This window comes from Streptomyces sp. ATCC 21386 (genome assembly GCF_018728545.1).
In the GTDB taxonomy this organism is placed as follows: Bacteria; Actinomycetota; Actinomycetes; order Streptomycetales; family Streptomycetaceae; genus Streptomyces.
The window spans coordinates 9,384,540-9,432,146 of the sequence record NZ_JAAVVL010000001.1; the positions used below are offsets into that span (position 1 = coordinate 9,384,540).

The 47,607-nt window shown below is 70.3% G+C and carries 53 protein-coding genes (1 of these 53 cut by a window edge); 23 read left to right on the forward strand and 30 right to left on the reverse strand.

What is annotated here, in order from left to right; translation table 11 throughout:
- From GWK25_RS40225 to GWK25_RS40245, 5 genes are all read right to left on the reverse strand, one after another.
- Nucleotides 1–1,160: the 5' portion of an ATP-binding domain-containing protein gene (locus GWK25_RS40225; protein ID WP_215456419.1), read on the reverse strand. Its footprint begins 1,051 nt before the window's first position; the window shows 1,160 of its 2,211 coding nt (coding positions 1–1,160); it begins with the start codon at nucleotides 1,158–1,160; its stop codon lies beyond the left edge, outside the window.
- 50 nt (nucleotides 1,161–1,210) lie between these two features.
- Complete coding sequence (locus tag GWK25_RS40230; protein ID WP_215456420.1) at nucleotides 1,211–1,864, reverse strand: TetR family transcriptional regulator; 654 nt, start codon at nucleotides 1,862–1,864, stop codon at nucleotides 1,211–1,213.
- 10 nt (nucleotides 1,865–1,874) lie between these two features.
- The gene (locus GWK25_RS40235; protein WP_251829250.1) at nucleotides 1,875–2,930 is read right to left on the reverse strand and encodes a phosphotransferase; all 1,056 of its coding nucleotides are present in this window, start codon (nucleotides 2,928–2,930) and stop codon (nucleotides 1,875–1,877) included.
- Nucleotides 2,931–3,400: 470 nt separating this feature from the next.
- A complete protein-coding gene (locus GWK25_RS40240) occupies nucleotides 3,401–4,219 on the reverse strand; it encodes an HAD-IA family hydrolase (RefSeq protein ID WP_215456422.1) in 819 nt (272 codons plus the stop codon).
- A complete protein-coding gene (locus GWK25_RS40245; protein ID WP_308010884.1) occupies nucleotides 4,168–5,031 on the reverse strand; it encodes a winged helix-turn-helix domain-containing protein in 864 nt (287 codons plus the stop codon). Before GWK25_RS40245 ends, GWK25_RS40240 begins: the two co-directional genes overlap by 52 nt.
- Before the next feature lie 204 nt (nucleotides 5,032–5,235).
- Between GWK25_RS40245 and GWK25_RS40250 the strand changes: the two genes are divergently transcribed.
- Entirely contained in the window at nucleotides 5,236–5,427 is a 192-nt protein-coding gene (locus GWK25_RS40250) for a hypothetical protein (protein WP_215456424.1), read from the forward strand.
- A gap of 95 nt (nucleotides 5,428–5,522) precedes the next feature.
- Here the strand turns inward: GWK25_RS40250 and GWK25_RS40255 are convergent, their stop codons facing one another.
- From GWK25_RS40255 to GWK25_RS40265, 3 genes are all read right to left on the reverse strand, one after another.
- Nucleotides 5,523–6,440: a GntR family transcriptional regulator gene (locus GWK25_RS40255; protein WP_215456425.1), complete on the reverse strand. Its 918-nt coding sequence runs from the start codon at nucleotides 6,438–6,440 to the stop codon at nucleotides 5,523–5,525.
- A gap of 300 nt (nucleotides 6,441–6,740) precedes the next feature.
- Nucleotides 6,741–8,006, reverse strand: a complete 1,266-nt coding sequence (locus GWK25_RS40260) for a GNAT family N-acetyltransferase (RefSeq protein WP_215456429.1) — start codon at nucleotides 8,004–8,006, stop codon at nucleotides 6,741–6,743.
- 227 nt (nucleotides 8,007–8,233) lie between these two features.
- Nucleotides 8,234–8,875, reverse strand: coding sequence for an AmfC protein (locus tag GWK25_RS40265; RefSeq protein WP_215456431.1), 642 nt, complete (start codon nucleotides 8,873–8,875; stop codon nucleotides 8,234–8,236).
- A 216-nt stretch (nucleotides 8,876–9,091) separates the two neighbouring features.
- Here GWK25_RS40265 and dtd point away from each other — a divergent pair, with 216 nt between their 5' ends.
- On the forward strand, nucleotides 9,092–9,517 hold the full coding sequence (gene dtd, locus GWK25_RS40270) for a D-aminoacyl-tRNA deacylase (RefSeq protein WP_215457916.1): 426 nt from the start codon (nucleotides 9,092–9,094) through the stop codon (nucleotides 9,515–9,517).
- Between the two features lie 38 nt (nucleotides 9,518–9,555).
- On the opposite strand, the gene GWK25_RS40275 is transcribed toward dtd, so the two are convergent.
- The 3 genes from GWK25_RS40275 to GWK25_RS40285 are packed head-to-tail and all read right to left on the reverse strand — an operon-like array spanning nucleotide 9,556 to nucleotide 11,560.
- Nucleotides 9,556–10,521: a folate-binding protein YgfZ gene (locus GWK25_RS40275; RefSeq protein ID WP_215456435.1), complete on the reverse strand. Its 966-nt coding sequence runs from the start codon at nucleotides 10,519–10,521 to the stop codon at nucleotides 9,556–9,558.
- Nucleotides 10,522–10,531: 10 nt separating this feature from the next.
- A complete protein-coding gene (locus GWK25_RS40280; protein WP_215456437.1) occupies nucleotides 10,532–10,969 on the reverse strand; it encodes a Fur family transcriptional regulator in 438 nt (145 codons plus the stop codon).
- 15 nt (nucleotides 10,970–10,984) lie between these two features.
- Nucleotides 10,985–11,560 carry an FABP family protein gene (locus GWK25_RS40285; RefSeq protein ID WP_045555944.1) on the reverse strand — a complete coding sequence of 192 codons (576 nt, stop codon included), beginning with the start codon at nucleotides 11,558–11,560 and terminating at the stop codon, nucleotides 10,985–10,987.
- 347 nt (nucleotides 11,561–11,907) lie between these two features.
- Between GWK25_RS40285 and GWK25_RS40290 the strand changes: the two genes are divergently transcribed.
- Entirely contained in the window at nucleotides 11,908–12,270 is a 363-nt protein-coding gene (locus GWK25_RS40290) for a DsrE family protein (RefSeq protein ID WP_215456438.1), read from the forward strand.
- A 48-nt stretch (nucleotides 12,271–12,318) separates the two neighbouring features.
- Here GWK25_RS40290 and GWK25_RS40295 read toward each other — a convergent pair whose 3' ends face one another.
- The 7 genes from GWK25_RS40295 to GWK25_RS40325 form a co-directional block, all read right to left on the reverse strand.
- Nucleotides 12,319–12,579, reverse strand: a complete 261-nt coding sequence (locus GWK25_RS40295; protein ID WP_215456439.1) for a DUF3099 domain-containing protein — start codon at nucleotides 12,577–12,579, stop codon at nucleotides 12,319–12,321.
- A 94-nt stretch (nucleotides 12,580–12,673) separates the two neighbouring features.
- Complete coding sequence (locus GWK25_RS40300; RefSeq protein WP_019755963.1) at nucleotides 12,674–12,961, reverse strand: DUF1416 domain-containing protein; 288 nt, start codon at nucleotides 12,959–12,961, stop codon at nucleotides 12,674–12,676.
- Nucleotides 12,962–13,048: 87 nt separating this feature from the next.
- A complete protein-coding gene (locus GWK25_RS40305) occupies nucleotides 13,049–13,888 on the reverse strand; it encodes a sulfurtransferase (protein WP_215456440.1) in 840 nt (279 codons plus the stop codon).
- A 445-nt stretch (nucleotides 13,889–14,333) separates the two neighbouring features.
- Nucleotides 14,334–15,068: a DUF2993 domain-containing protein gene (locus GWK25_RS40310; RefSeq protein WP_215456441.1), complete on the reverse strand. Its 735-nt coding sequence runs from the start codon at nucleotides 15,066–15,068 to the stop codon at nucleotides 14,334–14,336.
- A gap of 322 nt (nucleotides 15,069–15,390) precedes the next feature.
- Complete coding sequence (locus tag GWK25_RS40315; RefSeq protein ID WP_215456442.1) at nucleotides 15,391–16,599, reverse strand: hypothetical protein; 1,209 nt, start codon at nucleotides 16,597–16,599, stop codon at nucleotides 15,391–15,393.
- 10 nt (nucleotides 16,600–16,609) lie between these two features.
- On the reverse strand, nucleotides 16,610–16,864 hold the full coding sequence (locus GWK25_RS40320; protein ID WP_184892340.1) for a MoaD/ThiS family protein: 255 nt from the start codon (nucleotides 16,862–16,864) through the stop codon (nucleotides 16,610–16,612).
- 31 nt (nucleotides 16,865–16,895) lie between these two features.
- Nucleotides 16,896–17,840 (reverse strand): alpha/beta hydrolase, encoded by a 945-nt coding sequence (locus tag GWK25_RS40325; protein ID WP_215456447.1) that lies wholly within the window; start codon nucleotides 17,838–17,840, stop codon nucleotides 16,896–16,898.
- 159 nt (nucleotides 17,841–17,999) lie between these two features.
- On the opposite strand from GWK25_RS40325, the gene GWK25_RS40330 reads away from it, so the two are divergent.
- The 6 genes from GWK25_RS40330 (at nucleotide 18,000) to GWK25_RS40355 (ending at nucleotide 23,844) form a co-directional block, all read left to right on the forward strand.
- Nucleotides 18,000–18,779: a response regulator transcription factor gene (locus GWK25_RS40330; RefSeq protein WP_215456448.1), complete on the forward strand. Its 780-nt coding sequence runs from the start codon at nucleotides 18,000–18,002 to the stop codon at nucleotides 18,777–18,779.
- Between the two features lie 94 nt (nucleotides 18,780–18,873).
- The gene (locus GWK25_RS40335; RefSeq protein ID WP_215456449.1) at nucleotides 18,874–19,896 is read left to right on the forward strand and encodes a LacI family DNA-binding transcriptional regulator; all 1,023 of its coding nucleotides are present in this window, start codon (nucleotides 18,874–18,876) and stop codon (nucleotides 19,894–19,896) included.
- A 106-nt stretch (nucleotides 19,897–20,002) separates the two neighbouring features.
- Nucleotides 20,003–21,127: a S1C family serine protease gene (locus tag GWK25_RS40340; RefSeq protein WP_215456451.1), complete on the forward strand. Its 1,125-nt coding sequence runs from the start codon at nucleotides 20,003–20,005 to the stop codon at nucleotides 21,125–21,127.
- A 138-nt stretch (nucleotides 21,128–21,265) separates the two neighbouring features.
- Complete coding sequence (locus GWK25_RS40345) at nucleotides 21,266–21,448, forward strand: hypothetical protein (protein WP_215456460.1); 183 nt, start codon at nucleotides 21,266–21,268, stop codon at nucleotides 21,446–21,448.
- A 180-nt stretch (nucleotides 21,449–21,628) separates the two neighbouring features.
- Nucleotides 21,629–22,369 carry a response regulator transcription factor gene (locus GWK25_RS40350; RefSeq protein ID WP_215456461.1) on the forward strand — a complete coding sequence of 247 codons (741 nt, stop codon included), beginning with the start codon at nucleotides 21,629–21,631 and terminating at the stop codon, nucleotides 22,367–22,369.
- Complete coding sequence (locus GWK25_RS40355; RefSeq protein WP_215456462.1) at nucleotides 22,366–23,844, forward strand: cell wall metabolism sensor histidine kinase WalK; 1,479 nt, start codon at nucleotides 22,366–22,368, stop codon at nucleotides 23,842–23,844. The genes GWK25_RS40350 and GWK25_RS40355 overlap by 4 nt, the downstream gene beginning before the upstream one ends.
- An 8-nt stretch (nucleotides 23,845–23,852) precedes the next feature.
- Here GWK25_RS40355 and GWK25_RS40360 read toward each other — a convergent pair whose 3' ends face one another.
- The 4 genes from GWK25_RS40360 to GWK25_RS40375 form a co-directional block, all read right to left on the reverse strand.
- Complete coding sequence (locus GWK25_RS40360; RefSeq protein ID WP_215456464.1) at nucleotides 23,853–24,251, reverse strand: hypothetical protein; 399 nt, start codon at nucleotides 24,249–24,251, stop codon at nucleotides 23,853–23,855.
- The gene (locus GWK25_RS40365) at nucleotides 24,248–24,556 is read right to left on the reverse strand and encodes a hypothetical protein (RefSeq protein ID WP_215456466.1); all 309 of its coding nucleotides are present in this window, start codon (nucleotides 24,554–24,556) and stop codon (nucleotides 24,248–24,250) included. The genes GWK25_RS40360 and GWK25_RS40365 overlap by 4 nt, the downstream gene beginning before the upstream one ends.
- A 67-nt stretch (nucleotides 24,557–24,623) precedes the next feature.
- Complete coding sequence (locus GWK25_RS40370; protein WP_215456468.1) at nucleotides 24,624–24,824, reverse strand: DUF397 domain-containing protein; 201 nt, start codon at nucleotides 24,822–24,824, stop codon at nucleotides 24,624–24,626.
- On the reverse strand, nucleotides 24,821–25,654 hold the full coding sequence (locus GWK25_RS40375; protein WP_215456471.1) for a helix-turn-helix transcriptional regulator: 834 nt from the start codon (nucleotides 25,652–25,654) through the stop codon (nucleotides 24,821–24,823). The genes GWK25_RS40370 and GWK25_RS40375 overlap by 4 nt, the downstream gene beginning before the upstream one ends.
- Before the next feature lie 149 nt (nucleotides 25,655–25,803).
- Between GWK25_RS40375 and GWK25_RS40380 the strand changes: the two genes are divergently transcribed.
- Together GWK25_RS40380 and GWK25_RS40385 are read left to right on the forward strand one after the other, a co-directional pair.
- On the forward strand, nucleotides 25,804–26,031 hold the full coding sequence (locus GWK25_RS40380) for a hypothetical protein (protein ID WP_215456473.1): 228 nt from the start codon (nucleotides 25,804–25,806) through the stop codon (nucleotides 26,029–26,031).
- Nucleotides 26,028–26,336, forward strand: a complete 309-nt coding sequence (locus GWK25_RS40385) for a hypothetical protein (protein ID WP_215456475.1) — start codon at nucleotides 26,028–26,030, stop codon at nucleotides 26,334–26,336. The genes GWK25_RS40380 and GWK25_RS40385 overlap by 4 nt, the downstream gene beginning before the upstream one ends.
- Here the strand turns inward: GWK25_RS40385 and GWK25_RS40390 are convergent.
- Nucleotides 26,333–27,331 (reverse strand): erythromycin esterase family protein, encoded by a 999-nt coding sequence (locus GWK25_RS40390; protein WP_215456477.1) that lies wholly within the window; start codon nucleotides 27,329–27,331, stop codon nucleotides 26,333–26,335. The genes GWK25_RS40385 and GWK25_RS40390 overlap by 4 nt on opposite strands.
- 123 nt (nucleotides 27,332–27,454) lie before the next feature.
- Here GWK25_RS40390 and GWK25_RS40395 point away from each other — a divergent pair, with 123 nt between their 5' ends.
- Nucleotides 27,455–28,180, forward strand: coding sequence for a TioE family transcriptional regulator (locus tag GWK25_RS40395; RefSeq protein WP_215456479.1), 726 nt, complete (start codon nucleotides 27,455–27,457; stop codon nucleotides 28,178–28,180).
- A gap of 97 nt (nucleotides 28,181–28,277) precedes the next feature.
- Here the strand turns inward: GWK25_RS40395 and GWK25_RS40400 are convergent, their stop codons facing one another.
- Entirely contained in the window at nucleotides 28,278–30,080 is a 1,803-nt protein-coding gene (locus GWK25_RS40400; RefSeq protein ID WP_215456481.1) for a bifunctional UDP-sugar hydrolase/5'-nucleotidase, read from the reverse strand.
- A gap of 265 nt (nucleotides 30,081–30,345) precedes the next feature.
- Here GWK25_RS40400 and mshD point away from each other — a divergent pair, with 265 nt between their 5' ends.
- From mshD to GWK25_RS40445, 9 genes are all read left to right on the forward strand, one after another.
- Nucleotides 30,346–31,272 carry a mycothiol synthase gene (gene mshD, locus GWK25_RS40405; RefSeq protein ID WP_215456483.1) on the forward strand — a complete coding sequence of 309 codons (927 nt, stop codon included), beginning with the start codon at nucleotides 30,346–30,348 and terminating at the stop codon, nucleotides 31,270–31,272.
- A 122-nt stretch (nucleotides 31,273–31,394) separates the two neighbouring features.
- Nucleotides 31,395–31,799: a GntR family transcriptional regulator gene (locus GWK25_RS40410; protein ID WP_215456485.1), complete on the forward strand. Its 405-nt coding sequence runs from the start codon at nucleotides 31,395–31,397 to the stop codon at nucleotides 31,797–31,799.
- Nucleotides 31,796–32,746 (forward strand): ABC transporter ATP-binding protein, encoded by a 951-nt coding sequence (locus GWK25_RS40415; RefSeq protein ID WP_215456487.1) that lies wholly within the window; start codon nucleotides 31,796–31,798, stop codon nucleotides 32,744–32,746. Before GWK25_RS40410 ends, GWK25_RS40415 begins: the two co-directional genes overlap by 4 nt.
- On the forward strand, nucleotides 32,743–33,774 hold the full coding sequence (locus GWK25_RS40420) for an ABC transporter permease (RefSeq protein ID WP_251829251.1): 1,032 nt from the start codon (nucleotides 32,743–32,745) through the stop codon (nucleotides 33,772–33,774). The genes GWK25_RS40415 and GWK25_RS40420 overlap by 4 nt, the downstream gene beginning before the upstream one ends.
- Complete coding sequence (locus GWK25_RS40425; protein WP_215456489.1) at nucleotides 33,771–34,820, forward strand: ABC transporter permease; 1,050 nt, start codon at nucleotides 33,771–33,773, stop codon at nucleotides 34,818–34,820. Before GWK25_RS40420 ends, GWK25_RS40425 begins: the two co-directional genes overlap by 4 nt.
- Complete coding sequence (locus GWK25_RS40430) at nucleotides 34,817–35,797, forward strand: ABC transporter permease (protein ID WP_215456492.1); 981 nt, start codon at nucleotides 34,817–34,819, stop codon at nucleotides 35,795–35,797. Before GWK25_RS40425 ends, GWK25_RS40430 begins: the two co-directional genes overlap by 4 nt.
- A 488-nt stretch (nucleotides 35,798–36,285) precedes the next feature.
- Entirely contained in the window at nucleotides 36,286–38,520 is a 2,235-nt protein-coding gene (locus GWK25_RS40435; protein ID WP_215457918.1) for an RNA degradosome polyphosphate kinase, read from the forward strand.
- Complete coding sequence (locus tag GWK25_RS40440) at nucleotides 38,501–39,682, forward strand: CHAD domain-containing protein (RefSeq protein WP_215456494.1); 1,182 nt, start codon at nucleotides 38,501–38,503, stop codon at nucleotides 39,680–39,682. Before GWK25_RS40435 ends, GWK25_RS40440 begins: the two co-directional genes overlap by 20 nt.
- On the forward strand, nucleotides 39,679–40,101 hold the full coding sequence (locus tag GWK25_RS40445) for an NUDIX hydrolase (protein WP_215456507.1): 423 nt from the start codon (nucleotides 39,679–39,681) through the stop codon (nucleotides 40,099–40,101). The genes GWK25_RS40440 and GWK25_RS40445 overlap by 4 nt, the downstream gene beginning before the upstream one ends.
- A gap of 51 nt (nucleotides 40,102–40,152) precedes the next feature.
- On the opposite strand, the gene GWK25_RS40450 is transcribed toward GWK25_RS40445, so the two are convergent.
- Nucleotides 40,153–40,320 (reverse strand): hypothetical protein, encoded by a 168-nt coding sequence (locus tag GWK25_RS40450; RefSeq protein ID WP_215456509.1) that lies wholly within the window; start codon nucleotides 40,318–40,320, stop codon nucleotides 40,153–40,155.
- 207 nt (nucleotides 40,321–40,527) lie between these two features.
- Entirely contained in the window at nucleotides 40,528–40,917 is a 390-nt protein-coding gene (locus GWK25_RS40455; protein ID WP_215456511.1) for a metal-sensitive transcriptional regulator, read from the reverse strand.
- A 188-nt stretch (nucleotides 40,918–41,105) separates the two neighbouring features.
- Here GWK25_RS40455 and GWK25_RS40460 point away from each other — a divergent pair, with 188 nt between their 5' ends.
- Complete coding sequence (locus GWK25_RS40460; protein WP_215456513.1) at nucleotides 41,106–41,726, forward strand: DUF47 domain-containing protein; 621 nt, start codon at nucleotides 41,106–41,108, stop codon at nucleotides 41,724–41,726.
- Between the two features lie 7 nt (nucleotides 41,727–41,733).
- Nucleotides 41,734–42,732, forward strand: coding sequence for an inorganic phosphate transporter (locus GWK25_RS40465; RefSeq protein ID WP_215456514.1), 999 nt, complete (start codon nucleotides 41,734–41,736; stop codon nucleotides 42,730–42,732).
- Between the two features lie 294 nt (nucleotides 42,733–43,026).
- On the opposite strand, the gene pstB is transcribed toward GWK25_RS40465, so the two are convergent.
- From pstB to pstS, 4 genes are all read right to left on the reverse strand, one after another.
- Entirely contained in the window at nucleotides 43,027–43,803 is a 777-nt protein-coding gene (gene pstB, locus GWK25_RS40470; protein ID WP_215456515.1) for a phosphate ABC transporter ATP-binding protein PstB, read from the reverse strand.
- Nucleotides 43,804–43,871: 68 nt separating this feature from the next.
- Entirely contained in the window at nucleotides 43,872–44,936 is a 1,065-nt protein-coding gene (gene pstA / locus GWK25_RS40475; RefSeq protein WP_215456516.1) for a phosphate ABC transporter permease PstA, read from the reverse strand.
- Nucleotides 44,933–45,940 carry a phosphate ABC transporter permease subunit PstC gene (gene pstC, locus GWK25_RS40480; protein WP_215456518.1) on the reverse strand — a complete coding sequence of 336 codons (1,008 nt, stop codon included), beginning with the start codon at nucleotides 45,938–45,940 and terminating at the stop codon, nucleotides 44,933–44,935. The genes pstA and pstC overlap by 4 nt, the downstream gene beginning before the upstream one ends.
- Before the next feature lie 134 nt (nucleotides 45,941–46,074).
- Nucleotides 46,075–47,205 carry a phosphate ABC transporter substrate-binding protein PstS gene (gene pstS / locus GWK25_RS40485; protein ID WP_215456520.1) on the reverse strand — a complete coding sequence of 377 codons (1,131 nt, stop codon included), beginning with the start codon at nucleotides 47,203–47,205 and terminating at the stop codon, nucleotides 46,075–46,077.
- Nucleotides 47,206–47,607 lie beyond the last annotated feature (402 nt).

Genomic DNA, 47,607 nt, shown 5'->3' on the forward strand with positions numbered 1-47,607 from the left:
CGGACCCGCTCCCGCCCGACGTCGTACGGCAGTTCCTCGGCCCGTACGTCCGCCACGATCCGCCGCAACTCGTCCCCGGCCACCCTCCAGCGGTACGAGCCCTCCGCCAGGACGAGGGAGTTGAACACCCCCGCCGGATCCTCCCCCTTCCCGGATCCGCCGCCGCCCGCGACCCCTGCGTACAGCGCACGCCGGAGCACCTCCGCCATCCGCGCGTCGTGCTTCACCACCGCCGCCCGCTCCTCGTCCCGCGCCCGCACCTCATGCCGGGCGATCTCGTCCGTGACCGTGGCCTGCCGTACGCCCGTCTCGCCCAGCGCGGGCAGCACCTCCGCGATGTACGAGAGGAACGTGCGGTTGGGGCCGAGGATCAGCAGTCCGCCGCGGCGGATGCGCTGGGGGTGGGTGTAGAGGAGGTACGCGGCGCGGTGCAGCCCGACGGCCGTCTTGCCAGTGCCGGGGGCGCCCTGCACACAGACGGAGGTCGCGAGGTCGGCCCGCACCAGATCGTCCTGCTCCGGCTGGATGGTGGCGGCGATGTCCCGCATCGGACCGAGCCGGGGCCGCTCGATCTCGGCGGCGAGGAGGCCGCCCGGGGAAGCCGCAGCAGAGGCAGGGCCTGGGCCGTCCGGAGCGGGCGCCCGGCGTTCCAGATGCTCGTCCTCCAGCCCCGTCAGGTCGGCCGCATCCCCTCGGCTCCCCGGCGCCCACCCGAAGCGGCGCCGGACGGCGACGCCCTGGGGGTCACGGGAACTCGCCTGATAGAAGGCCCGCGAAACCGGGGCCCGCCAGTCCACCACGAGCGGCGGCACGGCAGGGTCCTCGCTGATCCGCAGCCGCCCCAGGTGATAGCTCTGCCCGGCGTGGTCACCGGGGGCGCGAGCGGCGAAGTCGAGCCGCCCGAAGAACAACGGCCCCTCCGGCAGCTCACGCATCTCCTTGGCCCGGCTGCGCAGCCGGTACCCGAGCACCTCCGCGTCGGCCCCCGAGGCGGAGACGTCCTCACCGACGACGACCTGCTCCGCCGCACCCTCGACCATGGCGGCGAGAGCGGCACGGCAGGCGTCGTGGTACGCGCGTTCAAGGGCCAGGGCGTCCTGGAGGAGGGCGGCATCGGCGGCGGGGCCAGCCGGGTCGGCGGATGCGCGAGGAGGCGTCATTCCGCCGAGCGTACCGAAAAACGTTACCGAGTTAAATTTATTACCGAGGATCAAGACCCCTCGTGGTGCACCTCTCCACACATCCCGAGCGGCAGGGCCCCCTCCAACCGCCCGAACACCCGCTCGGCAGCGGCGACAGCATCCCGCTCGACCTCCTCGACCGGCTCCCCCCGCTCCACCCGCCGCCGGTTCTCCTCCGCCAGCACCCGCCGCACGGTCACGATCTGCCCGGCGGCGACCCGTGCGTCGAGCCCGCCCCCGAGCACCTCGGCCAGCGCGGCCTCGGCCCGCTCCAGATGGCCGTACGCCCGCGCCACCAGCGACGGCGTCCCGTAGAGCAGCCGGTGGAACGCGAGAACCTGCGGATGGTCGTTGAGCCCGGTCACCGGGTCCCGCCGGGCCAGTCCCTCCAGGAAGTGCGCCCGCACCGCCCCCACCACGGACTCCCCCTCGGCCCGCCCCGCGACCACCCGCGCCGTCTCGTCCTCGTGATCGGCGATCCGGTACAGGACGAGGTCCTCCTTGGCCGGGAAGTACCGGAAGAGCGTCGGCTTGGAGATCTCCGCCGCCGCGGCCACCTCGGCCACGGACACCGCGTCGAACCCCTTCTCCAGGAACAGCCGGATCGCCACGTCCGACACCGTCTCGTACATACGCAGCTTCTTGCGCTCCCGCAGCCCGCTCCCGCTCCCGCTCTCACTCATGCCGCCGAGCTTAGGCACCACCGGCGGATGTCCGGAGCCACCGGGTGAACGCGGCCTCGATCGCCGGCACTCCCGGAACCTGTTCGACGCCCAGGGGGTACGCGCCCCGGCTCAGCACCTCCCAGAGCGCCCTGCTCGCGCGGTGGAGCAGGGCCCGGTACGCCGGGCGATCCGCCGTGGGTGCGAGGCGGAGCGCCTGCGAGGTGCGGATGACGTCGGTGAACACCGACTGCGCCTTCTTGTAGTCGAGGAGTTTCGGCAGGTCCTCCCCCCAGCCTCGGGAGCTTCCCGGACGGACGTCCTCCACGAGTGCGCACCAGCGTTCCGTCATCCGCCGTTCCTGCTCCCGCGGGTAGCGCATCAGGTAGAGGTGGGTGGCGAGGTCGTAGAGCGGGTCGCCGAACATCGCGAGTTCCCAGTCGATGGCCCACAGACGCCGCTCGCGGTCGACGACGAGGTTCTCCCGGTGAAGGTCGGCGTGCAGGAGGCAGAAGGGGCGCTCGCTCAGGCCTGACACGTGCTTCCTGAGGTGCTTGAAGGAGTCGTGGTCCAGGTGCAGATCCGCGAACAGGTCCCCGTACTCCGGCAGGTTCTTCCCGTACACCCGGTCCTCGGTGAAGCAGATCAGCCGGTCGAGGAATCCCGCGCTGTCGCTCTCCCGCGCGCGGTCCCGCCCCTCGCATCTCCGCTTCACCAGCAAGGTGCGGGGGCGGACGGCGACCAGTTGCCGGAACAGGGTGAGGATCTGCTCGAACTGCTCGTCGGGGACGGCCGTGCCGGACGCGTGGAGCGCCCCGAGCGTCTCTCCCTCGATGAAGCGCTGGAGGACGGTGCCCTCGACCTCGATGAGGTCGGGAATGTTGTCGATACGCCCCTGGAGCTCGGTGAGCAGGCGTTCCTCCGAGTCGAAACAGCGCCGGTCGAACCACAGCAGACTCTCGCGCGGCTCACGGCACTTCCAGCGTCCGCCCTCCCCGACGCCGGCCTCAGGGGGCAGGCGGAAGACATAGGTCTCGTGGTGGTAGCCGCTGAGCGGTCCCTCCACCTCACCCGGGTCGGCGCTCATCTCACCGGCGCGGCGCCGCCCCGTGGAATCCGAATCAGTTGGCATTGATCGTTCTCTCGCCGTGGTCGCACCCGTGGTCGCACCCGTGGTGAAATCCAGGAAGTGGAGGCACGCTACTCCTCCGTGGGCGAGCATCGTGCCAGAAGCGAGGCATCGGCACGCGGCCTTCCACCGGTTGAACGCTCACGCGCCCCGCCCCGTACTGACACTCGTCGCGCGCCTGTCCGAAGGTGTCCCCACCACGGGTCGGGCGGTCGGCTGCATCACACTGACCCCGATGAGTGCCGTGACCCCCACCCATGGCACGGAAGAAGTGGAATGTGCTCGACCCCGCCGGCGAGGCGTGCGACGACTCGCACGGCGTCCTCCACCTCCTCAGAGACATGCTGGACCGCAGCGGGGGCGCCGCGCCGGGTCGAACGGCAGCGCCTGGCCCTGTGGGCCGCGCTCGTCCTCGTCCTCCTCATGGTTCAGGCCTGATCCGGCAGTTGGGTGCGCAGGACGTCGAGGAGGGGCTTCAGGGAGTTCACGGTGTGGGCCAGGGGGACGCCCACGTCCAGGAGGGCCTTGAGTTTGCCTTCGGTACGCGCGTAGCCCAGGAACGGGACGCCGGCGTCACGGGCGGCCTCGAAATCGGTGGGGGCGTCGCCGAGCATCAGGGCGCGGGACGGCTCGGCGCCCATCGCGTTGAGGGCCAGGCGCAGGGTGTGGGGGTGCGGCTTCATCCGGTCGAGGTCGCGCGTACGGCCGTAGATGTACGGGAAGCAGTCGGTGAGGCCCCGGGTCTCGATGTAACGGGCGGCCGCCAGCGCCGAGTTGTTGGTCGTGACGGCGAACCTGGCCCGCCGGGACCAGGTCCGGATGAGCGGATCGGCCCAGGTGGTGGGGTACGCCTTGGGCGCGGCGGTCAGCTCCTGCTGGGTGAGCCACTTCTCCACGTCGATGATCAGGTCGCTGCTCGGATGGCGCCGGGCCAGCCCCAGGAGGACCACCTGCGGGTCGGCCGTACTCCGCTCCCGTTCCGTCAGCAGACCGCCCAGCCCACGCCTGTCGATCAACTCCACCAGATCTCGGGCCACTTGGTGCGCGGGGTGCCCGGAGAACAGTCGGCAGATCGGCCCGTCCAGGTCCCAGAGCACGAAACGGACGGGTGTGATCAGCTCTCGAAGGGCCTCTGCGGCCTCTGCCTCTTCTGTCACCGGTTCAGTCTGCGCCGTATCAGCCGTGTCAGGAGTCACTAGGAGAGTGTCAGGTCCGTCGTGATGGTTTCCCAGAGGGCGTTGAACCATTGCTGCGACTGCTCGACGAAGGCGGCGTCCCGGGGGCCGGTCTCCTTCTCGAAGGAGAAGAGGAGGGACTGGGTCCCGAACGCGTCGTACATCTCCAGGGGGCCGTCCGCCATCTGCTCCTCGCGCTTCATGAGCATGTAGTAGGCGATCAGGGCCTCCTGGCCGTTGAGGAGGTAGAGCTTGACGGGCGGGGTGAACGGGAGGGCGCGGAAGGTCACCCGGACGTCGAGTTGGTGGGACGTGCGCAGGGCCAGGAGGTTGTGGCGCAGGACGCGGATCTGGGCGTTGCGCTGGTCGAGCCAGCGCCTGTGGACGGGGTCCTCCTCGTCGTCCTCGCCTCGCCCCTCGACCGGCACCGGGAACGCCAGGTTGATCTTCCGGGAGGGCAGGAGGATCCGGACGTCGATGGACTCCGGGCGGATCGTTCCCTCGTGGATACGGCGGACCGGTTCACCGAGGGCCAGCATCAGGGTCTCGGCGGTGAGGCAGGCCGCGTCGACGCGGACGTGCGGTGCGGAGAAGGCCGCGGCCAGACGGGGGCCGAGGCCCACCATCGTCGGCTGGGGCTCGTTACCCCCGGCGTGGCCGACCTCGGCGACCCGGGGCGGGCTCCCCTTGCTCACGTTGCTCAGCAGCCCGTCGTCCTGCAACGCGCGCAGCGCCTGACGGACCGTGCCGCGCTCCACGCCGAACTCCTCGGCCAGTTCGGCCTGGGTGGGCAGGCGCTCGCCGGGCCTGAGGTCGCCGCTGCGGATGCGGTCCCGCAGGGTGGCGGCGATCTCCTGGGACGAGAGCTTTCTGCTGCCGTTCACTGCAACGTTCTCCTGGGTCACGACCAAACGCTACAACTCTCACCCATCTTTGGGGAGTTCGCGGGAAGGTGGTTATGAACATAGACCAAGTGGGAACCATTTAAACAAAGTTGGTTGCCAACTTGGTCCGAGTTGGCAAAGTTCTCCCCCCACGCCGCTCTCGCACCGCCCCGCTCGCGCCGGCCCCTCGGAGGAGGTACCACCATGCCCGCTGCCATCGCTCTCGTCTCCGCCCTCGCCGTCATCGCCTTCCAGCGCTTCGTCGAGTGGCGCTACGGCACCCTGGGAATCGTCGGCCTGCTGTTCCTCACCATCGGACTGAAGGCCAACAACCACACGTGCAGCTCGATCGGAGCGGTCATCCTCGCGGTGATGTTCGCCGGACCGGCGATGTGAGACGACGCGCTCTCGCGCAGAGGGGAGCCGGAGCCGGCGGCCGTCAGCCGGTGACCCGGTGACCAGCGACCAGTGGCCGTCAACCCGTGCGGCCGTCAGCTCGTGAGCAGCAGGTCCGAGCTGATGGTGTCCCAGAGCGCGTCGAACCAGAGGCGGGACTGCTCCACGAAGGTCGTGTCCCGCGGCTCGGCGACCGCGCTCCGCTCGAACGCGAACAGCGTGGACTGAGTGCCCTCGGCGTCGTACATCTCCAGCTGCTCACTGTCCACTTCGGCCTCCTTCCGCTGCACCGTGTAGTACGCGAACAGCGCCTCCCGACCGTTGAGGAGGTACAGCTTCACGGGCGGGGTGAAGGGCAGGGCGCGGAAGGACACATGGACGTCCACGCCGTGCGTGGACCGCAGGGCCAGCAGGTTGTGCTTGAGAACCTGGCCCTGGGCGTTGCGCTGGGCCAGCCAGCGGCGCTGCAGCCGGCCGTCGACCGAGGCGTCGACCGGGGCCGGGAAGGCGAGCGGGATGTCCCGGCTGGGCAGCATCACCCGGACATCGACCCTGGCCGGTTTTATGCGCCCCGCGTGAATCTCGCGCAACGGCTCGCTCACGGCGAGCGTGAGGGACACGGAGGTCAGACAGAGGGCGTCGATCTTCACGTGCGGGGCCCCGAAGGCGGCGGATATGCGAGGGGCGAGCTCCACCATCGTCGGTCGCGGGGCCGCTCCCGGACCGCCGACGGCCACCGTGCCCAGGCGTGGGGCGACAGTCGCCGGGCTGCCCTTGGAAACGTTGGTGAGCAGGTGCTCCGACTGCAGGATCCGCAGGGCCTGGCGCACGGCACCGCGCTCGACGCCGAACTCGTCGGCCAGCTTCGCCTGCGTGGGCATGCGCTGTCCCGGTCGCAGCTCGCCGGACCTGATCCGGCCGCGCAACACGTCGGCCACCTCGTGGTGTGACCTCTGGGGCCGCTGTGACGACTTCCGCCCGTCGACGGCCGTGCGTTCCCGCTCCACGCACAAACCCTACAACTTCTCGCCATCTTTGGGCAGTTCATGGGAAGGTGGTTATGAGACGACTCCAAGCGGAGATAAGTAAGGTGAAGTTGGTCGCCAACTTTCGCAACATGGTCAAACTTTCAGATGGTTGGTGACTCTGGCAACTGCCACCGACCATCACCTGGACCGACCGATCGACCTCCCTTCCGGAGGGGAGCCGGGAGTTCGACCGGTCCGCACCGTCACAACTGAATGGCTCAGCCACAACTGAATGCGCAGCCACAACTGAACAGCTACGGATACTCGCACGCTCACCCAGAAAGGTCAGAAGATGTCCGGGCACCACGGGCGCCTGGACGTCCGCAGCAGGGCGTCGGCCATGGTGGCGGCGCCCTTCCGCTGTGCCCGGGCCCGGCCCAGCGCGGTGAGCCGTACGGCCGACTCGTCGCCCAGCCACAGCGTCGCCAGGTCCCCGGCCTCCAGGACGAGGTCCCCGTCCTCGCTCGTCGGCACACAGCTCGCCCCGTCCGGGCCCACGTCCAGCCGGTACCGCCCGTCCGCGAAGCCTCCCCGGTCCACGACCTCCAGCACCAGCGTCCCGGTCCCGGCGTACGTCCGCGCCTCCAGCGCCCGTACGACGTCCAGGATCCGTACCCACAGCCAGTCCGCGTGGGTGGTGACGCTCACGGCACGCGGGTCGGGGAAGAAGTGCGGCAGAAGGTCGTCGGGGGCCCGCCAGCCGCACTTCACCTTGGTGATCCAGTCGATCGAGCAGAGGTAGTGCCACAGGGCGCGCTCGGCGGCCGGGCTCGTCGCGATCAGCCAGTTGACGTCGGCCGTGTTCTGCGGCTGCTTCATCTGCCAGGTGTCGTCCGCCTCGTACGAGACCATGCCCTCGACCTCGCCGGCCGCCGAGCGGTACACCGCGTAGAACGGCTCGGTCCAGGAGTCGGAGACACGCAGGTCGCCGGTGTTGATCCGCCACCAGCGCTCGTCGCGGCTCACCGCGCCGGGTTGCGCGGCGCGCAGCCGTTCGTGGAGGGCGGGGCCGAGGGCGCGTACGGCCGCGCCGTCGACGAGGTCGACCCGGCCGCCGTCCGCCGGGCCGGACCAGCGGGGGTCCAGGCCGGTGCGAGGGACGTCGATGGTCCACTCGGTGGTCCAGGTGGCGGGGCCGAAGCCGTAGCGGCCGTAGATCGGGTACTCGGCAGCGATCAGGGTGGCGACGACGTCACCGCGGTCCCTCGCGGCGGCGAGGTCGTGGGCCATCATACGGGTGAGCAGGCCTCGGCGCCGGTGGGTGGGGCTGACCGTGACGTTCGAGATGGCGTCGGCGGGGACGGTGCGGCCGCCGACGGCGGTGAGCTCCTGGGGAAAGGAGCGGAAGGTCGCCACGGGCTGGTCGGTGGGGGCGGTGGGGTCGAACGCGGCGAGCGTTCGGGACGGGTCTATGTGGAACGAGCGGTCCTTGAGCTCCTGAGGGGTCAGGGTCTGCGGGGCTCGGAGGAAACCTGTGTTCAGGGCGTTCAGCCAGGCAGGGATCTCGTCCTCGGTGACGGGGCGTACGGCTGTGTCGTGGGAGGGGCTCATGGGGTCACGCTAGGGGGGTGGTCCGCGGGGTGTCTCCGGGTTTTCCTCGCCCCCGCCGCCCCTACCCGTCCCTCCCCCACTCTCGGCTTCGCGCAGTTCCCCGCGCCCCTCAAAAAGCAGGGGCTGCGCCCCGTGCTTTTCGACGAAGGGCCGAAGGCACCTTCAGGGGCGCGGGGAACTGCGCGAGAAGCCCCACCGGGCCGGCAGCCGAAAACGAACGCGCCCCCCTACGTCAGCAGGTCGTCCACCTGCGCCTCGCCCTCCCGGTAGCGGCGGGCGATCTCCGCGCTGCAGTCGTCGGCCGTGCGCTGCAGATGCTGGCGGCGGCCGGAGATCTGCTGCTCGTGGTGGACCAGGCGGGCGAGGCCCGCCGTGAGTTCCTCGTCGGTGCGGGCCTGGAGGTCGGAGAGTTCTACCTCGTCCAGCATCTCGGCGGCCAGCCGCCGGTACTCCTCGCCGCGCGGCGTGCCCACGGTGACATGGCGGGCCGAGGAACGGTGCCGGGCCGGCGCGTCCGTGAGGATCGCCGAGAGCCGGTCGACGAGCGCCGAGGGCTCCGCCGAGCCCGGGGCCCCGGCGTCGGCCGCACCGCCCCTGCGGGCCAGTTCGGCGCGCAGGATGTCGATACGGCCCTGGAGCAGCCGCCGCAGATAGCTGAGGTCGGCCTCGTCCCGCTGGGCGTCCCTGCGCAGGGTGCGCAGTTCGGGCAGCCGCAGCCGGGACAGTTCGGGCTCGGCCGGGTCCGGCGGCGGCAGTGGTCCGCTGTCCGTCCGCTGAACCGGTGGCCGACGGACCCCGGGGCCGGGCCCCGGCGTCGTACGGGTAAATGTCGCAGTGCCCGGGGGCTGCCCGGTACTCGATGTGCTCATGCGCCTCAACCGTCCCCTCGACCGGTGTGTGTGAGCATCGTGCCACTCTCCGTGGCCGCTTTGTGACCGAGTCCCCGCGATCCACCCCAGATGGGCGGTAATGGATCAATGAGAAAGACCGGGCAAAGTGCTCTTCAAACCCCCGTGATCACAAACCCCCCGTAAGGGGGACCCCCTCGCGTACGGCTGATGGACGGCGGCGGCATCATGGTCGGCATGCGTGCGGTGGTGCAGAGGGTCGACGGCGCGAGCGTCGTCGTGGACGGTGAGACGGTCGGTGCGATCGAGGGCGAGGGGCTGTGCGTCCTCGTGGGGGTGACGCACGACGACACCAAGGAGAAGGCGGCGCAGCTGGCGCGCAAACTGTGGTCCGTGCGGATGCTGCACGACGAGAAGTCGTGCAGCGACGTGGACGCGCCCCTGCTGGTGATCAGCCAGTTCACGCTGTACGGGGACGCGCGCAAGGGCCGGCGGCCGACGTGGAACGCGGCGGCGCCCGGTGACGTCGCCGAACCGCTGGTGGACGAGGTCGTCGCACAGCTGCGGGCGCTGGGGGCGACGGTGGCCACGGGGCGGTTCGGCGCGTCGATGCGGGTGTCCCTGACGAACGACGGCCCGTTCACGGTGCTGTTGGAGATGTGACGCGCGCCGGCGGGGATGCGAGGTGCCCGGGGGACCGCCTACGGCTCGACCACGACCTCCTGCGCCGCCGCCGTGGTGTCGGCCATCAGCCTCGCGTCGACCGGGAGGTTGCGCTTGACCAGGGCCAGCGCCACCGGCCCCAGTTCGTGGTGGCGTACGGACGTGGTGATGAAGCCGAGCTTGCGGCCGTCGGGGCCGTCGTCCGCGAGCCGGATCTCCGCGCCGCGCGGCGGGAGGTGCACCTCGCTGCCGTCCAGGTGGAGGAAGACGAGGCGGCGCGGGGGCTTGCCGAGGTTCTGGACCCGGGCGACGGTCTCCTGGCCCCGGTAGCAGCCCTTCTGCAGGTGCACGGCCGTGCCGATCCAGCCCAGCTCGTGCGGGATCGTGCGGTGGTCGGTCTCGAAGCCGAGGCGGGGCCGGTGGTGCTCGACCCGCAGCGCCTCGTAGGCGAGGAGACCGGCGGCGGGGCCGGCCTTCTCCGCGTACGACTCCAGGTCCGCGCGCGGGAGGAACAGATCGCGGCCGTACGGTGTCTCGCGGACGACCGTGCCCTGAGGGACCTCGGTGATCGAACCGGCCGGGAGGTGGACGACCGCGAAGTCGCCCGTACGGTCGGCCACTTCGACCCGGTAGAAGAACTTCATCGACTCCAGGTAGGCGAGCAGCGCCTCCCGGGTGCCGGGCTCGATGTGCGCCCAGACGGTCGTGCCGTCGTCGACCAGGTACAGCGCGTGCTCGATGTGACCGTTGGCGGAGAGGATCAGCGCCTCGGTGGCCTCGCCGGTGGGAAGCTCGCTGACGTGCTGGGTGAGCAGCAGGTGCAGCCAGCTGAGCCGGTCCTCGCCGGAGACGGTGATCACGCCCCGGTGGGAGAGGTCGACGAATCCGGTGCCGTCGGCGAGGGCGCGCTGTTCACGGAACAGGTCGCCGTAGTGGGCGGCGACGCCTTCGTCCACGCCCTCGGCGGGGACGGCGCCGGGCAGGGACAGCAGAGGGCTTTTCATATGCCTAAGCCTACGACTTGGTATTTGAAGCCTTGAGTGTGCAGTTCTCGCAGCGGCCGAAGATCGCGAAGTGCTTCATGTCGGTGTCGAACCCGAAGGTCTCACGCAGCTGGGCCGTGAACGCCGCCGCCACGTCCACGTCCGCCTCGATGACGTTCTCGCAGTCGCGGCAGACCAGGTGGATGTGGTGGTGCCGGTCGGCCAGGTGGTACGTCGGCGCCCCGTGCCCCAGGTGGGCGTGGCTGACCAGCCCGAGCTCCTCCAGGAGCTCGAGGGTCCGGTAGACCGTGGAGATGTTGACCCCCGACGCGGTCTTCCGCACTTCCACGAGGATGTCGTCGGGAGTCGCGTGCTCCAGAGTGTCCACGGCTTCGAGCACGAGCTGCCGCTGCGGCGTCAGCCGATAGCCACGCTGCCTGAGATCACTCTTCCAGTCGGTGCTCACCACACCACGAGTCTAGAACTACTTGAAGAACGCGATGCCGTCGTCCGGCATGTCGTCCGGGAGGGCCTTGGCCCAGCGTTCGACGTCCTCGGGGGTGACGACCTTCTTCAGGTGCGCGGACATGTAGGGGCGCAGCTCGACGTCGGGGGTGGCCTTCTCGCCGACCCACATCAGGTCGCTGTTCACATAGCCGTAGAGCCGCTTGCCGCCGCTGTAGGGGCCGGAGGCCGCCGTGCGGGCGACCGCGTCCGTGACCAGGTCGATCTGCGGCTTCTGCTTGGCCAGCTCGCCGTACCAGACCTCGACGACACCGTCGTCACGGGTCATGACGATCTCGACCTTGCGGTCGGCGTCCACCCGCCAGAACCCGGACTCGGTCTCCAGCGGACGGACCTTGTTGCCGTCCTTGTCCAGCACCCAGGTGTGGGAGCGGTACTCGAGGAAGTCCCGGCCGTCGTGCGTGAAGGTGACCTCCTGGCCGAAGTTGCACTTCTCTGAGCCGGGGAAGTCATGGACGCCAGCGCCGGCCCAGTCGCCGAGCAGGAAGGCGAGGGGGACGAGGTCCTTGTGGAGGTCGGACGGGATCTCGATCATGAGTGGCGGTTCCTGGGAGTCCTGGAGGTCCTGGGTGTCGGTCGGACGCGGGTCAGCGCTGGCCCTGGTACAGCTTCTTCACTGCCAGGCCGGTGAAGGCGAGAACGCCGACGGCGACCAGAACCAGCAGGATCTCGAAGAAGATGATCACGAGGTGCTCCTCGATTGAGCGGGAGACGTGCGGTACGCACACAGGGCCGGACCCCAGCTTACGCGGCTGCGGTCCGGGCCCCGGCGTGAGGTCGGCCCTTGCCTCCGAGGGCCGTCAGCCCACGCGTACGGCCATGGACCACTCATCGGGTCGCACCGCGGATGATCACGATGCGGACAGGGCCTAGCATGCGGACATGGCGAAGAAGCTCGTGATCAAGGTGACGGCGGGGGCCGATGCCCCCGAGCGGTGCTCGCAGGCGTTCACGGTGGCGGCCGTGGCCGTCGCCAGCGGCGTCGAGGTGTCCCTGTGGCTGACCGGCGAGTCCGCGTGGTTCGCGCTGCCCGGCCGGGCGGCCGAGTTCGAGCTGCCGCACGCCGCCCCGCTGCCCGATCTGATCGGCTCGCTGCTCGCGGGCGGCCGGATCACCCTGTGCACGCAGTGCGCCGCCCGCCGGGACATCACCGAGAAGGACGTCATCGAGGGCGTACGGATCGCGGGCGCCCAGGTGTTCGTGCAGGAGGCCATGGCGGACGACACCCAGGCGCTCGTCTACTGAGGGCACTCGTCCAGCGGGCACCGGATACGGCCGACATCACGGCCGGCGTCACGGTCGGCGTCTCTTGCCGTCCAGTTCGTCCCACCACTCGTCGGACTTCGGGTCGCCGGAGGGATCGTCCCACCAGCGGTCGTCGGGGCCGCGCCGGTTGGCGACGACGGCGGCGAGCGGCGGGATGACCATGGCGACCACGCACATGCCGACCGCGACCGGGACCGACCAGAGACGTACGACGCCCCAGGCCAGGACGAAGAGGGCCAGGCACGTGCCCATCATGGCGAAGTACTGGTGGCGCCTGCGCGCGTACATGTCTCCAGCGTAGGTCGGCGCACGGCTGAGGGCCGCACTCCGGGAAGTGCGGCCCTCAACGTTTCGCCTGTTCGCCTGTTCGGCGGCGACCGTCTCAGACGGCGATCGCGACCTCCGCCAGGCCGCCCTTCTCGGCGACGACGGTCCGGTCGGCGGTGCCGCCGGGCACGAGCGCGCGGACGGTCCAGGTGCCCTCGGCCGCGTAGAAGCGGAACTGGCCCGTCGCGGAGGTCGGGACCTCCGCCGTGAACTCGCCGGTCGAGTCCAGCAGACGGACGTAGCCCGTCACCGGCTCGCCGTCGCGGGTCACCTGACCCTGGATCGTGGTCTCACCGGGCTTGATCGTCGAGGCGTCCGGGCCGCCGGCCTTCGCTCCACACATGTCTTTCTCCATAAGGGGTCTGACCGGAAGGAAGGCCGGTCGGGACGAACGGGGGTGTGCGGGTACCGCTGGTGGTGCTGGTGGTGCTTACTTGTTGGCGCCGAGCTCGATCGGGACGCCGACGAGGCTGCCGTACTCGGTCCAGGAGCCGTCGTAGTTCTTGACGTTCTCGACACCGAGCAGCTCGTGCAGGACGAACCAGGTCAGCGCGGAACGCTCACCGATACGGCAGTAGGCGATGGTGTCCTTCGCCAGGTCCACCTGCTCCTCGGCGTACAGCTCCTTGAGCTCGTCGTCCGACTTGAAGGTGCCGTCGTCGTTGGCGTTCTTCGACCACGGGATGTTGCGGGCGGACGGGACGTGGCCCGGACGCTGCGACTGCTCCTGCGGCAGGTGGGCCGGGGCGAGCAGCTTGCCGGAGAACTCGTCGGGCGAGCGCACGTCGACCAGGTTCTGCGAGCCGATCGCGGCGACGACGTCGTCACGGAAGGCGCGGATCGCGGTGTTCTGCGGCTTGGCCTTGTACTCGGTCGCGGGGCGCACCGGCACCTCGTCGACCAGCTCGCGGGCGTCCAGCTCCCACTTCTTGCGGCCGCCGTCGAGCAGCTTGACGTTCTCGTGGCCGTACAGCTTGAAGTACCAGTAGGCGTAGGACGCGAACCAGTTGTTGTTGCCGCCGTAGAGGACGACGAGGGTGTCGTTGCCGATGCCCTTCTCCGACAGGAGCTTCTCGAAGCCCTCCTGGTCGACGAAGTCACGGCGGACCGGGTCCTGGAGGTCCTTGGTCCAGTCGATCCGGATCGCGTTCTTGATGTGGTTCTTCTCGTACGCGGTGGTGTCCTCGTCGACCTCGACGATGGCGATGTTCGGGTCGTTGAGGTTGGCCTCGACCCAGTCGGCGTCGACCAGGACGTCGCTGCGGCTCATGCTCTTTCTCCTCCGGGGCAGTTGCGGCGGTGTGCGGATGCCTCCGGCGGTTCGGCCGGGGGCGCGCAGGGGTGGGCCCTGGCTGGAACAGGGCGGGCATCGGGGAACGCGGCGGCAGATTCCGTCGCTCAGAAGGTGCGACAGAGCATGGCGGCGACGCGGCACAGGTCTACTGCCCGCCGCTTCGTGAGATCCGCCTGTCGCTTCATGAGTGTCGATCGTAGGGACGGACAGGCGGGCGTGTCACCGGCATGTCGTATTCTGAGACGCGATCGTCCGGAATGTGGGATGAAGTGGCTGGCGAGGCTGCGGTGACGGGGCGACCGGGGCTCTGTAGCCGTCGTCACATCTACGGTACGGACGGCTGCGTCTCGCCTTTCGGACGCGGGCGCTGCCGACCAGCGATGCCCGCCCCCGGCCGCCGGGGAGCGAGCCGCTCGTCGTCCTACCCCGCCAGCTTGACGTTCGAACCCTTGACGGTGATGTCCACGCCGTCCGGTGCCGCCTCGACCTTGTCGAGCTTGATGCCACCGGGGAGGTCGTCGATGGCCTGCTGGAAGTCGGTGATGGAACGGACGACGTTCTCGGCGAGGTCGGTGCCGCCCAGGCTGGGCAGGGAGTCGGCCTGCACCTCGACCTTGTCGTCCTTGACGCTGACGCTGCTGAGGACGGAGACGGTCTGGGGGTCGAGGGCCGGCGGGTCGATCTCGACGTTGACCTTGATCTTGCCCTTGCCGCCGTCGGAGAGGCCGACGACGCGGGCGGTGAAGCCGAGGCCGACGTCGGTGGGCTCCGACTTGGCGGCCTTGAGGAGCTCGTCGTATCCGATGGTCGCGGTGCCGGTGGCGCTGTCGGCCGTGGCGGAGCTGTAGTCGCTGGAGAAGGCGACGCCGCGCATGTTCGCCCGCAGGTCGGCGATGCGGATGCTCTCGCCGGGCTTGCCGGTGCTCGCCTCGAAGTTCTCGATGCCGACCTCGACGTCGTCGAGTTCGCCGCCCGCGACCTGGGTGAGGAAGGGGAAGCCCTTGATGGACACGTCCGGGGTGGTCGTCAGGCCCTCACCGGCCTTCAGCTGCTGGGCCGCCTCGTCCTCGGCGAAACCGACCGCCAGGCGGTCCGCGGCGACGAAGAGGCCGCCAAGGATCACGGCGACGATGACAAGTATTCGCAGTGCGCGCATGTCTCGGTGTTCCCCACGTTGTCCGCTCGGCGGCCGGTGGCCGTTCTACCCGAGGGTAATCGTGGGGCTGTCGGGGTGGAGTGGGTTCGTGCGCGTTGTTGATCACCTGTGACAGGAGCCCCCCTTCGACCTCCGCGTCAAAGACTCGGGGCTCCGCCCCGGACCCCGTTCGCGCAGTTCCCCGCGCCCCTATTAGGGGCGCGGGGAACTGCGCGAGAAGCCCCACCGGGCCCGCAGACGACCGACGACCGAGCGGGGTCGAAGGGGCGGCAGCCCCTGGGGGAGGGACGGGCAGGGGCGGCGGGGGCGAAAAAACGCCGGGTCAGACGAGGGCGCGGCCCAGCAGATAGACCGCCGGGGCCGCCGCCGTCAGCGGCAGGGCCACACCCGCGGTGAAGTGAACGAAACGGGAGGGGTAGTCATAGCTGGCGACCCGGTGGCCGATGAGCGCGCACAACGCGGCCCCACCCCCGAGCAGCGCCCCGGCCGCCCCCGACCCGGTCACACCCCCGACCGCGATCCCCGCCCCCGCCGCCGCCAGCAGCGACACCACCACCGAGGCCGGCGTCGGCAGCGGCAACGCCCGCGCCAGGACGGCCACCGCGACCGCGACCCCACCCACCGTCACCGCGTCCGCGACGGCCGCCAGATAGCCGGTCGCGATGATCGCCAGCGCCGACGAGGCCACCGTCGCCATCAGTCCGTACATCCGCTCGTCCGGGTCCGCGTGGCTGCGCAGCCCCAGCACGATGCCGAGCAGCACCCACACACCGAGCGTCCCGAGGATCGCGGCGGGCGCGTGCTCCCGGCCGGCCGCGAAGAGAGCCGCGTCCGCCGCGAGGGCGCCCGCGAAGGCCAGCACGATGCCCTGCCGGGCCGGCCACATGCCGTTCAGCCGGAACCAGCCCGCCGCGGTCACGGCCTGGAGGACGACGAGGGGTACGGCGAGGGCGTACTCCCCCACCGCTGCGGCCCCGGCCAGCAGCAGGCCGAGGACAGCAGTGATCAGCGCCGGCTGCATCCCGGGCTCGATGATCGGCGACCGGCCCTCGGCCCGCGCCCGCTGGGCGTCGGTGATCCGGGCGTTGCCGGTGAGGGTGGGCGGACCGTAACCGGGCGCGGGTTCCGCACCGGCCTCCGGACCGGCCTGCCCCTGGGGCACCGCCTGAGGCTGGTGCTGGGCCTCGGCATGGGCATGGGCATGGTGTTGCGCCGGGGCCTGAGGGGCGTACTGGCCGCCGTCGTACTGGCCACCCGGGGCGGCGGACTGCTGGGGCAGGTACGCCGTCTCCGTCAGGTTGGCGGCGGCGGGAGGGGTCTGGGGCTGGATCTGGGTCTCCCAGGTCTGGCCCTGCCACTGCTGGGTGTACTGCTGGGCGTGGGCGTCCTGGCTCTCGTCGTACCCCTGCCAGTGCGACTGCGACTGCAGATGCGCCTGTGCATGCGGCTGCTGGTACGCGTCGTACCCCTGCTGCCCCTGCTGCCCTTGGTACCCCTGGTGGCCCTCGTACCCGTACGGCTGGTTGCTCATGATGTGGGGGTCACCCTCCTGCGAACGGCGGGAGCACCTCGACCGTGCCGCCCTCGGCCAGACGTACCGTCTCATGCGCACGGGTACCCACGGGGTTTCCGTCGACGAGGAACGAGCAGCGCCGCAGCACGCGGACGAGTTCGCCGGGGTGGCGGTCGCGGGCCGCGTCCAGGGCGTCCGCGAGGGTGGCCGCGTCGTAGGGCTCCTCGGCGACGCCGGCTGCGGACTTGGCTGCGGCCCAGTAGCGGACGGTGCCCTTTGGCATCTGCTTTCCTCTTGTATGAGTCGTGACGGGGTCAGGCTACGCCCCTGGCCCCGACCCCCTTCACCACCCACTCCCCGATCCTCCCCAGCAATTCCGGGCTCGCCGCGTTCTCCGCGTGGCCCATGCCCCGTTCCAGCCAGAGTTCGCCGTCGTCGCCCGCCGCCGCGGCCAGCATCTCCGGGTGGTCGAGCGGGAAATAGCCGTCACGGTCGCCGTGGACTATCAGCAGGGGGGTCGGCGCGATGAGGGGCACGGATTCCACCGGGGAGAGGGGAACGGGGTCCCAGTCGCGGTGGTGGATACGGGTGCGGAAGCCGTAGCGGCCGAGGAGGCGGCCCTCGGGGCGGGTGATCAGCCAGTGGACCCGGCGCATGGGGGCCGTGCCCCGGTAGTACCAACGGGCAGGGGCGCTGACCGAGACGACGGCGTCGGTGCCCGCGTCGGGGTGGGCCGCGTGGCGCAGGACGACCGAGCCGCCCATGGAGAAGCCGACGGTGGCGACGCGCGCGTGGCCGAGTTCACGGGCCCAGCGGACCGCCGCCGCGAGGTCGAGCACCTCGCGGTCCCCGACCGTGGAACGGCCTCCGGATCTTCCGTGGCCCCGGAAGGAGAAGGTGACGACGGAGGCGTGGCGGGCGAACGCCTCCACCACCCTTCGAACATACGGACGATCCGCGTCCCCCGTGAAGCCGTGCGCGACGACGATGGCGACGGGGTGGCCGCCGGACCGGCCCACGGCGTCATCGGCGCGATCGAAGCGGTCGGCGAGGTGGCCGGAAGGTGGAGTTCCGGTGTCTCCCGCCCGGTTGTATACAACGAATTCTGGATCGTATACGGCCTCGATATTCACCCCGTCGTCAGTCCGTAGAAACCTGCGCAAAGGGGTTCGCGGCGGCCCCGAAAGGGTTCGATCGACCGTCTCAGAGTTCGGGATGTCGAAAGATCGCGTCACATGACCTGCCGGACCAGCACTCATGTGGGCTATTCTGCTGGACAGAGGACTCGGGCAATGTCGCCCCCGGGTCCTTTCGTGCTTTAGGCAAGCTTGTATACGAGCGGAAAAACGCCAGGTGACCGCAGCTGTACGAGCGCCCGCCACACGCGTCCTCGCAGGGACCGAGGAGGAACCAGACGTATGAGTTCTCTGCTGCTCCTGACCAACGCCCTCCAGCCGTCCACGGAGGTGCTTCCGGCTCTCGGCCTGCTGCTGCACAACGTGCGCGTGGCCCCGGCGGAAGGCCCGGCCCTCGTCGACACCCCCGGTGCCGACGTCATCCTCATCGACGGGCGCCGTGACCTGCCGCAGGTCCGCAGCCTGTGTCAGCTGCTGCGCTCCACCGGGCCCGGCTGCCCCCTCATCCTCGTCGTGACCGAGGGCGGCCTCGCCGCCGTCACCGCCGACTGGGGCATCGACGACGTGCTCCTCGACACGGCCGGCCCGGCCGAGGTCGAGGCGCGCCTGCGGCTGGCCATGGGCAGGCAGCAGATCGTCAACGACGACTCCCCCATGGAGATCCGCAACGGCGACCTCTCGGTGGACGAGGCGACCTACAGCGCCAAGCTCAAGGGGCGCGTCCTCGACCTCACCTTCAAGGAGTTCGAGCTCCTCAAGTACCTCGCCCAGCACCCGGGCCGCGTCTTCACCCGCGCGCAGCTGCTCCAGGAGGTCTGGGGCTACGACTACTTCGGCGGTACGCGGACGGTCGACGTGCACGTACGGCGGTTGCGCGCCAAGCTCGGCCCCGAGCACGAGTCGCTGATCGGAACCGTCCGGAACGTCGGTTATCGATTCGTTACGCCCGAGAAGGCGGAGCGCGCCGGTGACGAGGCGAAGGCCAAGGCGGCCCCCTCAAAGGCGGCGGATGCGGACGAGACGGCGCCCCTGGACGCCGTGGAGATCCCGGCCGAGGCGTAGTGGCGAACACCCCGGACGGCGTACGCACAGGTAACTCACAGGTGCGCCGTCGTACGCCCTGCCCAGGGCCGGTCCATCCGCGTAGACTCCGCGCGTGGCCAAGGTGACTCGGGATGACGTGGCAAGACTGGCGGGAACATCGACCGCCGTCGTCAGCTACGTCATCAACAACGGACCCCGGCCGGTCGCCCCGGCCACGCGCGAGCGTGTCCTCGCCGCCATCAAGGAGCTGGGGTACCGCCCGGACCGAGTCGCCCAGGCGATGGCCTCCCGGCGTACCGATCTCATAGGCATGATCGTGCCGGACGCGCGCCAGCCCTTCTTCGGCGAGATGACCCACGCCGTGGAGCAGGCCGCCGCCGAGCGCGGAAAGATGGTGCTCGTCGGCAACACCGACTACGTCGCCGAGCGCGAGGTCCACTATCTGCGGGCGTTCCTCGGGATGCGCGTCTCCGGGCTGATCCTCGTCAGCCACGCCCTCAACGACAACGCCGCCGCCGAGATAGAGGCGTGGGACGCGCGGGTCGTGCTGCTGCACGAGCGGCCCGAGGCCATCGACGACGTGGCCGTGGTGACCGACGACATCGGCGGCGCGAAGCTCGCCGTCGACCATCTGCTCTCCCACGGCTACGCGTACGTCGCCTGTATGGGTGGCCTCGCCGAGACCCCACTCGTCGGCGACCCCGTCTCCGACCACGTCGAGGGCTGGCGGCGGGCGATGGACGAGGCCGGGATCCCCACGGAGGGGCGGCTGTTCCAGGCGCCCTACAACCGGTACGACGCCTACCAGGTGGCGCTGGAGCTGCTGTCGGGCCCGGCCCGGCCCCCGGCGATCTTCTGCTCCACCGACGACCAGGCGATCGGGGTGCTGCGGGCCGCGCGCGAGCTGCGCATCGAGGTGCCGAGCGAGCTGGCCGTGGCCGGGTTCGACGACGTCAAGGAGGCGGCGCTCACGGACCCGCCGCTGACGACGATCGCGACGGACCGTACGGGCATGGCCCGGGCCGCGGTTGACCTGGTGCTGGACGACGGCATCCGGGTGGCCGGGTCCCGGCGCGAGCGGGTGAAGCTGTTCCCTTCGAAGCTGGTCGCTCGACGGTCGTGCGGCTGCGAGTAGCTCCGCCGGGCTTGCCCCGCGTCTTTATATGGGGCGAACGAGGTTCTTCCGGGGTTCTCAGGGAGCACTCAGGAAGGTCTCATGGTCGGGCGGCAGGCTCTGATGCATGACCGAGAGCTTCCGCCGCAGCGGCGAGTACGAGAACCCGTACGAGGGTCAGCAGAACCCGTACCAGGGGCAGCAGAACCCGTACCAGGGGCAGCAGCACGTTTCCGCCCCGGTGAACCCGGTGACCCCGGCGAACCCCGTGAACCCGGAGTGGCCGCCCCCGCCGGCGTACGACCCGACGACCGCGGCCTCGGCACAGGCCGCCCCCACCGCGCTCCTCACCGAGCCGGTGTCCTCCGCACCCACGTCGAGAAGGCGTACCCGGGGGCCCATCGCGCTGCTCGCGGCCGTGGCGTTCGTCGCGGCGGCGATCGGCGGCGGTACGGCGTACGGCATCCAGGAGCTGACCGGTACGGACACCGTGGCCTCCAGCTCCGCCAGCACCAGCGTGGTGCCGACCAGCCAGAAGGGCACGGTCTCCGGGGTCGCCTCGGCGGTCAGCCCGAGCATCGTGGAGATCAACGCCACCTCGAACGCGGGTGAGTCCACCGGTTCCGGTGTGATCATCACCAGCGACGGTGAGATCGTCACCAACAACCACGTCATCTCCGGCGCCTCCCAGATCAAGGTGACGACCAGCAACGGCAAGTCCTACACGGCCGAGGTCGTCGGCACCGACAGCAAGAAGGATCTCGCCCTCATCAAGCTCCGGGACGCGTCCGGGCTGAAGGCCGCCACGCTCGGCGACTCCGCCGGGGTCAAGGTGGGCGACCAGGTCGTGGCGATCGGCTCCCCCGAAGGTCTGACCGGCACCGTGACCAGCGGCATCGTCTCCGCGCTCGACCGTGACGTCACGGTCTCGACGGACGAGAGCCAGGGGCAGCAGCAGGGCGGTGGCGGCGGACAGTGGCCGTTCGAGTTCGGTGGCCGGCAGTTCAACGGTGACACCGGCTCCTCGACGACCACGTACAAGGCGCTCCAGACCGACGCCTCGCTCAACCCCGGGAACTCCGGCGGCGCCCTCATCGACATGAACGGCAACATCATCGGGATCAACTCCGCGATGTACTCGGCCGCGGACGCCACCTCCTCCAGCGCCGGCAGCGTCGGCCTCGGCTTCGCCATCCCGATCAACACGGTCAAGGCCGACCTGAGCACCCTGCGGGCGGGCGGCTCGGACTGAGGTCCGCCCCTCCGACCAGGTCTTTTCCCTCCGAGCAGGTCTCCTCCCCTGCCCCCTCCATCCCCCGTCCCCGCCGTCCCGTCCGTCAACCTCCGTCCCCTCCGTCCCGTCAGTCCCGCTGAGTCCTAGGAGTTCGACATGATCACGCAGGTCTCCCACGCCGTCGCAAGCGCCGGCGACCCGGCCGGGCTGGGCCTCGCCCTCGCGGTGGCGGCCGAACTCCACCCGGCGGTGACGCGGGCCCCCGAGGTGGCGGCCCTCCATGCCCCGGCCCGTCGCAGCACGGCCGCGCGCCCGCGCCGACGTACGGTTCGCGGCTGAGCCGGTACGGCCTACTGCGGGGCCAGGGGACGTGCGAGGCTAGGGCGAAACCGCGCGCGCCCCGTCAGGGGCGCGGGGAACTGCGCGAGAAGCCCCACCGGACCCGCACCGGGCGACGCACGAGAACCCCCACGGCGCCCCGGCCACCGCAATCCACCGCTTCCGAGGAACGAAGACCACATGAGCTCCGCCGAAGGCGCCCGCGCCCCCGAACCCCAGCGCATCCTCATCGTCGACGACGAGCCGGCGGTACGTGACGCCCTCAAGCGCAGCCTCGCCTTCGAGGGCTACGACACCGAGGTCGCCGTCGACGGTGCCGACGCGCTGGAGAAGGCGACCGCGTACCGGCCGGACCTGGTCATCCTCGACGTACAGATGCCGCGCATGGACGGGCTGACCGCCGCCCGCCGGATCCGCGGCGCGGGCGACACCACGCCGATCCTGATGCTCACCGCCCGCGACACCGTCGGCGACCGTGTCACGGGCCTCGACGCCGGCGCGGACGACTACCTGGTCAAGCCGTTCGAGCTGGACGAACTCTTCGCCCGGGTCCGCGCGCTGCTGCGTCGCAGCTCGTACGCGGCCGGCGTCGCCGAGCGGGCCGAGGCGGACGAGGCGCTCACCTTCGCGGACCTGCGGATGGATCTGGCGACGCGGGAGGTCACGCGGGGCGGGCGGCCGGTGGAGCTGACCCGCACGGAGTTCACGCTCCTGGAGATGTTCATGGCGCACCCGCGCCAGGTCCTCACGCGCGAGCAGATCCTCAAGGCCGTCTGGGGCTTCGACTTCGAGCCGTCCTCCAACTCCCTCGACGTGTACGTCATGTACCTGCGCCGCAAGACCGAGGCCGGCGGCGAGCCGCGGCTCGTCCACACCGTGCGGGGCGTGGGGTACGTCCTGCGACAGGGCGGCGCGGAGTGAGGAGGCTGCTGAGCCGCTACCGGTCCCTGCCGATCCGGGCCCGGCTGTCGATGCTGGTCGCGGCGGCGGTGGCCTTCGCGGTGGCGGCGGTGTCGGTGACGTGCTGGTTCATCGTGCAGGGCAAGCTGTACGAGGAGGTCAACAACGACCTGGAGGCCATGGCCAGCCGAGCGCTGCCCGAGCAGATGGTGCAGGACGCCGTCCTCACCGCCTGCCCCGAGGCACCGTCGCAGTCCTTCTGGGGGCCGAAGAACAAGGGCTACTCCCAGGTGGTGACCACGGACGGCACGACGTGCGTCTTCCCCAACTCCACGGGCGTGGTGAACGTCGCCGAGAGCGACAAGAAAGTGGCCGCGAACCCCAAGATCAAGTCCGGCACGATCCGCAACGGCACCGACAGCGAGGGCAACTCGGTGCGCGTACTGGCCACGGCACTCGTCCTCGACAACGGCGAGCGGCAGTACGTGATGCCGGGCACCGCCTACGTCGTGGCCGTGCCCCTCAAGGGCACCCAGTCCACGCTCAACGAGCTGGCGCTGCTGCTCCTCGTCGTCTCCGGCATCGGAGTCGTCGGCGCCGGTGCGGCCGGCCTGGCCGTGGCCCGGGCGGGCCTGCGCCCCGTCGACAAGCTCACCGAGGCGGTCGAGCACGTGGCGCGCACCGAGGATCTGAGCATCCGCATCCCCGTGGAGGAGGAGAGCGAGGACGAGGTCGCCCGCCTCTCCCGTTCCTTCAACTCGATGACCAGCGCGCTGGCGAGCTCCCGCGAACTGCAACAGCAGCTGATCGCCGACGCGGGCCATGAACTCCGTACGCCCCTGACGTCCCTCCGCACGAACATCGAACTCCTCACCCGCAGCGAGGAGACGGGCCGCCCGATCCCGGCGGAGGACCGCAAGGCCCTGCTCGCCTCGGTGACGGCCCAGATGACCGAACTCGCCTCCCTGATCGGCGACTTGCAGGAGCTGTCCCGCTCGGAATCGGGTCAGCAGGGCGGTCGGCACCTTCAGGTCGTCGACTTCCAGGAGAAGGTGGAGGCGGCCCTGCGCCGGGCCCGTCTGCGCGGTCCCGAGCTGACGATCACGGCGAACCTGAACCCCTGGTACGTCCGCTCCGAACCGTCCGCGCTGGAGCGGGCCATAGTCAACATCCTCGACAACGCGGTGAAGTTCAGCCCCGAGGGCGGCACGATCGAGGTCTCCCTCGACGCCGGCGTCCTCACGGTCCGCGACCACGGCCCTGGAATCCCGGCCGACGAACTCCCCCATGTCTTCGACCGCTTCTGGCGCTCCCCGTCGGCACGTTCGCTGCCGGGCTCGGGCCTGGGCCTCTCCATCGTGGCGCGGACGGTGGAGCAGGCGGGCGGCGAGGTGTCCCTGTCCCGCGCGGACGGCGGCGGCACGCTGGCGACGGTGCGGTTGCCGGGGGCGCCGACGGCTCCACCGGGGGCGCCGGAGACGCCGGGGACGCCGTAGCTCTGACCTCAGTGGAAGCCGAGCATTCCTGGGGAGTCGATGTCGATGGCGAGTACACCCGGCGGGTAGTCGTCCTCGCGTCCGGTCAGGATGATGGACATACCGCCCGTCTCCAGGTGTGGTGTGGCGACGTAGAGAGCGTGGCAGGTGTCGGCTCCACCCCATCCGTCACGGACCATCCCGCCCACCGTGACAGCGGCTGTCTGCCCGAGTGAGTCCACTTGGATGCCCGGCAACGAGAGCAGTGCCCGCCCGACGCCCTCGTCCTTCTCCTCTGCCCGCATGAGACACAGGGAGGGGATGTGCAACCAGTCACCGGGGGTGTGCGCGACGTTGTCGACGAGCCGGTGAAGGGCCTCGTGGCCGCGAGCGAGCGCGAGGGCCGCGTCCGTGTCGAGGACGATCACGCGGCGCGCTCCCTTTCAGAGCGCGTCGCCTGACGCCCGGAGTGCATCTTCTCCGCAGCCATCGCGTAGATGTTGGCCAGGACGTCGGGCCCGTTGTCGAACTCCTCGTCGGTGAGCGTGCAGCCCATGCGCTCACGTAGGACCTTGCGGGTGGCGGCGACCCTCTCCGCGATCTGTTCCGCCGTCGGCTGTTCCGAGGCCAGCTGCTCGATCAGCTGGCCGAGGGTCATGCCGCGTTCCTTGGCGACCTGGGCGAGGTGATCGCGGGCCTGCTTGGAGACCTGGATGGTCGTACTGTCTGCCATGGACTCACCATAGCCACACCATGACCCAGGCGTCCCGCCTCGGAGCCCGACCTTCACCCGGAGGCGCTCAGTCGACCGCGACAAGGTTGACGAAGGCGGCCCAGGCCCGGGGGGAGAACAGGAGGGGGCGGCGGTCCGGGGCCTTGCTGTCCCGGACGGGGACTATGCCGGGGAGGTCGTCGGTGATTTCGAGGCAGTTCGTGCCGCCCCCGTCGCTGTACGACGACTTGCGCCACACCGCGGTGCCGAGGTCGAGGGTCCGGTTCATGATCTGCACTCCTCCAGAAGCCGCTTGATGAACACGGTCGACTCGGCCGGAGTCAGCGCCGCGTCCCTGACGAGATCGTAGGACAGCCGGTAAGCCAGAACCCTGTCCGGATCCTCGATCAACTCACCGATCCCGATGCCCTCCGCATAGGCGACGGCATCGCCAGTACGTGGCCAGAAGAGCCAGAGGTGGCTGTCCATGAGGTCGTGCACACCGGCCGACCAGGGCAGCACCTGAATCGCGACGGAGGGCAGCTCCGCGGCCTCCACCAAGTGCGCGAGCTGGTCCTTCCACACCTTCGCGTTCGGCACGGCCCGCCGTACCGCACCCTCGTCGAGGATCACGCGGATGTTCGGCGCCTGAGGACGGTACAGCAACTCCTGCCGCCCCATACGCGCAGCCACCTGCTCCTCGATCTCCTCGCTGTTGCCTGGCGTTGTCTGGGCTCCAGACAACCCTGACAACACCGTGCGGGCGTACTCCTCCGTCTGCAAGATGCCCGGCACTCGCAGCTGGAACATCCACATGACGCGAGCCGCCGCCTCCAGCTCCATGAACGCCTTGTACTTGTCCTTGATGACCTCCCGGCGCGCATCCCGCCACAGCCGAACCAGCAGGTCACCGGACCCGTAGTAGGTGTCGAGGTCCTCCATGACCGTCCGCTTGGAGAGCCGCTCGCCCTTCTCCAGGCGGTAGAGATAGCTCTTGTCGTACGACGTCTCCGCCGCCAGCTGCGTCAGCGTCTTGCCCGCCTTCTCCCGCAGGAACAGCAGGGTCCGCCCCAGCGCAACCCGCCCTGATTCCCGCTCCGCGTCAACGACTTCGCCCATGTCACCCCTCGCCGTTGTCTGGGGCGCCAGGCAACGGCAACCCCCTTCCCCAACGTACGACGCACCCGTGACGATCAGGACACGAACGGTAATCACCGCTCGTCAGGCCGACCCTGAAAAGACCCTGAGACGAAAGTCGAGGCACCGTCATGCGCGCACTCGTCCAACGGCTCTGTGAGGCCCTGCTCCGCTGGGCCGCGCACGGTCCGTCGCCGTCCGAGGCGGAGGAGCCGCCGCAACCCGCTCCGCCCCCTCCGCCCCCGCGCAAGCCGGACGACATCTGGCCCTTCGAGCCGTACGACAACCTCGTACGGCCCTACGTCCTCAGCCCGGAGGAGCTCTACGTGTACGGCGTCGTGGACGAGGTGCTCGCATGAGGAACGGCCTGCGTCTGCTGCCGTGGACCACCCCCGACGGCAAGCCCTGCTATCTCGACCCGGACACCGCGCACCCCGGAACCCTCTCCCTCCTCGCCGACAGCGTGGAGGTCTCCCAACTGGGCTCGGCCGAGGAGGTGTTGGCCGGGAGCAGGGCCGTACTCGGGGACGCGGCGGCCGGCGACCGGGCTGTGCGCTTCGCGCTGACGCGGGCGGTGGAGTCACTGGAGGACGTGGTGCGGATCGCGATCAGCAGGGGACGGCGGATCCAGCGTGCCGACGACGCCCCCGAGGGCCGTTGCTAAGCGTCGGTGACGGTGTACAGGGGCCCCTCGCCGCCCGGCCTCCCCGCGAGGAACCCGTACCGTTCGCCCACCAGTGGGCCCAGGATCGCGCCTGCGCCGTACCAGTCCAGGTCCAGGTCTCGCATGCGCATATGGCTGGGGCCGAGCTGCAGGTGGACGTTGTGGCCGAAGACCAGGGTCGGACCGCGGTCGGCCTCGACGGCGCGGATGTCGAGCAGGTTCTCGACCATCAGGGCGTCCCTGGTGGCGAGCATGCGGGAGAGCCGGACGTTCTCTGCGGCGGGGCGCGCCAGTTGCCGGTGGTAGCGCAGGAGGCCGATACCCGCGCTGAGGTGGGCCTTCGCCCGGAACCACGCGGCGCGTGAGGTCGCCGCGATCAACTGCGGCGCGCGGGCGTGGAACTCGGTGAGCATGTCGTCGGCGAGGCAGCGCAGCGCCTGGGCCTCCGGCGCGGCTCCGATCGACTCGGCCGGGTCCAGGACCGCCTCGGTACGGCTCCACCGTTCGTCGTCTCCGGTGAGGCGCGCGATGTCGAGGGCGGCGTCGTCGGTGAGGGCGAGAGGTGCGGGCAGGCCCGCGTGACACGCCAGGTAGGCGTGGGCGGCTTCCAGGTAGCGGCGCGGGCTGGGCGCGCTCATGTTCTCCATCTCGGCGTCGAAGCCGTGGAAGGCGAGGCGTTCCTCCGGCGGGCGGGTCCGGTTGTACTCGCGCATCCAGGTGATCAGCTCCCTGTTGGAGGCCATCTCGCCCCGGCCGAACGCGATGCCCTCGCGCATCGCCTCGTCGAAGTCGCCCGTCCCTTCCCTCACATGGTCGTCCAAGGCGAGCGCGGGGACGCGGTCGGTCTCCAGGGCGATCGAACGGAAGCCACGGTCGACGAGCTGCGCGAAGAGCTCGTTGCGGGCGTGCCCGAAGGCCGGATCCAGGTGGTTCGGTTCGCCGAGCGCCAGAAGGTCGCACGACGGGGTCACGAAGTCTCGAATGTCCCGACTCATGAGCCTCAATCGTATCCTTGAAAGATCGGTTGATACTTGGGGTGGACGGTTGTGGCCCCTGAGCTTCCTGAACAGGCAGATGGCTGTGCGGCCGTCGCGTAAAGTCTCAAACCGGTGATCAGCATGCGTCCTTCCGACCTCGCCCGCGAGCACGGCCTCTCGGCGCAGGCCGTCCGCAACTACGAGCGCGACGGCTTCCTCCCGGCCGCCGAGCGCACGGACAGCGGCTACCGGATCTACACCGAGGTGCACGCGGCGGCCCTCCGCGCGTTCCTCGCCCTCGTCCCGGCGTACGGCCACGCCGCCGCGGGCCGCATCATGCGTGCCGTGCACGAGGAGGACCTCGACCACGCCCTGACGATCGTCGACCGTGGGCACGTCCAGTTGCTCCGCGACCGGGAGACCCTCGAAGCGGTACGCGAGGCGGTGGACCATCTGACGGCCGTTTCGGAGGGGGCGGAGCCCACGGTGGGAGCGGCGGGCTCCGACACCCTCACCGTCGGCGAACTGGCCCACCGGCTCGACGTCACCCCGGCGACCCTGCGCAACTGGGAGGACGCCGGCATCCTCTCTCCCGCGCGGGACCCGCGCACCGGCTACCGCGTCTACCGCCCGGCCGACATCCGCGACGCCGAACTCGCCCATCTTCTCCGCCGCGGGGGCTATCCCCTGGACCACATCTCCACCGCGGTCCGCCAGATCCGCACGGCCGGCGGCACGGACGCCCTCGCCGCCGCCATGACCGACTGGCGACGACGCCTGACCGCACGAGGCGTGGCCATGCTGGACGCGTCGGTTCACCTCAGTCGGTACCTGGGGTCACCCGGGCCACACGCCGTGGAGCGCTAAAAAGCGGTTCCCCGCGCCCCGGAAAGGGGTGCGGAGAACCGCGTGACCAGTCACGCACCACCCGGGCCGGACGACCGCCCCCGGTGATCCGGTGGGACTAGTTGATGATCGTGATCCGGTCGGCCGCCGGCGGCGCGAGCGGGCTCGTGGCCGAGGAGTTGGCCAGCAGGTACTGCTCAAGGGCCGCCAGGTCGTCCCCGCCGACCAGGTCGTTCGTGCCCTGGCCCAGGGTCGGGAAGCCGTCGCCGCCGCCCGCGAGGAAGCTGTTGGTCGCGATGCGGTACGTGGCGGCCGGGTCGATCGCCGCACCGTTGAGCTTGACGCTGTCGACGACGATCCGGTCCGCGCCGGTCTTCGTGAGGTCGAGCGTGTACTTCAGGTTCGAGGACGGCAGCAGCACCTTCGGCGAAGCCGCGTTCCCGCCGCTCACCTGGTCCTTGAGGATCGAGATGAGCTGCGCGCCCGTGAAGTTCTGCAGGTTGACCGTGTTGGAGAACGGCTGGACGGTGAAGCCCTCGGCGTAGGTCACCACGCCGTCGCCCTCGGTGCCCTTGGCCGCGTAGGTCAGCGGCGCGCGCACACCACCCGGGTTCATCAGCGCGAGGTCGACCTCGGGGTCGAGCGTCTTGCCGTACCAGTACTGCGCGTCGGCGATCAGGTCACCCATCGGGGACTCGGTGCCGGCGTTGGGCACGTCGGCCGATATGTAGCCGATGGCACGGTTGCCGATGGGCGCGGCGAGGGTGTTCCACCGGCTGATGAGGGCCGTCATGTCGGCGGCCTTCTCGACGTCACGGGTGACCACGTGGTTAGCGGAGTCCACGGCCGTACGGGAGATGTCGCCGGTCTTGCGGTCGTACGTCAGCGTGGTGTCGGTGTAGAGGCGGCCGAAGGACGCGGCCGAGGTGACCATGCGCGGCTTGCCCGCCGGGTCGTTGATGGTGCAGGCGTACGCGGCGTGCGTGTGGCCCGTGACCACGGCGTCGACCTTGGCCGTGATGTTCTTGGCGATGTCGACGATCGGACCGGAGATGCCGTCACCGGCGCCGGGCGAGTCGCAGTCGTAGTTGTACGACGTGGAGGCGGGGGCACCGCCCTCGTGGATCAGTGCGACGACCGACTTGACGCCCTGGCGCTCCAGCTCCTTGGCGTACTTGTTGATCGTCTTGACCTCGTCCTTGAACGTGAGGCCCTTGACGCCCTCGGCGGAGACGACGCCCGGGGTGTCCTCCAGCGTCACACCGATGAAGCCGATCTTGACGCCGTTCTTCTTCCACACCCAGTAGGGCTTCAGGAGCGGCTTCTTGGTCTTGTTCTCGATGACGTTCGCGGCGAGGTACGGGAAGTCGGCTCCCTTGAACTTCTTGCCCTTGACGTAGCAGCCGTCCGTCGGGTGGCAGCCGCCCTTCTGCAGGCGGGCCAATTCCTTCGCGCCCTCGTCGAACTCGTGGTTGCCGACGCTCGTGACGTCGAGGTCGAGGCCGTTGAGCGCCTCGATGGTGGGCTCGTCGTGGAACAGGCCCGAGATCAGGGGGGAGGCACCCACCATGTCGCCGGCGGCGGCCGTGATCGTGTAGTCGTCGGCCCGACGCGCCTCGCGCAGGTGCGTGGCGAGGTACTCGACACCACCGGCGTTGATCGTGGTGGTCGTCCCGTCCTCGTGCAGCTCGGTCACCCGGCCCGAGGAACCGGCCGGCGGCTCCAGGTTGCCGTGCAGGTCGTTGAACGACAGCAGCTGCACGTCCTGGTACCGGTTCGGCTTGTCCTTGCCGGTCTGCGTCTCACCGGCGCTCGCCGGGATCGCGGCGGCCAGCGCACCGACAGTCGCCAGCCCGGCCGCGACGGCGAGGATCCGGTTACGGCGGTTTCTGCGGTGCTGGGCGTGGGGTGTGGCTGACATGTGCCCCCCTGGTTCGTTTGGAAGTAAGAGAAACGTGAGACAGGCCCCGTCGGCCCGAAGCCTAGGGTCAACGCGCGTAGCGCGGCAGGGGGTTCATGGTTACGACCTGATTGCCATCGGGGAGGAGTATTGACAAAGGGGGACAACATCGCGCGCCCCAGAGGAGCGCGGGGAACCGCGCGACCAGCCACATTCAGGCCGCACCCGCGAGACGCCGGAACCGACCCACCCGGTAGGCGCCCCCTGCGGAGCTAATCTCGTACTCATGACCAGCGACGACACGGCCCAGCCCAGCGGAGCGCGCCGCATCGAGACAAGCCTGGACCTCACCCCCGACCAGAAGGCCGCCGTCCTCACCCTCGTCGACGAGGCCGCCCAGGTCGACGGGCAACAGGCGGTGTCCGAGCAGGGCCGCCTCCAACTCCGCGGCGGCCCCCGCGAAGGCGTGGCCCACCTCCTGCTCACCGTCGGCGACACCCTCGTCGGGTACGCCCAGCTGGAGGACAACGACCCCGTCGAGGCCCCGGCCGCCGAACTCGTCGTCCATCCCTCCCACCGCGGTCACGGACACGGCCGCGCCCTCGGCTCCGCCCTGCTCGCCGAGTCCGGCAAGCGGCTGAGGGTCTGGGCGCACGGCGGCCACAGCGCCGCCCGCCACCTGGCCCAGGTGCTCGGCCTCACCCTCTTCCGCGAACTCCGCCAGATGCGCCGCTCCCTGGCCGATTTCGACCCGCCCGAGCCCGCGCTCCCCGACGGGGTCACCGTGCGCACCTTCGTCCCCGGCGCGGACGACGCGGCCTGGCTCGCCGCGAACGCGGAGGCGTTCGCCCACCACCCCGAGCAGGGCTCCCTGACCCAGCGCGACCTCGACGACCGCAAGGCCGAACCCTGGTTCGACCCGGCGGGCTTCTTCCTGGCCTTCCGGGGAGAGGAACTGGTCGGCTTCCACTGGACGAAGGCGCACGCGGCCGAACAGCTCGGCGAGGTCTACGTCGTCGGCGTACGCCCCGGCGCGCAGGGCGGCGGCCTCGGCAAGGCCCTCACCACGATCGGCCTGCGCCATCTCGCCGCCCAGGGCCTGCCCACCGCGATGCTCTACGTCGACGCGGACAACAAGGCGGCCGTGACCGTGTACGAGCGCCTCGGCTTCGTGACGTACGAGACGGACCTGATGTACCGCAGCGAAACCTGACGCAACGTCGCGAAACCTGACGCACCCGGAGTTTTCCACAGGCGGGGGGCGGTGTTGTTGACACCGCCCCCTCTCTTGCACCACCCTTTCACTACTCAATTAGTGAAAGGGTGGTTGTCCGAGTGGTCGAGTACCGCATCGACCGGCGCAGCGGTGTCGCCACCTACGTCCAGATCGTCCAGCAGACCAAACAGGCCCTGCGGATGGGGCTGCTGGAACCGGGCGACAAGCTCCCGACGGCCCGCGAGGTCGTGGAAGCCACCGCGATCAACCCGAACACGGTGTTGAAGGCCTACCGCGAGCTGGAGCGCGAGGGCCTGGTCGAGGCCCGCCGCGGCCTCGGCACGTTCGTACGGAGGTCACTGGGCACCGCGCCCGCCGACTCCCCGCTGCGGGCCGAGTTGGACAGGTGGGCCGTACGGGCCCGGGAGACCGGACTCGTACGGGACGACGTGGAGGCCCTCTTCACGTCCGTACTCGACGAACACTTCACGACCGACAAGCGAGATCAGGGGGACCAGGCATGACGGGGACCGCGTTGGAAGCGGCCGCGCTCGGCAAGAAGTTCGGGTGGCGGCGGGCGAGCTGGGCGCTGCGCGCGTGCACGCTGCGGCTGCCGTCGGGGCGGGTGTGCGCACTCGTCGGACCGAACGGCGCGGGCAAGTCGACCCTCCTGGCCCACGCGGCCGGACTGCTCGCCCCCACCGAGGGCACGATCAGCGTGCTGGGCACGACCCCGGCCGCGGCCCGCGAGCGCATCGCCTACGTCGCCCAGGACAAGCCCCTCCATCCGCAGTTGACCGTGGCCGAGACCCTGCGGCTGGGCCGCGAGCTCAACACCCGGCGCTGGGACGCGGCCGCCGCCGAGCGGGTGGTGGACGAGGGCGACCTGAACAGGAACGCGAAGATCCGTTCCCTCTCGGGCGGTCAGCGCACCCGGGTCGCCCTGGCCCTCGCCCTCGGCAAGCGGCCCGAACTGCTGCTCCTGGACGAGCCGATGGCCGACCTCGACCCGCTCGCCCGGCACCAGCTGATGGGCACGCTGCTCGCGAACTCCGCCGAGCACGGCACCACGGTTGTCATGTCCTCGCACGTCGTGGCCGAACTGGAGGGCTCCTGCGACCACTTGGTCCTGCTGGGCTCCGGACGCGTCCGGCTCGCGGGCCCGCTGGACGAGGTCCTCGCCGCGCACGCCCTGGTCACCGGCCCGGTGGGCGACCTCGACCCGCACACCGTGGTCGAGTCCCGCACGAAGGGCCGCCAGCTCACCGCGCTGATCCGCCCGCGGGGCCCGGTCGGCGAGGGCTGGCAGACAGCCGAGCCGACCCTGGAGGAGCTGGTCCTCGCCCATCTGCGGGCACCGGAGGCCCCGGCCCTGACGATCGCCGACGCGGACGAAGGGAACACGGACGCGGACGACGCCGACGCGGCGGACGGCACCAACGGTGCCGAGACCCGGGGCGCGGCCGTATGAACACCACGCCCACCAGGTCCGCCATGGACACCTCGCCCACCGGGACCCCCGGAACCGCCCGCGCGCCGGAGAGCGGTACGGCCCCGGCCATGACCCCGACCCGAGGGCTGATCCGGGCGACGTTCCGCGTGCACCAGTCGGCCCTGTGGTTCTGGTGCCTGCTGGTGGGACTCGTCTCCGCCGGACTGGTGTGGGCCGCCGGACCGGGGCTCGACGCGGCCTGGACCGAGCAGCTCAAGAGCGGCTGCGCGCGGATCGACTACTGCTCGACAGGCCCCGCGTACTCCCTCTACGGACTGGCCGCCACCCTCGGCCCCGCGGTCCTCACCGTCGCCCCGGCCCTGATCGGCGCCTGGGCGGGCGGTGCCCTGATCGCCCGCGAGCTGGAGAGCGGCACGGCCCGGCTGGCCTGGACCCAGGGCGTCACCCCGGCCCGCTGGCTCGCCGCCAAACTCGCGGTCCCAGCCGCCGTGATCGTCTCCGGGACGGTCCTGCTGACCCTGCTGAACCGCCTGGTGTGGTGGCGCGAGGAGCGGCTGCGGCAGGCGCTGGGGACCCGGGACTGGTTCGAGTCCACCGTCTTCGTCGCTCACGGCAGCGTAGGCACGGCGTACGCCCTGCTCGGCCTCGCGGTCGGCGCTCTCGCCGGCCTGCTGCTGCGCCGCTCACTCCCCGGACTGGCCGTCGGCCTGGTCGGCACCGCCCTCCTGGCGGGCGCGCTCCAGTCGAACCGTCACCTGCTGTGGCCCGTGGAGACCCTCGTGTCCAAGACCGCGGACCGGGACTGGACCGGCGAGTTGGTCGACCGCGGCTTCATCAGCAGCACCGGTGAACGCGTCTCGGACGTGGAGTGCACGGACGACTCCTGCGGCCGGACCGACGTCGTCAGCTTCTACGCCGACTTCCACCCCTCCTCCCACTTCTGGCCCCTCCACCTGGTCGAAACAGCCATCGTCCTGACCGCCACAGCCCTGCTGATCTGGACCTCGTTCCGCCTGCTGCGCCGCCTGGCGGGAGGATCCGTATGACGATCACAGCCACCACACCGCCTGCCCAGGCCCCCGTCGCCCACGAAGGTCGACGCACGAAGCGGGACCTCCACGGACTGATCTGGCTGACCCTGCGCCTGCACCGCTGGGCGGCCCTGTGCTGGGCGCTGTCGATCGTCGTGGCCGCGGGGACGCTGCTCTGGGCGGCCGGGCCGGGCGTGGATGCCGCCTGGGCCGGCTACCACACGGAGAACTGCCTGGACGACGGGAAGACGAGCGTCGACTGCAACGTCGGCGCCCCTGCCCTGGAACGGTACGAGACAGCCGTCACCGTCGGTTCCTCACTCATCAGCCTCGCGCCCCTCCTCGTCGCCCTCTGGGCCGGTGCCGCGCTGATCGGCCGCGAGCTGGAGAACGGCACGGCCCAGCTCGCCTGGTCCCAGTCCGTCACCCCGGCCCGCTGGCTCGCCGCCAAACTCGCGGTCCCGGCCGCCCTGCTCACGGCGGGCACCCTTCTGCTCGTCCTGCTCCACCGCGTGATGTGGTCGGCGCACATCACACAGGGCGACGGGCCGTGGCGCTGGCAGGAGTACTACGCCGAGTTCTTCGTGGGCAACGGCCCCCTCGCCGTCAGCCGCGTTCTCCTCGGCCTCGCCGTCGGTGCCCTGTCCGGACTGCTCGTCCGTCGTTCGCTGCCCGCACTGAGCGTCGGATTCCTCGCCATGACCGGTCTGATGTACGCGCTCGCCCAGCTGCGCCCGTACCTCTGGCCACCCGTCACCGTGACGACGACGGTGGAGCAGCGCGGCTCCGTCCGCACCGGCCTCGTCGTCGACCAAGGCGCGCTCACCTCCGACGGCACCCGCGTCCCGGACCCCTGCCACACCTCCGCGGGCTGTGACAGCGTCCCCGACCTGGTCGGTTACTACACCGACCACCACCCGTCCGCCCACTTCTGGCCCCTGCACCTCATGGAGACCGGCATCGTCCTCGCGCTCACCGCCCTGCTGGTCGGCGCCGCCTTCCGCCTGCTGCGACGCCGCACGGGCGGCGTCACGCCCCGACGCGAGGGAGGAACGACATGAGCACCACACTCACGACCGCGCCCTGCGACACCGCCCGAGTCCCCCTGCGCGGGGTCGCCCGGACCGTGCTGCGCCTGCACCGCTCGGCGTTGCTGGTGTGGAGCGCGTACGTGCTGCTCATGGTCGGGTGGATGCTCTGGCTGGAGTACGTCACCGGCGCGGAGATACGCGCGGAGCGGGCCGCCTGCCGGAAGCTGGCGGACGGGTGCATCGACCTCGGGTCCGCCTTCGACTACTCCTCGGCCACGAGCTCGATCGGTACCTTGATCGCCTACTCCTCCTACGCCGTGGCCGCCTGGGCGGGCGCTTCACTGACCGGCCGCGAGCTGGAACGGGGTACGGCCCAGCTGGCCTGGACCCAGTCCATCACCCCGGTCCGGTGGCTCACCGTCAAGCTCGCGGTGCCTGCCGCCGCGCTGACCGTCGGCATGACCGTCCTGGTGCTGGTCTACCGCTGGACCTGGTCCTCGAACCGGGACCTGCGCGGCGACGAGTGGTACTACATCGACCCCTTCCTGAACCGCGGCCCCGCGATCCTGGCGTACGCCCTGTGCGCGTTGGCTGTCGGCGCCCTGGCGGGCATCGTGCTCAGGCGGACGCTGCCCGCGCTCACCGTGGCCCTCGGCTTCATGGTCGCGTTCCACCTCTGGCTCGGCGAGCGGTTCGACCAGCTGTGGCCCTCCACGACGCTCGTCGGCACAGCCGCCAGCCGGCTGCCGAATACGGCGGACCAGCTGGATCTGGGCGCCGTCACCGCCTCCGGCGCCCGCGTCGACGATCTGAGCTGCTTCGACGCCGATGCCGACATCGACTACGCCAGGTGCATGAGCGAAAAGGGCTTCACCGATCTGTACGCCGAGGTGCACCCGGCGTCCCACTTCTGGCCCCTGCACCTCATGACGACCGGCGTCGTCCTCGCCGTCGCCGCCCTCGCCACGATCGCCGCCTTCTGGCTCCTGCGCCGCCGCGCCCGCTGACGGCGCACACCGCCCGAGCCACGACTCGGGCCCCACACCAGGCACGCCCCTCCTACGGGGGGAGGGGCGTGCCCACGGCGTGCGGGCGGTGAACGGCGTGTGATCGCGAGAAGGCGCACGCCGGGGTGCCCCACACGTCCCTCCCGGAACCGGCGGTCCTCCCCGCGCTATCCCGCACGTAAGGTCTCCGTAACCGGCGATTCAGACGACCTTGCGACGCTTCCGCAATGAACCCCGTCGTGCCCGAGCCCTCGCCTCCCCCACGCAGCGGCCCAAGCAGCGGGAACAGTCCGGGGGACGACCCCAGCACGCCCGCGCCCGGCGCCCCGCGCCACACCGCCGAGGCCGTCGACGCCATCGACGTCGTGGCACGCATCGACGCCGACATCGCCGAGAACGCCGCCGCGAACGCCTCCTCGCGCGTCCCGGCACTCCCACCGGCCCTGTCCGACGCGCCTGTGATGCTCGCGACGCGGAAGAATGGTGCCATGAGCCAGTCCAACGCCCAGGCAGCCCAGGTCCAGCACGCGCAGCCGTCCATCGGCTCCATAACCGGTCACCGCCCCCACACGGTGTCCGCCGTGGTGTCCGACCTGGAACCCGACATCGACGCCGACCTCGACGCGTACGACGAGGACGAACAGGGCGGCGAGAGGCTGCCCCAGGGCCGTTTCCTCGACCGGGAGCGCAGCTGGCTCGCCTTCAACGAGCGCGTCCTGGAACTGGCCGAGGACCCGGCCACCCCCCTGCTCGAACGAGCGAACTTCCTGGCCATCTTCGCCAGCAACCTCGACGAGTTCTTCATGGTGCGGGTGGCCGGGTTGAAGCGACGCATCGCCACCGGCGTCGCCACCAAGTCCGCCTCCGGCCTCCAGCCCCGCGAGGTGCTGGAGATGATCTGGGCCCGCTCCCGCGAACTGATGGCCCGGCACGCCGCCTGCTTCCACGAGGACGTCGCCCCGGCGCTGGCCGAGGAGGGCGTGCACCTGGTGCGCTGGAGCGAGCTGGCGGAGAAGGAGCAGGCCCGCCTCTTCACGCTCTTCCGCCACCAGATCTTCCCGGTGCTGACCCCGCTGGCCGTCGACCCGGCGCACCCCTTCCCGTACATCTCGGGCCTCTCCCTGAACCTGGCCGTCCGCGTCCAGAACCCGGTCACCGGCACCTCGCACTTCGCCCGCGTCAAGGTGCCGCCGCTGCTCTCCCGCTTCCTGGAGGCCTCCCCCGGCCGGTACGTCCCGCTGGAGGACGTGATCGGCGCCCACCTGGAGGAGCTGTTCCCGGGCATGGAAGTGCTGGAGCACCACGCCTTCCGGGTCACCCGCAACGAGGACCTGGAGGTCGAGGAGGACGACGCCGAGAACCTCCTCCAGGCCCTGGAGAAGGAGCTCATGCGGCGCCGCTTCGGGCCGCCGGTGCGCCTGGAGGTCGAGGAGAACATCAACCAGGAGGTCCTGGACCTGCTGGTGCGCGAGCTGAAGATCAAGGAGTCCGAGGTCTACCCGCTGACCGGGCCCCTGGACCTCACCGGCCTCTTCCGCATCGCCTCCCTGGACCGGCCGGAGCTGAAGTACCGCAAGTTCGTCGCCAGCGTCCACCGCGACCTGGCCGAGGTCGAGTCGGCGTCCGCCCCCGACATCTTCGCCGCCCTGCGCAACCGCGACGTGCTGCTGCACCACCCGTACGACTCGTTCTCGACGTCGGTGCAGGCGTTCCTGGAGCAGGCGGCCGAGGACCCGGACGTCCTCGCGATCAAGCAGACCCTGTACCGGACGTCCGGCGACTCCCCCATAGTCAACGCGCTCATCGACGCCGCCGAGGCCGGCAAGCAGGTCCTCGTCCTGGTCGAGATCAAGGCACGCTTCGACGAACACGCCAACATCAAGTGGGCCCGCAAGCTGGAGGAGGCCGGCTGCCACGTCGTCTACGGCCTGGTCGGCCTGAAGACCCACTGCAAGCTGTCCCTGGTGGTCCGTCAGGAGGGCGACACGCTCCGCCGCTACAGCCACGTCGGCACGGGCAACTACCACCCGAAGACGGCACGGCTGTACGAGGACCTGGGCGTGCTCACGTCCGACGCCCAGGTCGGCGCGGACCTCTCCGACCTCTTCAACCGGCTCTCCGGCTACTCGCGCCGCGAGACCTACCGCCGTCTCCTCGTCGCGCCCAAGTCCCTGCGCGACGGGCTGATCGCCCGCGTCAACAAGGAGGTCCAGCACCACCGTGCCGGACGTCCGGCGCACGTCCGCATCAAGGTCAACTCGATCGTGGACGAGGCCCTCATCGACGCCCTGTACCGGGCCTCGCAGGCGGGTGTACCGGTCGACGTGTGGGTGCGCGGCATCTGCGCCATAAGGCCCGGCGTCCCGGGTCTGTCGGAGAACATCCGCGTCCGCTCCGTCCTCGGCCGCTTCCTCGAACACTCCCGGATCTTCGGCTTCGGCAACGGCGGCGAGCCGGAGGTGTGGTTCGGCAGCGCCGACATGATGCACCGCAACCTCGACCGCCGGATCGAGGCCCTGATCCGGATCACCGACCCGGCGCACCGGGCGGCGCTCAACCGCCTGCTGGAGACCGGTATGTCCGACACGACCTCCTCCTGGCACCTCGGTCCCGACGGCGAGTGGACCCGGCACTCGACCGACGCGGACGGACAGCCCCTGCGCAACGTCCAGGAGATGCTCATTGACGCCCGGAGGCGCCGGCGTGGCACAGCGACACCTTGACCCCACGAACACCACGACCGCACCCGCGGACGCCGTCGCCGGCTATCTGCGGGAGCGGGCCACGGAGTTCCTCCGCGCGCTGCGCACCCACCGGGAGACCGGTGGGGGCACGGCGTCCGGAGCCGAGGAGTCGACCGAAGCGGCGCTCGCCCTGCGCCGCTCGGCCCGCCGCATCAGCGGCACGCTGCACACCTTCCGACCCCTGCTGGACGCCGAGTGGTCGGAGTCCCTCCGCCCCGAACTGGCCTGGCTCTCCGGCACGTTGGGCCGCGAACACGCCTACGCGGCCCGCCTGGACCGCCTGGTCAACGCCCTGAACCGGCTGTCCGGCGCGACGCACCTCCCGACGCAGACCGCAGTCGCGGCCCGCCCCGAGACCGGCCCGTCCTCGATCGGCGCCGCCACGGGCAGCACCGAGGTCGGCGCCGGTACGTCCCAGGTCCGCGCCGCCACGGGCGGTCGTACCGCCGCCGGGGCGGCTCGGGTGGGCGCGGCGGCATCCGGCACCGCCCCCCGCCCCCCGGCCACCCCCGACCGCGGCAACCTCACCGTCGGCGCCGCGAAGGCCGGCGCCCTCCTGGACCGCCAGCTCACCCTCGCCCGCACCCGGGCCCACTCGGCGGCCCTCCAGGCCCTCGGCTCCTCCCGCTTCCACGCCGTCGCCGACAGCGTCGCCGTCCTCGCCAGCGAGGTCCCGCTCACCCCCTCCGCCGCAGCCACGGACCTCGGCCCGCTCGCCGCCGCCGCCCACGACCGCCTGCGCGACGCCGTCTCCGGCCTCCCCCTGCACTCCGCCGGCCACCCGTACAACGCCGAGGCCCTCATCCACGGCCTCTCCCCGGACACCGCGCCCCACCCCCAGGACGCCCCCTGGCACCAGGTACGGCTGCTGCTCCGCCTGCACCGCTACGCCCTGGAGGTCCTGCACCCCGAGGCCGTCCCCGTCGACCTGCGCCTCCTCGCCGCCGGTGAGGCGCTCAACCGCCACCGGGACGCCAGCGAGGCGGCCTCCGCGGCGGCCTCCGCCGCCCGCACCCCGCGGATCGCCCCGGCCACGGCCTACGCCCTCGGCGTCCTGCACGCCGACCAGCGCCACGAAGTGGAGGCGTCCCGGTTCGCGTTCCAGCAGTGCTGGCAGAAGGAGACGGTGAGCACGTCGTGACCGAGAACACCGGTGCCGTCGTCCGAGCGGCCGGCTGTGTCCTGTGGCGCCAGTCCCCCGAGGGCGGGGGGCTGGAGATCTGCCTGGTGCACCGGCCGAAGTACGACGACTGGTCGCACCCGAAGGGCAAGTTGAAGCGCACCGAGGACGCCCTCACGGGCGCGCTGCGCGAGGTCGAGGAGGAGACCGGCCACCGGTGTGCGCCGGGGCCCCGCCTGTCCAACGCCCGCTACTTCGTCAACGGCCGCGCCAAGACGGTGAGTTACTGGGCGGCGGAGGCGACCGACGGCCGCTTCGCGCCCACCGCCGAGGTGGACCGGATCGCGTGGCTCCCCCCGGCCGCCGCCCGCGACCGGCTGACCCAGCCCCGCGACCGGGAACTGGTCGACGAGTTCCTGGCGACCCTCCGCCACGCGTAGGCGCACCGACACCGGCCCGGACCGTCGCGCACCCGCCGCCGAACCGCCCGGCTACACCCCGCTCAACGCGTGCCCCTCCGCGTCGGTCCGGGCCAGACTCCGCGCCCGCCGGGCCGGCCCGCGCCAGCCGCAGGAACAGCGCGCCACGCAGAAACGCCCCTGATCGACGGTGGTCGTACGGTGCTGCTGCGGCGTCTCCGACTCGTCCTGATGCACCACACCAACAACGCTACCCGAGCGAAACACCCCCAAGCCCCCGGCACCGAACCCCCTTGAGCGACCACAGCCCGCGAGTCGGCGCAGCCGTGAAGGGGCGCGGGGAACTGCGCGAGAAGCCCCACCCACCCGCACCTGTCGGACCGGAAGGGTCGTCTCGATGGAGCCGGGGCTGGTGAAGGCGAGCAGGCCCGAGAGGCCCCCTCCCCCTCAGGTCCGCAGCAGCCGCCCGATCGCCTTCGTGGCCTCCTCCACCTTCGCGTCGACCTCGGTACCACCCTTGAGCGCCGCGTCGGCGACACAGTGCCGCAGGTGTTCCTCCAGGAGCTGCAGCGCGAAGGACTGCAACGCCTTGGTCGAAGCGGAGACCTGGGTGAGTATGTCGATGCAGTAGACATCCTCGTCGACCATCCGCTGAAGCCCACGAATCTGCCCCTCGATACGCCTCAGGCGCTTGAGGTGTTCGTCCTTCTGCTTGTGGTACCCGTGGATTCCACGGTCGTGGTCGGTCACCACACCCGGCTTCGCACCCGACTCCGCGCCCGGTCCCAGACCGTCCACGGCGGAGGGCACCTCGGCTCCGGCCCCTGTGGTCGTCATCGCAGCCTCCAGACATATACCCCTACCGGGTATATCGTATCGAACTTTGGCGGGTATACGCCCTGCGGGCAGCCCCCATGCAGGCCCATCTGCCTGATGGGCGACACTGGGGGACGGCCCATTAGCCGTGGCCGGATGATGCGCCTAGCATCAGCCTGACCGAAACCCATGCATACCGAGGACCCCACGTGCGCTTTCGTCTGACCCCCAGGGAGACGAGCTTCTACGACATGTTCGCCGCCTCCGCGGACAACATCGTCACGGGCTCGAAGCTCCTGATGGAACTGCTCGGAGCGGACGCCGCCGCCCGGGCCGAGATCGCGGAGCGGATGCGGGCAGCGGAACACGCCGGTGACGACGCCACACACGCGATCTTCCACCAGCTGAACTCCTCGTTCATCACGCCCTTCGACCGCGAGGACATCTACTCCCTCGCGTCCTCCCTCGACGACATCATGGACTTCATGGAGGAGGCCGTCGACCTGGTCGTCCTCTACAACGTCGAGGAACTCCCCAAGGGCGTCGAGCAGCAGATCGAGGTCCTGTCGCGCGCCGCCGAACTGACGGCCGAGGCGATGCCCAACCTCCGCACCATGGACAACCTCACGGAGTACTGGATCGAGGTGAACCGACTGGAGAACCAGGCGGACCAGATCCACCGCAAGCTCCTGGCCCACCTCTTCAACGGCAAGTACGACGCCATCGAGGTCCTCAAGCTCAAGCAGATCGTGGATGTGCTGGAGGAGGCGGCGGACGCCTTCGAGCACGTGGCGAACACGGTGGAGACCATCGCGGTCAAGGAGTCCTGAACCCTTCATGGACACCTTCGCTCTGGTCGTGACCATCGGCGTCGCGCTCTTCTTCACGTACACCAACGGCTTCCACGACTCCGCGAACGCGATCGCGACCTCGGTGTCGACGCGCGCGCTGACCCCGCGCGCGGCCCTCGCCATGGCCGCGGTGATGAACCTCATCGGCGCGTTCCTCGGCAGCGGCGTCGCCAAGACGGTCAGTGAGGGCCTGATCTCCACGCCCGAGGGCTCCAAGGGGATGGGCATCCTCTTCGCGGCCCTGGTCGGCGCGATCACCTGGAACCTCATCACCTGGTACTTCGGTCTCCCGTCGTCCTCCTCCCACGCCCTCTTCGGCGGCATGGTCGGCGCGGCGCTCGCCGGCGGTACGACGGTCTACTGGTCGGGCGTGCTGGAGAAGGTCGTCATCCCGATGTTCGTCTCCCCGGTGGTCGGCCTGGTCGTCGGCTACCTGGTGATGGCGGGCATCATGTGGATCTTCCGCCGCGCCAACCCGCACAAGGCGAAGCGCGGTTTCCGGATCGCGCAGACCGTGTCGGCGGCCGGCATGGCGCTCGGCCACGGTCTCCAGGACGCCCAGAAGACGATGGGCATCGTGGTGATGGCCCTGGTCATCGCGGACGTCGAGGACTACGGCGACCCGATCCCGGTCTGGGTGAAGATCGCCTGCGCCGTCATGCTCTCCCTCGGCACCTACGCGGGCGGCTGGCGCATCATGCGCACCCTGGGCCGGAAGATCATCGAACTCGACCCGCCGCAGGGCTTCGCCGCCGAGACGACCGGCGCGTCGATCATGTTCATCACGGCCTTCATCTTCAAGGCCCCCATCTCCACGACCCACATCATCACCTCGGCGATCATGGGCGTCGGCGCCACCAAGCGCATCAACGCGGTCCGCTGGGGCGTCGCCAAGAACATCATCCTCGGCTGGTTCATCACGATGCCGGCGGCGGCCCTGGTCGCCGCGACCAGCTTCTGGATCGTGAACCTGGCGTTCCTCTGACCGCACGGCGTCCGCCCGCCCCGGCCTGACGGGGTGCGGCGGCCGCCCGGACGAGGCACAGCTGCCGGACACCACCGCCCGGGTGCCGTGGCGGCGCCGACACCACCGGGTTCTGCCGACGGCATCGACAGCCCTCACAATCTGCCCCGGCGCCCCGGCCTGCTCCCCCCCAAAGCCGACGGGCCCGCCCCCGGGAGCCGGGGGCGGGCCCTTTATCTACCTCGCGGCGGCACCGCCATGCAGCACCGCGAGGGGTCTTGGGGAGTCGGCGGCCGGAACTTCGCCGGCGCCGGCTCAGCCGAAGCGGCCGGAGATGTAGTCCTCGGTGGCCTGGACGGACGGGTTGGAGAAGATCCGCTCCGTGTCGTCTATCTCGATCAGCTTGCCCGGCTGCCCGACGGCCGCGAGGTTGAAGAACGCCGTGCGGTCGGAGACACGCGCCGCCTGCTGCATGTTGTGCGTCACGATGACGATCGTGAAGCGCTCCTTCAGCTCACCGATGAGGTCCTCGATGGCGAGCGTCGAGATCGGGTCCAGCGCGGAGCACGGCTCGTCCATGAGCAGCACCTTCGGCTCGACCGCGATCGCGCGGGCGATGCACAGTCGCTGCTGCTGACCACCGGAGAGACCGGAGCCCGGCTTGCCCAGCCGGTCCTTGACCTCGTTCCAGAGGTTCGCGCCCTTGAGGGACTTCTCGACGATCTCGTCCAGCTCGGACTTCTTCTTGCCGCCGACCAGCTTCAGACCCGCCGCCACGTTGTCGTAGATCGACATCGTGGGGAAGGGGTTCGGCCGCTGGAAGACCATGCCGACCTCACGCCGCACGGAGACCGGGTCGACCCCCGCGCCGTACAGGTTCTCGTCGTCGAGCATGACCTTGCCCTCGACGCGGCCGCCGGGCGTGACCTCGTGCATCCGGTTCAGGGTGCGCAGGAACGTGGACTTGCCGCACCCGGAGGGGCCGATGAAGGCCGTCACGGTACGGGGCTCTATGGCCATCGAGATGTCCTCGATGGCTCGGAAGGAGCTGTAGTAGGCGTTGAGGCCGCTGACGTCGATTCGCTTGGCCATGTGGATCACTGCTTCTTTCGCGAGGAATTCGCGGGGAATTCGGGGGATCTGGTCGCTGTATGGCCGCGTCAGCGACCGGTCTTCGGCGCCTTCCAGCGGGCGATGCCGCGGGCCGCCAGGTTCAGGATCATGATGAAGGCGATCAGCGTCAGCGAGGCCGCCCAGGCACGGTCGTACGCCGCTCCGGAGCCGCTGCTCTGCTGGAACTGCAGATAGATGTACATCGGCAGCGAGGCCTGCGGGTCGGCGAAGGGGTTCGCGTTGATGTAGTTCGAACCCCACACCAGCAGCAGGACCGGAGCGGTCTCACCGGCGATACGGGCGACCGCGAGCATCACACCTGTCGTGATACCACCGATCGCGGTCGGCAGCACGATTTTGAGGATGGTGCGCCACTTCGGCACGCCCAGCGCCAGCGAGGCCTCACGCAGCTCGTTCGGGACGAGCTTGAGCATCTCCTCGGTGGAGCGGACGACGACCGGCAGCATCAGGATGGTCAGCGCCATCGCGCCGGCGAAGCCGGAGGGGCCCATGTCCAGAATCAGGATCCAGGTACTGAGGATGAACAGACCCGCGACGATCGACGGGATGCCCGTCATGACGTCGACGAAGAAGGTGACGGCCTTGGCGAGCCGGCCCCGGCCGTACTCGACCAGGTAGATCGCGGTCAGCACACCGATCGGCACGGAGATGACGGCGGCGATGCCGACCTGCTCCAGGGTGCCGAGGATGGCGTGGTAGATACCGCCGCCGGGCTGGGAGGTGGCGACCACACCCATCGAGTGGGTGAGGAAGTAGACGTCGAGGACCTTCAGACCGCGGCTGATCGTCTCCCAGATGAGGGAGGCCAGCGGGAGCACCGCGAGCAGGAACGCGACCCAGACGAGGCTGGTCGCCACCCGGTCCTTGGCCTGGCGCTTGCCCTCGACGCGCGCGGCGATGGCGAACGAACCGAGGACGAAGAGGATGCCGGCGATCAGGGCCCACTGGATCGAGCTTTCGAGGCCGGCCGCGGCGCTGATGCCGAGGCCCAGGGCCACCGATCCGGCGGCGACCGCCCAGGGGAACCACTTGGGCAGGGACGCGGCACGCAGGGTGCTCGGGCCCTTCGGGGCGAGAGTTGCGTTGCTCATGCGTTGGCCCCCGAGAACTCCTTGCGGCGGGCGATGATCAGCCGGGCCGCGCCGTTGACCAGCAGGGTGATGACGAACAGGACCAGACCGGAGGCGATCAGGGCGTCCCGGCCCATCTCGGTCGCCTCGCTGAACTTGCTGGCGATGTTCTGGGCGAAGGTGCCGCCGCCCGGGTCGAGCAGGCTCAGGTTGATCTCGAAGCTGGACGACAGGACCATCGCCACGGCCATGGTCTCGCCGAGCGCGCGGCCGAGGCCGAGCATCGAGGCGGAGATGACACCGGAGCGCCCGAAGGGCAGGACCGCCATGCGGATGACCTCCCAGCGGGTGGCGCCGAGCGCCAGCGCGGCCTCCTCGTGCATCTGCGGGACCTGGCGGAAGACCTCACGGCTCACGTTGGTGATGATCGGCAGGATCATGATCGCGAGCAGGATGCCGACGGTGAGCATCGAGCGGGGGGCGCCGCCCTGCCACTCCAGGATGCCGGTCCAGCCGAGGTAGTCGTTCAGCCAGCCGTAGAGCCCGTCGAGCTGCGGTACGAGGACCAGGATGCCCCAGAGGCCGTACACGATGGACGGCACGGCGGCGAGCAGGTCGATCACGTACGCGATGGGGCCGCCCAGCTTGCGCGGGGCGTAGTGCGTGATGAAGAGCGCGATGCCGACCGCGACCGGGACCGCGATGGCCATCGCGATGACCGACGAGACGATGGTGCCGAAGGCCAGCACCGCGATGCCGAACACCGGCGGGACCGCGGTGGGGTTCCACTCGAAGGTCGTGAAGAAGTTGGCCTCGTCCTTGCTGATCGCGAGCGCGGCCCGGTAGCTGAGGAACACGGCGATGGCCGCCATGAGCACCAGCAGGAAGATGCCCGATCCGCGGGACAGGCCGAGGAAGACCCGGTCGCCGGGACGCGTCACGCCACGGGCGGCTCGCTTGTCCAAGGCGCTCTCGGAAGTCGGTGGGGTGGGGGGAGCGGGAGTGTCTTTGATCGATATGTCCATCAGGTTCTCCGGTCTGCGGAGCCGTCGTGCGGGCGGCGGCTCGGGGCGGGGCCGCCCGCGGTGGCGGGTGACTCCTGGCGGCGGTGCACCGGACGGTGCGGCCCAGTCCTGGTGAGGGCTGGGCCGCACTCGGGTCAGCTCAGTTCCGAGATGGTCGTACGGACCTTGGTGATGATCTCCTCGGGCATCGGGGCGTACCCGGCCTCGGAGAGCAGCGCCTGGCCGTCCTCGGACGCGATGTAGGTGAGGAAGGACTTGGTGGCGGGCAGGGTGTCCGCCTTGTTGCCCTTGTCACAGACGATCTCGTAGGTGACGAGGGTGATCGGGTAGGCGCCCTCGGCGGTGGGCGTGTAGTTGAGCTTCAGCGCCAGGTCCTTGCCGGTGCCCACGACCTGGGCCTCGGAGATGGCCTTGGTGGCGTTCTCGACGGTCGCCTTCACCGGCTCGGCGGCACCGGTCTTGATGTCGACCGTGCTGATGCCGTCCTTGGCGTAGGAGAGCTCCATGTAGGAGATGGCGCCCTTGGTCTCGGTCACACCCTGCGCGACACCGGAGGAGCCCTGCGCGGACTGGCCGCCCTTGGCCTGCCAGGCCTTGCCGCCCTCGTACTTCCAGCTGTCGGGGGCCGCGGCGATCAGGTACTTGGTGAAGTTGTCCGTGGTGCCGGACTCGTCCGAGCGGTGGAAGGCCTGGATCTTGAGGTCGGGCAGCTTGGCGTCGGGGTTCAGCTTCGCGATCGCCTCGTCGTTCCAGTTGGTGATCTTGCTGTCGAAGATCAGGGCGAGGGTCTTGGCGTCCAGGACCAGGTTCTCGACACCCGGGACGTTGTAGCCGACCGCGATCGGGCCGCCGACCATCGGCAGGTCGATTCCCTGGCCGCCGGTGCAGACCTTCTTGGAGGCGGTTACCTCTTCGGGCTTGAGCGCCGAGTCGGAGCCCGCGAAGGCGACCTGGCCCTGGGTGAACGCGGTGATGCCCGCGCCCGAGCCGCTGCCCTTGTAGTTGATCACGACGTCCTTGCAGGCGCTCTGGTACTGCGCAACCCAGGCGTCGATCGCGTTCTTCTGCGCGGAGGAGCCGTCGGCCAGCAGCTGCCCCTTGGCGTCGCCACAGTCGACCTTGCCGGCAGCCGGGGTGTTGTCGCTGGTGCCGCTCGCGCCACCACTGGTGTCGTCGGACCCGCACGCGGTGAGGGTCAGAGCGCCGGTGAGGGCGACAGCACCGAGAGAAAGGGCGCGCAGCCGGTTCTTGCGCTGAAGCTTCACTTTCGGGAGTTCCTTCCAGGAGCCGCCGTCCACATGGCGGCGTGCGAAGTCGTCGTATCAGCCTCGGGACCCGTTCCACCGATGCCTTCGGTCCCTCAGACTGCTGTCGTCACGGGCTGCGAGGCCGCATTTAGGCCCACATCCCGCACCGGGTAAGGCCGAAATTAGGCAGATCAGGTGAAGCCGCCAATGGACGGAAGTGAACGGCGAGTGAACCCCTGCCGACAGTGCGGTGAGGTCACGGAACGCTTACGGACAGAACACGCGAGGGTCCCGACACCGCACCGCCCCCCTCCACCTGCTAACTCTACGCACTCAATCAGCTACAGAGAGAAACAATCCCCAGTTACCCCCAACTCCACGCCCACCGAACCGATGAAAGGGCTGTCTCTTATACCATCT

Bases quoted from the DNA above. Each gene is read 5' to 3' on its own strand.
- GWK25_RS40435 (WP_215457918.1), top strand. From the start codon at position 36,286: ATGAGCCAGTCCAACGCCCAGGCAGCCCAGGTCCAGCACGCGCAGCCG.
- GWK25_RS40345 (WP_215456460.1), top strand. From the start codon at position 21,266: ATGATCACGCAGGTCTCCCACGCCGTCGCAAGCGCCGGCGACCCGGCC.
- GWK25_RS40240 (WP_215456422.1), bottom strand. From the start codon at position 4,219: ATGGTTCAACGCCCTCTGGGAAACCATCACGACGGACCTGACACTCTC.
- GWK25_RS40425 (WP_215456489.1), top strand. From the start codon at position 33,771: ATGACGATCACAGCCACCACACCGCCTGCCCAGGCCCCCGTCGCCCAC.
- GWK25_RS40310 (WP_215456441.1), bottom strand. From the start codon at position 15,068: ATGCGCGCACTGCGAATACTTGTCATCGTCGCCGTGATCCTTGGCGGC.
- pstA (WP_215456516.1), bottom strand. From the start codon at position 44,936: ATGAGCAACGCAACTCTCGCCCCGAAGGGCCCGAGCACCCTGCGTGCC.
- pstC (WP_215456518.1), bottom strand. From the start codon at position 45,940: ATGGACATATCGATCAAAGACACTCCCGCTCCCCCCACCCCACCGACT.
- GWK25_RS40415 (WP_215456487.1), top strand. From the start codon at position 31,796: ATGACGGGGACCGCGTTGGAAGCGGCCGCGCTCGGCAAGAAGTTCGGG.
- GWK25_RS40320 (WP_184892340.1), bottom strand. From the start codon at position 16,864: ATGCCAAAGGGCACCGTCCGCTACTGGGCCGCAGCCAAGTCCGCAGCC.
- GWK25_RS40370 (WP_215456468.1), bottom strand. From the start codon at position 24,824: ATGAACCGGACCCTCGACCTCGGCACCGCGGTGTGGCGCAAGTCGTCG.
- GWK25_RS40295 (WP_215456439.1), bottom strand. From the start codon at position 12,579: ATGTACGCGCGCAGGCGCCACCAGTACTTCGCCATGATGGGCACGTGC.
- GWK25_RS40305 (WP_215456440.1), bottom strand. From the start codon at position 13,888: ATGAGCCGCAGCGACGTCCTGGTCGACGCCGACTGGGTCGAGGCCAAC.
- GWK25_RS40390 (WP_215456477.1), bottom strand. From the start codon at position 27,331: ATGAGTCGGGACATTCGAGACTTCGTGACCCCGTCGTGCGACCTTCTG.
- GWK25_RS40365 (WP_215456466.1), bottom strand. From the start codon at position 24,556: ATGGCAGACAGTACGACCATCCAGGTCTCCAAGCAGGCCCGCGATCAC.
- GWK25_RS40340 (WP_215456451.1), top strand. From the start codon at position 20,003: ATGACCGAGAGCTTCCGCCGCAGCGGCGAGTACGAGAACCCGTACGAG.
- GWK25_RS40265 (WP_215456431.1), bottom strand. From the start codon at position 8,875: ATGAGCACATCGAGTACCGGGCAGCCCCCGGGCACTGCGACATTTACC.
- GWK25_RS40430 (WP_215456492.1), top strand. From the start codon at position 34,817: ATGAGCACCACACTCACGACCGCGCCCTGCGACACCGCCCGAGTCCCC.
- dtd (WP_215457916.1), top strand. From the start codon at position 9,092: ATGCGTGCGGTGGTGCAGAGGGTCGACGGCGCGAGCGTCGTCGTGGAC.
- GWK25_RS40260 (WP_215456429.1), bottom strand. From the start codon at position 8,006: ATGAGCCCCTCCCACGACACAGCCGTACGCCCCGTCACCGAGGACGAG.
- GWK25_RS40395 (WP_215456479.1), top strand. From the start codon at position 27,455: ATGCGTCCTTCCGACCTCGCCCGCGAGCACGGCCTCTCGGCGCAGGCC.
- GWK25_RS40420 (WP_251829251.1), top strand. From the start codon at position 32,743: ATGAACACCACGCCCACCAGGTCCGCCATGGACACCTCGCCCACCGGG.
- GWK25_RS40385 (WP_215456475.1), top strand. From the start codon at position 26,028: ATGAGGAACGGCCTGCGTCTGCTGCCGTGGACCACCCCCGACGGCAAG.
- GWK25_RS40375 (WP_215456471.1), bottom strand. From the start codon at position 25,654: ATGGGCGAAGTCGTTGACGCGGAGCGGGAATCAGGGCGGGTTGCGCTG.
- GWK25_RS40350 (WP_215456461.1), top strand. From the start codon at position 21,629: ATGAGCTCCGCCGAAGGCGCCCGCGCCCCCGAACCCCAGCGCATCCTC.
- pstB (WP_215456515.1), bottom strand. From the start codon at position 43,803: ATGGCCAAGCGAATCGACGTCAGCGGCCTCAACGCCTACTACAGCTCC.
- GWK25_RS40330 (WP_215456448.1), top strand. From the start codon at position 18,000: ATGAGTTCTCTGCTGCTCCTGACCAACGCCCTCCAGCCGTCCACGGAG.
- GWK25_RS40300 (WP_019755963.1), bottom strand. From the start codon at position 12,961: ATGTGTGGAGCGAAGGCCGGCGGCCCGGACGCCTCGACGATCAAGCCC.
- GWK25_RS40400 (WP_215456481.1), bottom strand. From the start codon at position 30,080: ATGTCAGCCACACCCCACGCCCAGCACCGCAGAAACCGCCGTAACCGG.
- GWK25_RS40380 (WP_215456473.1), top strand. From the start codon at position 25,804: ATGCGCGCACTCGTCCAACGGCTCTGTGAGGCCCTGCTCCGCTGGGCC.
- GWK25_RS40230 (WP_215456420.1), bottom strand. From the start codon at position 1,864: ATGAGTGAGAGCGGGAGCGGGAGCGGGCTGCGGGAGCGCAAGAAGCTG.
- GWK25_RS40290 (WP_215456438.1), top strand. From the start codon at position 11,908: ATGGCGAAGAAGCTCGTGATCAAGGTGACGGCGGGGGCCGATGCCCCC.
- GWK25_RS40235 (WP_251829250.1), bottom strand. From the start codon at position 2,930: ATGAGCGCCGACCCGGGTGAGGTGGAGGGACCGCTCAGCGGCTACCAC.
- GWK25_RS40455 (WP_215456511.1), bottom strand. From the start codon at position 40,917: ATGACGACCACAGGGGCCGGAGCCGAGGTGCCCTCCGCCGTGGACGGT.
- GWK25_RS40285 (WP_045555944.1), bottom strand. From the start codon at position 11,560: ATGATCGAGATCCCGTCCGACCTCCACAAGGACCTCGTCCCCCTCGCC.
- GWK25_RS40465 (WP_215456514.1), top strand. From the start codon at position 41,734: ATGGACACCTTCGCTCTGGTCGTGACCATCGGCGTCGCGCTCTTCTTC.
- GWK25_RS40325 (WP_215456447.1), bottom strand. From the start codon at position 17,840: ATGAGTGCTGGTCCGGCAGGTCATGTGACGCGATCTTTCGACATCCCG.
- GWK25_RS40250 (WP_215456424.1), top strand. From the start codon at position 5,236: ATGCCCGCTGCCATCGCTCTCGTCTCCGCCCTCGCCGTCATCGCCTTC.
- GWK25_RS40275 (WP_215456435.1), bottom strand. From the start codon at position 10,521: ATGAAAAGCCCTCTGCTGTCCCTGCCCGGCGCCGTCCCCGCCGAGGGC.
- GWK25_RS40315 (WP_215456442.1), bottom strand. From the start codon at position 16,599: ATGAGCAACCAGCCGTACGGGTACGAGGGCCACCAGGGGTACCAAGGG.
- mshD (WP_215456483.1), top strand. From the start codon at position 30,346: ATGACCAGCGACGACACGGCCCAGCCCAGCGGAGCGCGCCGCATCGAG.